This is a genomic window from Pandoraea sp. ISTKB, assembly GCF_001721285.1.
Taxonomy (GTDB): Bacteria; Pseudomonadota; Gammaproteobacteria; order Burkholderiales; family Burkholderiaceae; genus Pandoraea; species Pandoraea capi.
The window spans coordinates 1-46,915 of record NZ_MAOS01000055.1; the positions used below are offsets into that span (position 1 = coordinate 1).

Below are 46,915 nucleotides of genomic sequence, written 5' to 3' on the forward strand. Positions count from 1 at the left end.
ATGCCGGTGGAAGACGTGTTCTCGATCTCGGGTCGCGGCACGGTGGTGACGGGTCGCGTTGAATCGGGTGTGATCAAGGTCGGCGAAGAAATCGAAATCGTCGGTATCGTTCCGACGGTCAAGACGATTTGCACGGGCGTTGAAATGTTCCGCAAGCTGCTCGACCAAGGTCAAGCAGGCGACAACGTCGGTATTCTGCTGCGCGGTACGAAGCGTGAAGAAGTTCAGCGTGGTCAGGTTCTGGCCAAGCCGGGCTCGATCAAGCCGCACACGGACTTCACGGGTGAGGTGTACATTCTGTCGAAGGATGAAGGTGGTCGTCACACCCCGTTCTTCAACAACTACCGCCCGCAGTTCTACTTCCGTACGACGGACGTGACGGGTTCGATCAGCCTGCCGGAAGGCAAGGAAATGGTCATGCCTGGCGATAACGTTTCGATCACGGTCAAGCTGATCGCTCCGATCGCCATGACCGAAGGTCTGCGTTTCGCAATCCGCGAAGGTGGCCGTACTGTCGGCGCCGGCGTGGTTGCAACGATCGTAGCTTAAGCCGGTACCTTAACGGTCCGCGCTTACGGGGTCAGCTTTTGGCGGCTGGCCCCTCTGCTGTTTTAGGGGTATAGCTCAACTGGCAGAGCGTCGGTCTCCAAAACCGAAGGTTGGGGGTTCGATTCCCTCTGCCCCTGCCAAACAACTGTCTGCAAGCTGGAAATGGCGAATTCTCCCGTAGAAACTGTACGTACGACTGGCGACAAGCTGCTGCTGGCTCTGGCCGGGCTGCTGGTGATTGCTGGCGTCGTGGCGTTCTACGCCCTGGAGCAACAGGCACTTTATGTGCGTGTCGCTGCCATCGTCGTCGTTCTGGCAATCGCAGCTTTTGTGGCATTGATGTCGCAAACCGGCAAAGGCTTCATGGCCTTCGCTAAGGATGCGTATCGGGAAGTGGGTAAGGTCGTTTGGCCAACCCGTAAAGAGGCCGCTCAAACGACCGCGATTGTTTTCGTGTTCGTCATCGTGATGGCGCTGTATCTGTGGATCAGCGACAAGACGATCGAATGGGCCGTGTTCTCTTTGATTCTTGGCTGGAAGTGATATGTCTGATACCGGAGCTGCACCGAGCAAGAAGCGCTGGTACGTCATTCATGCCTACTCCGGCATGGAAAAAAGCGTAGCCAAGCAACTGCAAGAGCGCATTACGCGTGAGGGCATGCAAGACTACTTCGGTCAGATTCTTGTGCCGACCGAAGAAGTTGTTGAAACCACGGCTGGCCATAAGAAGGTCACCGAGCGTCGTTTCTTTCCCGGCTACGTGCTGTGCGAGATGGAAATGACGGACGAATCGTGGCACTTGGTGAAGAACACTCCCAAGGTCACCGGTTTTATCGGTGGTACGGGTAACCGCCCGATGCCGATTCGTCAGGCAGAAGTCGACAAGATCATGTCGCAAATCAAGGATGGGGTTGAAAAGCCGCGTCCCAAGACGTTGTTCGAGGTGGGCGAGCTGGTTCGAGTCAAGGATGGTCCTTTCACGGACTTCAATGGCTCGGTGGAAGAAGTGAACTACGAAAAATCCCGCCTCCGTGTTTCCGTCACCATCTTCGGACGGGCAACTCCAGTAGAGCTGGAGTTCGGACAAGTCGAAAAGATCTAAGAATAAAATGCGCCGGCGCGACGTCCGGCGCGTTTTTGCGTTGGTGACACCCGTCGCCGAGGAGCGTCAGTAGCCAGTTTGCCGGCGAAAGCGCGCTATGACTCAACCCCGAATATGCGCCACATATTCGTTACGGAGTAAACCATGGCAAAGAAAATCATCGGCTTTATCAAGCTGCAGATTCCTGCAGGTAAAGCCAACCCGTCGCCCCCCGTGGGCCCGGCCCTGGGTCAGCGTGGCCTGAACATCATGGAGTTCTGCAAGGCGTTCAACGCCCAAACGCAGAGCCTCGAACCGGGTCTGCCGATTCCGGTGGTGATCACCGCTTTCGCAGACAAGAGCTTCACGTTTGTCCTGAAGACTCCGCCGGCAACGGTGCTGATCAAGAAGGCTGCCAACCTGCAAAAGGGTTCGGCCAAGCCGCACACCGATAAGGTGGGCAAGATCACCCGCGCACAAGCGGAAGAAATCGCGAAGACCAAGATGCCTGACCTTACCGCCTCCGATCTGGACGCCGCGGTTCGCACCATCGCTGGCAGCGCACGTTCGATGGGCATCACGGTGGAGGGTCTGTAATGGCTAAGATCTCTAAGCGTCAACAAGCACTGGCCGCCAAGGTCGACCGCAACAAGCTGTACCCGGTCGGCGACGCTCTGGCCCTGGTCAAGGAATGCGCAAGCGCCAAGTTCGACGAGTCGATCGACGTCGCCGTCCAGCTGGGCGTGGACGCGAAGAAGTCGGACCAAGTGGTTCGCGGTTCGGTCGTTCTGCCGGCAGGTACCGGTAAGTCGGTTCGCGTGGCTGTTTTCGCCCAAGGCGAAAAGGCTGAGCAAGCCAAGGCTGCCGGCGCTGAAATCGTCGGTATGGAAGACCTGGCCGAGCAGATCAAGGCCGGCAACATGGACTTCGACATCGTGATCGCTTCGCCGGACACGATGCGTATCGTCGGTACGCTGGGTCAGATCCTCGGCCCGCGCGGCCTGATGCCGAACCCGAAGGTCGGCACGGTGACCCCGGACGTGGCCACGGCAGTGAAGAACGCCAAGGCTGGTCAGGTGCAATTCCGCGTCGACAAGGCCGGTATCATCCACGCCACGATCGGTCGCGCTTCGTTCGAACCGGCAGCACTGCAGCAGAACCTTTCGGCCCTGCTGGAAGCCCTGACGAAGTCGAAGCCGGCTTCGAGCAAGGGTGTCTACCTGCGCAAGATCGCCCTGTCGAGCACGATGGGCGTTGGCGTGCGCGTGGATCAGGCCAGCCTGTCGGCCTAAGCGACATCATCGCAATCGCAGGGTGATGGCGTCCCCTGCGATGGCTGAGATCCTAGAGATCGAAAGCCTGTAGCAAAAGACTTTGGGCGGAAGCGGATTCTTCGGAAATCGCTTCCGGTTATCAAAGACCGTTGGCGGGAATGGGCATTCACTGACGCTCCCTTAATACGCCAGCCAACGCAGATGGCGAACCCGAACAAGTTATGCAGTCAAGCCGTCGTGCCAGGGGAACCGGGTGCGGGGGTTGAAACTCCAGACATGTCGGTAAGCCGTTAGTGGAACGGCATCACCATGAGGTGATGTCAATTTTGGAGGTTAACCGTGGCACTTAATCTTGATGATAAGAAAGCCGTCGTGGCAGAAGTTTCGGCGCAAGTCGCCGGCGCTTCGACCATCGTTGTGGCTGAATATCGCGGAATCACGGTTGGCGATCTGACGAAGCTTCGCGCCAATGCGCGTCAGCAAGGCGTCTACCTGCGCGTTCTGAAGAACACGCTGGCACGCCGCGCGGTGGAAAACACCCCGTTTGCTGACCTGGCTGAGCAGATGACCGGTCCTCTGATCTACGGTATCTCGACGGATCCCGTAGCCGCTGCGAAAGTCTTGAACGACTTTTCGAAGGGCAACGACAAGTTGATCTTGAAGGCCGGCTCGTACGACGGCAAGGTGATGGATAAGGCAGGCGTGCAAGCGCTGGCCTCGATCCCGAGCCGCGACGAACTGCTCGCGAAGTTGCTGGGTGTCATGCAAGCGCCGGTTTCCGGCTTTGCTCGCGTCCTGGCTGCCGTGGCAGAGAAGAAGCAAGCGGAAGCTGCTTAATTCTCTCTTCGGTTACACGATCGCTGACTTCGGTCCGAACACAATCTAGGAGTTTTACAAATGGCAATCACGAAAGACGAAATCATCGAAGCCGTAGGCGCGATGTCGGTTATGGAACTGAACGACCTGGTCAAGGCGTTCGAAGAGAAGTTCGGCGTGTCGGCTGCTGCCCTGGCAGTTGCTGGCCCGGCTGGTGCTGGCGGCGGTGCTGCTGCTGCTGAAGAGCAAACCGAATTCAACGTCATCCTGGCAGAAGTCGGTGCAAACAAGGTCGGCGTCATTAAGGCCGTCCGCGAAATCACCGGCCTGGGCCTGAAGGAAGCCAAGGATCTGGTTGATGGCGCTCCGAAGGCTGTCAAGGAAGGCGTCGACAAGGCTGCTGCTGAAGAAGCCAAGAAGAAGCTGGAAGAAGCCGGCGCCAAGGTCGAAGTTAAGTAATTCGGCTCTGCGCGTAGGGAAGGCTGGCGACGAAATGTCGTCAGCCTTTTTGTGCTTTCAGGAGATGCAAATCCCAAAATCGGGAATTCAAATTCGAAAGCCGGCGTGAAGCTTCGCCAAGTTGTTGAAATAACAGTGGTTTCGCCCCATATCGAATGGTTGGCGATGTTTCAAACGCGTGTTCCGTCACCGGGATGTGCGGCTGCGGCAAGTTCACCGCAGGAAAGTGGCAACCGAGAGGCCAAAGAAAAAATCGCGACGGCAAGCGTGCAAACGCCCGTGACGGTTTTCTCTTTGTCTTCTGAAGCGACTGCAGAAGGCAAGTTTGGTCGGGCGACGGGCAACACAGGCATCCGTCGCCGTCAGCCAGCGGTTGGTAGCGGCCAACCACCAAGCTCGTTGCTCCGCGGCAAGCCCGCCGTGGGGGACGTCTGGTCTCAGTCGATGAACACCCGTTGACGATGCCTGCCGTCGTCGTCAGCGTAGTGATTCGGAGATCGTAATGCACTATTCCTTCACCGAGAAGAAACGCATTCGCAAGAGTTTTGCGAAGCGTCCGACCGTGCACAAGGTGCCGTTTTTGCTGGCCACCCAGCTCGCCTCGTACACATCGTTCTTGCAAGCCGAGGCGCTTGCATCGGAGCGGAAGCCGGAGGGTCTGCAAGCAGCCTTCTCCTCCATTTTCCCGATCGTTTCTCACAACGGGTTCGCACGCCTTGAGTTCGTCAGCTATTTGCTGGGCACTCCCGCGTTCGATGTCAAGGAATGTCAACAGCGTGGCCTGACCTTCTGCTCGGCCCTGCGCGCCAAGGTTCGTCTGGTGATTCTCGACAAGGAATCGCCGAACAAGCCGGTAGTCAAGGAAGTGAAGGAACAGGAAGTGTACATGGGCGAAATTCCGCTCATGACCTCGACGGGTTCCTTCGTCATCAATGGCACGGAACGTGTCATCGTCTCGCAGCTGCACCGTTCGCCGGGCGTGTTCTTCGAACACGACAAAGGTAAGACGCACAGCTCGGGCAAGCTGCTGTTCTCCGCGCGTATCATCCCCTACCGCGGCTCGTGGCTCGACTTCGAATTCGATCCGAAGGACATCCTGTACTTCCGCGTTGACCGCCGTCGCAAGATGCCGGTCACGATCCTGCTCAAGGCGATCGGCCTGACGCCGGAACAGATCCTCGCGAACTTCTTCGTGTTCGACAACTTCAAGCTGATGCCGGAAGGCGCGCAGATGGAGTTCGTGCCGGAGCGTCTGCGTGGTGAAGTCGCACGTTTCGACATCACGGATCGCGAAGGCAAGGTCATTGTCCAGAAGGACAAGCGCGTCAACGCCAAGCACATCCGCGACCTGGAGAACGCCAACACCAAGTTCATCTCGGTGCCGGAAGACTATCTCCTCGGCCGCGTGCTCGCGAAGAACGTGATCGATGGCGACACCGGCGAAGTGATCGCCAACGCCAACGACGAAATCACCGAAAGCGTGCTGGTCAAGCTGCGCGAGTCGGGCGTGTCGGACATCCAGACGCTGTACACGAACGATCTGGATCAGGGTTCGTACATCTCGGCCACGCTGCGTATCGACGAAACCGCCGACCAGACGGCCGCGCGTATCGCGATCTACCGCATGATGCGCCCGGGCGAGCCGCCGACCGAAGATGCGGTCGAGGCACTGTTCAACCGTCTGTTCTACAGCGAAGAAGCGTACGACCTGTCGAAGGTGGGTCGTATGAAGTTCAACCGCCGTGTCGGCCGTGACGAAGTGCTCGGGCCGATGACGCTGGAAGACGACGACATTCTCGCGACCATCAAGATCCTCGTGGATCTGCGTAACGGCCGCGGCGAAGTCGACGACATCGACCACCTGGGTAACCGTCGTGTGCGTTGCGTCGGCGAACTGGCCGAGAACCAGTTCCGCGCCGGTCTGGTGCGTGTCGAGCGCGCTGTGAAGGAACGTCTGGGTCAGGCCGAGTCGGAAAACCTGATGCCGCACGACCTGATCAACAGCAAGCCGATTTCGTCGGCGATTCGCGAGTTCTTCGGTTCGTCGCAGCTGTCGCAGTTTATGGACCAGACCAACCCGCTGTCGGAAATCACGCACAAGCGTCGTGTTTCCGCACTGGGCCCGGGCGGTCTGACGCGCGAGCGTGCAGGCTTCGAAGTCCGCGACGTGCACCCGACCCACTACGGCCGCGTGTGCCCGATCGAGACGCCGGAAGGTCCGAACATTGGTCTGATCAACTCGCTGGCACTGTACGCCCGCCTGAACGAATACGGCTTCCTCGAGACGCCGTACCGCAAGGTGGTGGACGGCAAGGTCACCGACCAGATCGACTACCTGTCGGCCATTGAAGAAGGTCGTTACGTGATCGCTCAGGCGAACGCGTCGATCGGCGCCAGCGGCGAACTCACCGACGAACTGGTGTCGTCGCGTGAAGCCGGTGAAACGCTGATGGTCACGCCGGACCGCATCCAGTACATGGACGTGGCGCCGTCGCAGATCGTCTCGGTTGCAGCCTCGCTGATCCCGTTCCTCGAGCACGATGACGCGAACCGCGCATTGATGGGTTCGAACATGCAGCGCCAGGCCGTGCCTTGCCTGCGTCCGGAAAAGGCGGTCGTCGGTACGGGTATCGAACGTACGGTGGCTGTCGACTCGGGTACGACCGTGCAGGCGTTCCGTGGCGGTGTGGTCGATTACGTCGACGCAGGCCGTGTGGTGATTCGCGTGAACGACGATGAAGCCGTCGCCGGTGAAGTCGGCGTGGACATCTACAACCTGATCAAGTACACGCGTTCGAACCAGAACACCAACATCAACCAGCGCCCGATCGTGGAAGTGGGCGACAAGGTGGCGCGCGGCGATGTGATCGCCGACGGCGCGTCGACCGACCTGGGTGAATTGGCGCTCGGTCAGAACATGCTGATCGCGTTCATGCCGTGGAACGGATACAACTTCGAAGACTCGATCCTGATCTCGGAACGTGTCGTTGCGGAAGACCGTTACACGTCGATCCACATCGAAGAACTGAACGTGGTCGCTCGCGACACGAAGCTTGGACCGGAAGAAATCACGCGTGACATCTCGAACCTGGCGGAAGTGCAACTGAGCCGTCTGGACGAGTCGGGCATCGTGTACATCGGTGCGGAAGTCGAAGCCGGCGACGTGCTGGTGGGCAAGGTCACGCCGAAGGGCGAAACCCAGCTCACGCCGGAAGAAAAGCTGCTGCGCGCGATCTTCGGCGAGAAGGCTTCGGACGTGAAGGACACCTCGCTGCGCGTGCCGTCGGGCATGAGCGGTACCGTCATCGACGTGCAGGTGTTCACGCGTGAAGGCATTCAGCGCGACAAGCGTGCTCAGCAGATCATCGACGATGAACTGAAGGGCTATCGCCTGGACCTGAACGACCAGCTGCGTATCGTGGAAGGCGACGCATTCCAGCGTCTGGAGCGTTTCCTGGTGGGCAAGACGGCCAATGGCGGTCCGAAGAAGCTCGCCAAGGGCACCAAGATCACCAAGGAATACCTGGCCGATCTGGATCGCTACCACTGGTTCGACATCCGTCTGGCGGAAGACGAAGGTGCGCAACAGCTCGAGCAGATCAAGGAATCGATCGAGCAGAAGCGTCACTCGTTCGACCTCGCCTTCGAAGAAAAGCGCAAGAAGCTCACGCAAGGCGACGAACTGCCGCCGGGCGTGCTGAAGATGGTCAAGGTGTACCTGGCGGTCAAGCGTCGTCTGCAGCCTGGCGACAAGATGGCCGGCCGTCACGGTAACAAGGGTGTGGTCTCGAAGATCGTGCCGATCGAGGATATGCCGTACATGGCCGATGGCCGTCCGGCAGACATCGTGCTCAACCCGCTCGGCGTGCCGTCGCGGATGAACGTGGGTCAGATTCTCGAATCGCACCTCGGCTGGGCAGCGAAGGGTCTGGGCTGGCGTATCGGCGAAATGCTGCAAGCGCACACCAAGGTCCAGGAAGTTCGCAAGTTCCTGACGAAGATCTACAACGAGAGCGGTCAGCAAGAAGATATCGACAGCCTGTCGGACGACGAAGTCATGTCGCTCGCTCGCAACCTGCAGAACGGTGTCCCGTTCGCGACGCCGGTGTTCGATGGCGCGCATGAAGAGGAAATCCGTCGCATGCTGGATCTGGCGTTCCCGGATCACATCGCGAAGGAACTCGGCATGACCAAGTCGAAGAACCAGGTCACGCTGTTCGACGGTCGCACTGGCGAAGCCTTCGAGCGTACGGTCACCTGCGGCTTCATGCACATGCTCAAGCTGCACCACTTGGTCGACGACAAGATGCACGCACGTTCGACCGGTCCGTACTCGCTGGTGACGCAACAGCCGTTGGGCGGTAAGGCTCAGTTCGGTGGTCAGCGCTTCGGTGAAATGGAAGTGTGGGCACTGGAAGCTTACGGCGCATCGTATGTGCTGCAGGAAATGCTGACGGTGAAGTCGGATGACGTGACGGGCCGTACGAAGGTGTACGAGAACCTCGTCAAGGGCGATCACGTGATCGATGCCGGCATGCCGGAATCGTTCAACGTGCTGGTCAAGGAAATCCGTTCGCTCGGTATCGATATCGACCTGGAGCGCGGTTAATCGCGTTCAGGCAAATAGGAGAAAGCAATGAAAGCTTTGCTCGATCTATTCAAGCAAGTCCAGCAGGACGAACAGTTCGACGCGATCAAGATCGGTCTGGCTTCGCCGGACAAGATCCGTTCGTGGTCGTTCGGTGAAGTGAAGAAGCCGGAGACGATCAACTACCGGACTTTCAAGCCCGAGCGCGACGGTCTGTTCTGCGCAAAGATCTTCGGTCCGATCAAGGATTACGAATGCCTTTGCGGCAAGTACAAGCGCCTGAAGCACCGTGGCGTGATCTGCGAGAAGTGCGGCGTTGAAGTGACGCTGGCCAAGGTGCGTCGTGAGCGCATGGGCCACATCGAACTGGCCTCGCCGGTCGCGCACATCTGGTTCCTGAAGTCGCTCCCGTCGCGTCTGGGCATGGTGCTCGACATGACGCTGCGCGACATCGAACGCGTGCTGTACTTTGAAGCCTATGTGGTCCTCGAACCGGGCATGACGCCGCTCAAGCGTTGCCAGATCATGACCGAGGAGGATTACTACAACAAGGTCGAGGAATACGGCGACGAATTCCGTGCCGAGATGGGCGCGGAAGGCGTGCGCGAGCTGCTGCGTTCGATCGACATCGACCAGCAGGTCGAGCATCTGCGCGCCGAGCTGCAAGCCACGGGCTCGGAAGCCAAGATCAAGAAGTACGCCAAGCGCCTGAAGGTACTTGAGGCATTCCAGCGCTCGGGCATCAAGCCCGAGTGGATGGTGCTCGAAGTGCTGCCGGTGCTGCCGCCCGAACTGCGCCCGCTGGTGCCGCTCGACGGTGGCCGCTTCGCGACCTCGGACCTGAACGATCTGTATCGCCGCGTCATCAACCGTAACAACCGTCTGAAGCGTCTGCTCGAGCTCAAGGCCCCGGACATCATCGTGCGCAACGAAAAGCGCATGCTGCAAGAGTCCGTGGACTCGCTGCTCGACAACGGTCGTCGCGGTAAGGCGATGACCGGTGCGAACAAGCGCCCGCTCAAGTCGCTGGCCGACATGATCAAGGGCAAGAGCGGTCGTTTCCGTCAGAACTTGCTGGGTAAGCGCGTCGACTACTCGGGCCGTTCGGTGATTACCGTGGGCCCGACGCTCAAGCTGCATCAGTGCGGTCTGCCGAAGCTGATGGCGCTCGAACTCTTCAAGCCGTTCATCTTCCACAAGCTGGAAGTGATGGGCGTGGCCACGACCATCAAGGCCGCGAAGAAGGAAGTCGAGAACCAGACGGCGGTGGTGTGGGACATCCTCGAAGATGTGATCCGCGAACATCCGATCATGCTGAACCGCGCACCGACGCTGCACCGCCTGGGTATTCAGGCGTTTGAGCCGGTGCTGATCGAAGGCAAGGCAATTCAGCTTCACCCGCTGGTTTGCGCGGCGTTCAACGCCGACTTCGACGGTGACCAGATGGCCGTTCACGTGCCGCTGTCGCTCGAAGCGCAGATGGAAGCGCGTACCCTGATGCTGGCCTCGAACAACGTGTTGTTCCCGGCTAACGGCGATCCGTCGATCGTGCCGTCGCAGGATATCGTGCTGGGTCTGTACTATGCGACCCGCGACAAGATCAACGGCCGCGGCGAAGGCCTGTCGTTCATCGACGTCTCGGAAGTGCTGCGTGCGTACGACAACAAGGAAGTCGAACTGGCTTCGCGTGTGAACGTGCGTATCACGGAGTACACGGTCGATCCGGAAACGGGCGAGAAGACGCCGAAGATCACGCTGTACCCGACGACCGTCGGCCGCGCGATCCTGTCGGAAATTCTGCCGCCGGGCCTGCCGTTCTCGGTGCTGAACAAGTCGCTCAAGAAGAAGGAAATCTCGAAGCTGATCAACACGGCGTTCCGCCGCTGCGGTCTGCGCGAGACGGTGATCTTCGTCGACAAGCTGATGCAGTCGGGCTTCCGCCTGGCAACGCGCGCCGGTATCTCGATCTGCGTCGACGACATGCTCGTGCCGACGAAGAAGGAAGAGCTGATCGGCGAAGCGTCGAAGAAGGTCAAGGAATACGACCGTCAGTACATGTCGGGTCTGGTCACGGCGCAAGAGCGTTACAACAACGTCGTGGACATTTGGGGTGCTACCGGTGACGCCGTGGGTAAGGCGATGATGGAGCAGCTCTCGAAGGAAAAGACGACCGACCGCGATGGCAACACCGTGGATCAGGAGTCGTTCAACTCGATTTACATGATGGCCGACTCCGGTGCTCGCGGTTCGAGCGCCCAGATTCGCCAGCTCGCCGGTATGCGTGGCCTGATGGCCAAGCCGGACGGCTCGATCATCGAGACGCCGATTACCGCGAACTTCCGCGAAGGCCTGAACGTGTTGCAGTACTTCATCTCGACCCACGGTGCACGTAAGGGTCTGGCTGATACGGCACTGAAGACGGCAAACTCGGGTTACCTGACGCGTCGTCTGGTCGACGTGACGCAGGATCTGGTCGTGGTCGAAGACGATTGCGGCACGAGCAACGGCGTGGTCATGAAGGCGCTGGTCGAGGGCGGTGAAGTGGTCGAAGCCCTGCGTGACCGTATCCTGGGTCGCGTGGCTGTCTCCGACGTCGTGAATCCGGAGACGCAGGAAACGGTGTACGAAGCCGGCACGCTGCTGGACGAAGACGTCGTCGAAATGATCGAAGCGCTGGGTATCGACGAAGTGCGCGTGCGCACGCCGTTGACCTGCGATACGCGTTTCGGTCTGTGCGCCGCATGCTATGGCCGCGATCTGGGCCGTGGTACGCGTGTGAACGTCGGCGAAGCGGTCGGTGTGATCGCCGCGCAGTCGATCGGCGAACCGGGCACGCAGCTCACGATGCGTACGTTCCACATCGGTGGTGCGGCATCGCGTGCGGCAGTGGCCTCGTCGATCGAAGCCAAGTCGAACGGTACGGTTCGCTTCACGGCGACCATGCGTTACGTGACCAACGGCCGCGGCGAGCAGATCGCGATCTCGCGTTCGGGTGAAATCCTGATCACGGACGATCATGGCCGTGAGCGCGAGCGTCACAAGGTGCCGTACGGCGCCACGCTGCTGCAACTGGACGGTGCGCAGGTCAAGGCCGGCGCCCAACTGGGTACGTGGGATCCGCTGACGCGCCCGATCATTACCGAACACGGCGGCTTCGCCAAGTTCGAGAACGTCGAGGAAGGTGTCACGGTTGCCAAGCAGATCGACGATGTGACGGGTCTGTCCACGCTGGTCGTGATCGATCCGAAGCGCCGTGGTCCGGCATCGAAGAACGTGCGTCCGCAGGTCAAGCTGCTCGACGAGAATGGTGTGGAAGTGAAGATCCCGGGTACCGATCACGCAGTGACGATCGGCTTCCAGGTGGGCGCACTGATCACCATCAAGGACGGTCAGCAAGTGCCGGTGGGCGAAGTGCTCGCACGTATCCCGACCGAAGCGCAGAAGACCCGCGACATTACCGGGGGTCTGCCGCGTGTGGCCGAACTGTTCGAAGCACGTGCACCGAAGGACGCCGGCATTCTGGCCGAAGTCACGGGTACGACGTCGTTCGGTAAGGACACGAAGGGCAAGCAGCGTCTGGTCATTACCGATCTGGACGGCAACCAGCACGAGTTCCTGATTCCGAAGGAAAAGCAGGTGCTGGTGCACGACGGTCAGGTGGTGAACAAGGGCGAAATGATCGTGGACGGCCCGGCCGACCCGCACGACATCCTGCGTTTGCAGGGTATCGAAGCGCTGTCGCGCTACATCGTCGATGAAGTTCAGGACGTGTACCGTTTGCAGGGTGTGAAGATCAACGACAAGCACATCGAGGTGATCGTTCGCCAGATGCTGCGTCGTGTGCAGATCACCGACAACGGCGATACGCGCTTCATCATCGGCGAACAGGTCGAGCGTTCGGACATGCTCTACGAGAACGACGCCATGAATGCCGCGGACAAGCGTCCGGCGCAGTACGATAACGTGCTGCTGGGTATTACGAAGGCATCGCTGTCGACGGACTCGTTCATCTCGGCCGCATCGTTCCAGGAAACGACGCGCGTGTTGACCGAAGCCGCCATCATGGGCAAGAAGGACGACCTGCGTGGCCTGAAGGAAAACGTCATCGTCGGCCGTCTGATCCCGGCAGGTACGGGTCTGGCGTATCACAAGGCCCGCAAGGCCCGCGAAACGTCGGATCGCGAGCGTCACGACCAGATCGCTCTGGAAGAGGCGTTTGCCCCGATCCCCACTTCGGTGGAAGAGCCGACGGCGGAGTAAGCCAGACGGTAGTTCCCGGACCGGCGGCGCTTGCGAAAGCGGGCACCGCCGGACTGGCGCAAGGCATCAAGAGAACGGCACCCTTTGCGGGGTGCCGTTTTTCTTTTGCGCGACGGTAAAAGTGATCGCGACTGACATGCCCGCGACATCCGGATGTCGTCGCAATGTTATTTTAAGTACTTGAAGTAACGATATAATTTCCGCTTGCTCAAAGCGATGTGACGTAGTTTTCCAAGACCTTCTACGATCCGGAATATGGCAATCACTCCTGTCATCCTGTGCGGCGGTAGCGGTACCCGTCTGTGGCCCCTGTCGCGCGCCAGCTATCCCAAGCAATACCTCGCGCTTGCCGGTTCCGACACATTGCTCCAGCAGACGGTCAAACGCATCGGCACGCTGGGCGGCGCTGCCGCACCGCTGATCATCTCCAACAACGAGCAGCGCTTCCTCGTCGCTGAACAATTGCGTGCCATCGATACGACGCCGAGCGCCATCGTGCTCGAACCCGTCGCGCGCAACACGGCGCCGGCGGTGGCTGCGGCCGCGCTGATCGCGCTGCGCCAGGACGCCGACGCCACGCTGCTCGTGCTGCCCTCCGATCACGCCATCGCGAACACAGCGAAATTCCACGAAGCGGTGCTTGCTGCGAAGACGCTTGCCGACGATGGGTTCCTCGTGACCTTCGGTATTCCGCCGACGTCGCCGCACACCGGTTACGGCTACATCCGACGCGGTGCCGCCACGCAAGCGTGCGCGAGTGGTTACCGGATCGACCAGTTCGTCGAGAAACCCGACGCCGCCAAAGCGGCCGAGCTGATCGCCGCCGGCAACTGCTACTGGAACAGCGGCATGTTCATGTTCAAGGCGTCGTCCTATCTGGCGGAGCTCGAACGTCTCGCGCCGGAAATGCTCAAGCAGGTCACTGCTGCCGTGGACAAGGGCGCGGTCGACATCGACTTCTTCCGTCTGGACAAGGCGAGCCTGGAAGCCTGCCCGTCCGACTCGATCGATTACGCCGTGATGGAGAAAGCCCGTCACGCCGCCGTGGTCGATGCCGAAGGGCTCGGATGGAACGACATCGGTTCGTGGTCGGCGGTCGCAGAGATTGCCGAGCAGGACGAGAACGGCAATAGCCTGATTGGCGACGCCATCGTGCACGGCGTGAAGAACAGCTACGTGCGCAGCGAGAGCCGGATGGTCGCGGCCATCGGCGTGGAGAATCTTGTGATCGTCGAGACGCCCGATGTCGTGATGGTCACCTCGAAGGACCACGTGCAGGACGTCAAACGTGTGGTCGAGAAGCTGGTTGCTGACGGTCGCTCGGAGTCGGTCTTCCACCAGCGGGTGTTCCGTCCGTGGGGCGACTACGAAGGTATCTGTGTGGGCGATCGCTTCCAGGTGAAGAAGATCGTGGTGAAGCCGGGCGCGTCACTGAGTTTGCAGATGCACTTCCACCGCTCGGAGCACTGGGTGGTCGTGAAAGGCACGGCGCGCGTGGTGAATGGCGACAACACGATTCTGCTCACCGAAAATCAGTCGACGTACATTCCGGTCGGCACGACGCACCGTCTCGAGAACCCCGGCAAGGTGCCGCTGGAGTTGATCGAGGTGCAGTCGGGGGCATACCTCGGCGAAGACGACATCGTGCGCTTCCAGGATGATTACGGCCGCACGAAGTAAGCACACGGCAGTTCAGCTCGCCCCGACGGTGGGGCGAGCCGCATGACAAAGACTTACGCAGCACAGCAGACGTCGTTCGATAAAAACACGGATGATGCGGGGCAGCGATGAGCGATGGGGAGAAGGTTCAAAGGCCTGCGACGGGCGTGCGCACCGAGGGTGTGCCGGTCGTCGGCGATGCGTTCGCCGGGACTTCCGCGCTCGCAGACAATCGCCCGGCCAGTCGCGCCCACGCGCAATTGCGTGCCACCATCGACGCTAGCCCGCGCACGCGCGCCGTGGCACAGCAACAAGCACTCGCCGTGCCGTCGGCGTCTCCCCCGCGCCTCACCACACCGCCGCCACTCTCATCCCCCGCTCCCATCCAGCGTGTCGTCAACTTTTCGGCGGACGTCGAGCGGCAGTACACGAAAAACACCTTTCTGACGAAGCTCAAGCATGTCAGCGGACTGACGTTCGACGAGATACGGCGGACGTGGATCGCAGCCGAGACGTCTGCGGAACACATCACACTGCCCGACAACATCGAACTGGCCTGGGCAATGCTGGCGCGGTTCCAGCCGTCGCAAACATCACCGTCGGCGTCAACGTCGAAAGGTCGGGGTCGCAAAGCGCCCGTCCCGCTGCCGGAATACCCCAAGGACGACACGAGCTTGCTCGATGCGGCCGCCGAGGCCATTCCAATGACGTCTCGCTTCGACGTCGCCAAGCACCAACGCGCCATCAGCGAGCACGTCACGACGATCTTTCCCTATGCGAGAGAGGAGTCCGAGCAAGCGCAGCGACCCTGGAACCCCGAGGAGCCGGGCGAGTTCGAGGAGCACCTGCCAACGGTCGACTTCACGACGTGGGACAACCTTGAGAATGACCAGCGCAAGCTGCTGCGGCGAAACCGGTATAAGCCCGACGTGTTGATGGGCGAGCTGAAAAGGCTGGTCGGTCACACGCCGGACGAGAATAACGATTACCTGATCGCGCTATACAGCCACCTTGCCGCGTTACGGGGCGACGCACGCGCCGTAGGGGAGGAAGCCGGGCTCGCGGACAAGGGGGCGTACGTTCAAAAGATCGTTGATCTCAGAAGCGGGAAAGCACTCGACGACGACACCTACCGGCCGTCGAGTTTCAGCCGCGTGTCGTCCGTCGACTGGACCGAGCGGCCGGAGCTGACCGAGGATCATCCCTTCCTTCGCCAGCGACACCAGCAGGTGTACAAGCACCTTGACGCGAAGCACGACAGGAATGCCCTGGACATTCTGACCAAGTGGGCGTCGCCCGCGACGGGGGTACAGAAGCACAACGTGGGGATGGACGTCGGCATCTCGACCAAAAGCCAGACGCCGAAACATGCTGGCGATGACATTGCGTTGCTGGATTCGACGCTCGCGCGAATCGCCCCGATCGAAGGCACCTTATACGCCGCTTATCCGAGAAACGACACGCTCAAGGTCGGCAATCTGTTCAGTCAGGGAACGCCGCTGAGCGCGAGCGAATCTGCCGGCGGCACGGTCGCGTTCTCGAAGGGCGGCATGAAGAAGAAGGGCGCGCAGGTGGATCGCTATCGCATCTATGCCAAGGGGGTGAGCGGCATTCCGATCAGCCCGGTGGCGCCGGATGTCGGGCATGGTCAGCGGGAAGTCGTCTTCCGTGCGAGCGCGACATTCAAGGTCCTGGCGATCCAGGAGGGCAATTTCGGGGCTGGCGCTACACGGCTTGTCACGATGGTCGAGCAGGGCGAGTCGACGTCTCATGTCGATGCCGTCAAACAGAGTCAGCAGGCACTGCTGAACAGAAACGACCGATGGCTGACGCGACTCGGCGACGTGGACATCGATCCGCGCATCCAATCGTGGTACATCTCCAACAGTACCGGCGGCACCGTGGAGGGGCAGCCCGATGCCAGCTTCGCATTTCCCTACGGGAAGAAGACCGCGCAGGCATGGCACGACGTCATTACCGACAATGGCATCGACATCTGGACGATCGACGGATTCCGCTCGGTGGCGGCCCGCCTGTCCGGCGAGGCGAGGAGCGGCGTCGAGTTCATCACCGAAAAAGACGAGCCGTCTTTCTGGGGAGCACCGGCGAAGCTGACGCGGCCGGAGAGAAAGGCGCTCAAAGGGCATGGTCTTTCCGTGACGAACGCCGAGGACGACCCGAGCCATAGCCTGTTCAATGTGAGTTACCGGCAGGAAGACAAGGCGTCGGTGCTGGGCGAAATGCTTGCGCAAAGCAAGAAGGAATTCGACGCGATTCTCGCGCCGAAGCCAAAACCAAAACCGCAGAGGGGCCGCAAAGTCGATCCGGAAGCGGAAAAGGAAGCCGCGATTGCCCGGTTGGCGGCACAAGTTCAGCAGCAAATTAGTGTGTTGCACCCTTTGCACGACGCGAATGGACGTGTCAGTCGCGCCTATGCCTATCTCATCCTTCGTCGCGCCGGGTACGGCGACAAACCGTTACGTCTGTTCGATCAGGACAAGGACCAGATCACCTCGCGCGAGGATTGGGCAAATCAGTTTGCCGGCTATCAAGCGGAGGAGGAAGACGACTGGGCGCCGAGCACCGGCCTCGTGACGGACATGGAGGGGGCTCACGCCTTCATCAGCAGTCTCGCGGGCGGCAACATGAGCACTCGGCTTTTGGACGTCGAGGCGGAGGAGCAGAGGCTGAGCGCGCAGTCGGACGTCGAGGACGCCGACATGTGGATCGAACAGGAACTGCTGACGTTGGCGTTCAATCTCCCGCCGCGGTTGCAGCCCGAATTCGGTGACGAGATGAATGCGTTCGTGGCGGCAGACCTGGAGCGCAGGGAAGCCGAGCAGGCAGGCACGAACAAAAAGAAGGGTCGCAAACACGTCTCGCCGTCGACGAAGCGGCAACGCTATGCCTATGCCGTTGAGCTGAAGCAGCGCTTGACGATCGCGATCTCGAACGAAATTCAGAGAGAACTCAGCCCACCCTCGCCAAAGCCGTCGACGTCGAAGCTGTTACCGAAGCCGAGGGTAACGCGTGCGCTAACGCCAAAACAGACACCGAAGCAGCAGCCAACGTCGTCGCGAACGCCAAAGCGAACGCTAACGCCAATATCAATGCCAATGCCGGATCTGACGCCGGACCCGACACCGAAGCCGAAACCGAAGCGAACACCAAAGGCAAAACCTAAACCTAAACCAAAGCCGAAGTCGAAACCAGGCAGTCTCAACCGGAAGCGAAATCTCGACGAGCTGGTTTCGTCGAGTGAGGACACGTCATCGGAGTCCGAGGATGACGAAGCGTACACCCCTGTGCGTCGCGGCCAGCGGGGTGGCAACCGTCAGGCCCGTCACGACTGGGGCGACGAGGAGTCCGAGGAATACGACGACCCCAAGGACGACGACTACGAGCCGGAAAAGCAAAAGAAGGGGCGGTGGAACTGATAAAAAAAGCCCCGCCGTCGAGTCGAGGGCGGGGCTTCGTTCCAGTGGTCGGGAACGTCGATCAGAACCCGAAGTGCCCTTGCACGTAGACCATGCGCGGTGCACCGACCATGCGGCCTGCATTGCCGTCGACGTTACGCGTGTAATAGCGCTTGTCGAAGACGTTGTTCAGGCCCACGGTGACATCGGCGTTCTTGTAGAACGGGATCTTGTAGTTCGCTTGCAGGTTCCACAGGCGGAAGCCCGGCACCTTGCCGTTGCTGCCGTCGGCCGATTCGGCTTCGGTGTTGGCGAGGTCCGAGTACTGCGAGCTCTGGTGCGTGGTCGAGACGTTGAACGTCCACTGACCGATCGTGTAGCGCGCGCCGAGCGTGTCGGTGAAGCGCGAGTAGAACGGCACGTCCAGACCGGCAGTCGCGCCCGACTTCTGAATCGCACGCGTGAAGGTGAAGTTCGCGTACACGTTCAGGCCGCGCAGCACGCTGTCGCGATCGAAGGTGTAATCGATGGCGGTTTCGATGCCGTCGTGGTTCGTTGCGCCGATGTTCTGGAAGGTCGCGGGGACGATGCCCGGCACTTGCAGAATCTGGTTGTCGAACTTCATCTTGAACGCGGTCAGCTCGGCCTTCCAGTGGCTGTCCGTCCAGCGCGTACCGATTTCATACGTGCGGGCCAGTTCCGGCTCCAGCGGGTTCGTGGCCGACATCGAGTTCAACTGCGTGTTCTGCACCGGACCGAACGAGGTGCTGTAGTCCGCGAAGACCGTCCACGCGCTGTTCACCAGATACGACAGGTTCACCGACGGCAGCGCCTTGTTGTTATCCGAGCGGAAGGTGGCGTTGCTGGCGTTGTCCACGCGTTGCGAATTGATGATCTCGTAACGCACGCCCGGCGTCAGACGCCAGTTGCCCCACGCCATGCGATCGTCGATATAGAACGCGTTCGCGCTGGTGTAGTTGTTGAACGTCTGCGTGGCCGAGTTCTTGCCGGTGGCGAGCGTGGTGGTCCAGTTGTTGTCGTCGCCGCGCTCATGGATGTAGCGATAGCCCACGGTCACGTCGTGCGCCGTCGGTCCGAAGAACAGACGCTGCGTGAAGCGCGGCTCGAAACCGAACGTCTCGTAGTTACGCGGCTGGTGTGTCGTCGACGTGAACGTCGAGTTCACCAGCGTGCTTTGGCGATAGCTCGAGTTGAAGAACGTGCGGACTTCGAATTCCTGCGTCTCGGAGATCGTATTCAGATAACCGAAGTCGACGCCGGTGCGGTTGCCGCTCCAGTAGTCGTTCGGACGCGTGTTCTGGAACGGATCGGCGTTGAATTGCGCAACGGTCAGGCCGCCGGGCGTCTTCGACTTCACGTCGTAATAGGAGAGCTTGCCGTACACCTGCTGGCTCGGCGTGATGTCGTAGCGCCATTTCAATGCGACGTCGTTCACGCGCTCGTCGCTGCCCTTGCGCCAGTCGCGGCCCGTCATGCCGGAGTACAGCAGCGCCAGACCCAGACCGTTGTCCATTTGCGTGCCGAGGAACGCGCTGTATTGCGTGTTGGCGCCACCACCGGCGGTGTAGATGTTCTCGCGCACCGTGGCATCGGCCGTCAGGCCCGGTGTATTCGGGATCGAGCGGGTCTTGAAGTTGATCACGCCGCCCACGTTTTGCGGACCGTAGCGAACGGCACCGCCACTGCGCACGACGTCGATGCTCTCGATATTGAACAGGCTGACCGGCGCGAACGACAACTGTGGCTGGCCATACGGCGCGACCGCCATCGGAATGCCGTCGAGCAGCACGGTCGAGCGCGGCGTGTAACGGCCGGTGAGACCACGCACGCCGATGTTCAGCGAGATCGCGCTGCCGGCGGTGCCTGAGTTGTCCGTCGATTGCACGCCCGGGATGCGACGCATCACGTCGCCGATGCTCGTGGCCCCCGATTCTTCGATCTGCTCCTTCTTCACGACCGTGCGCGCGCCGGGGAACGTCTTGGCGCTGTTGTCCAGCCCCGTGCCGAGCCAGTCGCCCGAAACATTGACGGCGCCGAGTTCGACATCGGCCTTCGCTTCGGCGGCGGTCGTCGCCTGCTGTGCATGGGCGGTGCCGAGCGTTGCCATGAGCAAGGCCGCAGCGCAGGCAGTCGCGCGGGGCAGACGGGTGTGGGAGGTGAAGCGATGAATCCCCTGAGCGCGGGCGATATGAGTGGTATCGGCGGCCGCAGGAGCACGGCGACTTACGGACATCTTCATCTTGGCTGACCTTCGTGACTGCAAGTGTGTGGCGAGCGGGCCGCTGGCAAAGACGCGCGAAGACGTGGTGCCGCGGCAGTCGGATCGTTATACGTCGTGACGTAATGCGTTGTAATAAAGCGTCGCGGATTATAAATGCAAATCACTCTCATTTTTAATGGGTATGGGCGAATGCAGGTAGCTATTAGGTGCGAGGCATGGGTGAGAGGGCAGGTGTCGTCGAGAAAGCACGACGTTATCGTTGAAAAGGCTTCAAAGGCCGCGAGAAGTCGGACGAAGCGGGGGTGATCGGTTTTATCGAACCTGATTCAATGAACAGATTAGGGTGTGGCGGTGTTGCGACAGTCGGGGTATCGAGGGGCGATCCGGACATGGCCGAAGGGCATCCGATTATCCAGTTTTGCTTATTAATCGCCCAGAATCGATTGATTGTGGGTGGCGCAGCGGGCCGCAAGAATAGGGGACTGTTCAGACGTGAAAGTCCGACGAAAACGTCGGACGAAAAACCACGATAACCGGAGACAGCGCGATGCCCAGGCTCGACGCCACGATTCATCAGTCCCTTGCCCGCGAGTTGCACGAGGCCGAGCGCACCCGCACGCCGGTGATGCAGTTCTCGCGTCGCTATCCCGAGATGACGATTGCCGACAGCTACGCGATTTCGCAGGCGTGGCTGGCGTTGAAGTTCGCCGAGGGGCGTCGCGTGATCGGGCACAAGATCGGGCTGACGTCGCGCGCAATGCAAGTGGCCGCGCAGATCACCGAACCCGATCACGGCACGCTGCTCGACGACATGCTCGTGGCCGACGGTGCCACGCTGGAAGCGGCCCGCTTCATCGTGCCACGTATCGAGGTCGAACTGGCGTTCATTCTCGCCAAGCCGCTCAAGGGGCCGGGCGTTACGTTGTTCGATGTGCTCGACGCCACCGCGTGGGTCACGCCGGCGCTCGAACTCATCGACGGACGCATCGAACTGTTCGACCGCGAGACGAAAGCGCCGCGCAAGGTCTTCGACACGATTGCCGACAACGCAGCGAATGCCGCCATCGTGCTCGGCGGGCGTCCGGTCAGACCCGACGCCATCGACCTGCGCTGGGCGGGCGCGCTGCTCTACCGCAACGGTGTGATCGAAGAGTCGGGCCTGAGCGCGGCGGTGCTGAACCATCCGGGTAACGGTGTCGCGTGGCTTGCCAACAAACTCGGCGCCTTCGACGAAGGATTGCAGGCGGGCGAAATCGTACTTGCCGGATCGTTCACGCGACCGGTGGCATGCGCGGCGGGTGACGTCTTCCATGCCGACTACGGCCCGCTTGGCGCCATCGGCGTGCGCTTCGTCTGACGACGGATTCCGGCCGGGGCCCCCCCGTTGGGGAAGACCACTTTGACGCTATCGGGCACATCGATCCCATCGAGTGCCATGGAGCCAACCTCATGAAAACACCCCCGAACGCATTCAAGCAGGCATTGGCACAGGGCCAGCGACAGATCGGCCTGTGGATGGGACTGGCGACGCCTTACGCTGCCGAGCTGTGTGCCGGCAGCGGTTTCGACTGGCTGGTGATCGACGGTGAGCACGCGCCCAACGACTTGCGCACGATGCTTGCGACGTTGCAGGCCGTCGCCCCCTATCCGACGCACCCGGTGGTGCGTCTGCCGCATGGCGACGCCGCGCTCATCAAGCAGGTGCTGGAAATCGGCGCGACGACGTTGCTCGTGCCGATGGTCGAGTCCGCCGCGATGGCGCGCGATCTGGCCAGCGCCACACGGTATCCGCCGCAAGGCACGCGCGGTGTGGGCAGCGGGCTGGCGCGCTCATCGCGCTGGAATCGCTATGAGGACTATCTGCACGCGGCGAACGACACGACATGCCTACTGGTGCAGGTGGAGACCGCCGACGCCCTCGCGCAGGTCGACGAGATTGCCGCCGTCGACGGCGTGCACGGTGTCTTCATCGGCCCGGCAGATCTGGCGGCGTCGATGGGCTATCTCGGTCAGGCGACGCACCCGGAAGTGCGCAAGGCCATCGAGGACGGTATCGCCCGCATCCGTCGCGCGGGTAAGGCGGCGGGAATCCTGTGTGTCGACGAGACGCTGGCGCGTCACTACCTCGACCTCGGCGTGACGTTCATCGCGGTGGGCATCGACACGACCTTGCTGGCGAGCGCGAGCCGCGCGCTGGCGAGCAAGTTCACCGACGGCGGCCGCGACGCAAGCGCGTGAGCGACAGGCGGATGACGGCGCAGGACAGCAAGCGCCATCCGTCTCCCCAAGCCCTTTTCAACGAGACATGGCATGAGCACTCCCCCTATCGAGATCGCCGGCGTACCGGTGTCGCCGGATCACTATATCGACGGCCGTCGCGTGGCGTCTGACGAGACATTTGCGTGCGTATCGCCCATCGACCAGACGCCCCTCGGCGAGATCGCGAGCGGCAATCAGGCGCATGTCGACGCGGCAGTGACGTCGGCGGCCGCAGCGTTTCCCGCGTGGGCGGCGCTCGGTGCGGCGCAACGTCAACCGTATCTCCAGCGCTTCGCCGAGGCCATCGGCCGCCGTGCAGACGCCTTCGCCACGCTGGAGAGCGCCGACGCCGGGGTGCTGCGCTCGCGCATGGCGCACGGCGTGGTGCCGCGTGCCATGCAGAACATCACCTGGTTCGCCGAGCACGCGCTCACGTTGCAGGACCGTGTCATCGAGACGCCGCAGGCGCGTCATCTCGTGCGTCATGACCCGGCGGGTGTGGTCGCCGTGATCACGCCGTGGAATTCGCCGTTGATGCTCGCGACGTGGAAGATCGGCCCGGCGCTGGCGTCCGGCAATACCGTGGTGCTCAAAGCGCCGGAGTGGGCGCCGCTGACGTCGTCGTTACTCGCTGATTGCGCACACGAAGCCGGGTTGCCGCCGGGTGTCTTCAACCTGTTGCAGGGCGCGGGGGCGACGACCGGGGCGGCGCTGGTCAGCGACGCGCGTCTCGCGCGCATCTCGTTCACGGGGTCGGTTGCGACCGCGAAATGGATCGCGAAGACGGCTGCTGCCAATCTCGTGCCGTGCAGTCTGGAACTCGGCGGCAAGTCGGCGTTCATCGTGCTGGCTGACGCCGATCTCGACGCCGCAGCAGCCACCGCCGCGCTGATGTATCGCAATGCCGGTCAGGTGTGCCTCGCGGGCACGCGGTTGCTGGTGCATGCGGACGTTGCCGCGGCGTTCACCGCGAAGCTGCGCGACGTGGTGGCGAACCTCGTCGTGGGCGATCCGCGCGATGCGGCGACCGAGGTCGGTCCGATCATCCACATGCGCCAGCTCGAACGGGTGCAGGGATTCGTCGAGCGCGCCGTGGCCGGTGGGGCGCGCGTGTTGTGGGGCGGTGCGCCGCATCCCTTCGGTGCGCAGTATTTCGCGCCGACGTTGCTCACCGATCTGCGTCAGGAAGACGAGATCGTGCAGCAGGAGGTCTTCGGTCCGGTGCTCACGTTGCAGACGTTCACGAGCGACGAGGAAGTCGTGGATCTCGCCAACGGCACCGACTACGGGCTGGGCGGCGTCTGCTATGGCGACGAGGCGCATGCCATCGCGATTGCCGGGCGTGTTCGCACCGGCTTTATCTGGATCAACAGCTTCGGTATTCGCGATCTGGCCGCGCCGTTCGGTGGCATCAAACGCTCCGGCGTCGGACGCGAAGGCGGCGACTGGAGCTTCGAATTCTTCTGCGACGTGAAGGATGTCGTCGTACCGAAACAGCCGTTCAAGGCCAGCTTCAGCCATCGCTGAGCGCGCGGTCGTCGAGCTTATGTCGGGCCGCAGTCACACGTGTGCGACGGCTCGCAAAACAACAGGATGAGAGGAGAGCACTATGGGACAGATTGTCGGCGCGGCGCTGGTGTCGCATCACCCCGGCCTGATGCAGTGTGAGGAGTTTCGTGTGTTGCAGGGTGCGGGAGCGGATTCCGATCTGATCCCCGGCTATGCGCGCGTGCGGGAACGCATCGCGGCGGTGCGCCCGGACGTCATCGTGATCTTCGATTCGCACTGGTTCACGACCGGCTATCACCTGATCGACGGCGGGCCGCGCTACTCGGGCATGTACGTCTCGGACGAGATGCCGTGGTATCTGCACGGTGTGCCGTACGACTATCGCGGTCACCCCGAGCTGGCGCTCGCCATCGACGGCGTGGCGCGAGAGCGCAGCGTGCGGGCGCGAGCGGTGCAGCATCCGGATCTGCCACGTCACTATCCGACGATCAACGTCATCAAGCAGATGCGGCTCGACGCATGGCCCATCGTGACGGTGAGTTCGTGCCAGAACTGCGAGACGCATCACTTCCTGCAATCGGGCGAGGTGATCGGCGAAGCAATTCGCCGCAGTGACTTGCGTGTGGTGATGCTGGCGTCGGGCGCGTTGAGTCACAAGTTCAACGGCCTCGACTGGAAGCCGAATCATCCGCGCATCTTCCATGAGAGCAATGTGTCGCGTCCGGAGAACATCGAGAGCGACAAGCGCGCCATCGAAGCGTTTCGCGAGGGGCGTCACGACCGGATTCTGGCCGACTGGGATACGGATTACCGGAAGCGCCCGTGGGAAGCGCACGGCGCGCATTACTTGCAGATGGTCGGCGCGCTCGGTGGCGCCGATTGCCGCAGTGCGGGCACGGTGCTGTCCGATTACGAGAACGCGCGCGGCACCGGCAACGTGCACATCTGGTTCGACACCGTTTGACGAGGCGCGACGATGGACTTCGAATTTCCGTTACAGGCAATACCTGAAGTGATGCGCGGACCGCGTGTCGAGCGTCGACACATTCTGCTCGGCGGCAGCGCGTTCTGGGGCACGATCGTCGAGGCTGACGACGCACGAGGCGACCGGCAGGGCATGCTGCGGATCGACGACGGTCGTCTTGTTGATCCGCAAACGGTGACGCATCTGCCGCCGGTGGATCCGTCGAAAATTATCGCGGTGCATATCTCGTATCGCTCGCGTAGCATGGAGACGCGTAACAAGCCCAAGCCCACGGACACGCCGACATACTTCACCAAGCCGCCTACGTCGCTGAACGGTCACGGCGGACAGATTCTGAAGCCGGCGGATTGCCGGTATCTGAACTACGAAAGCGAGTACGCCGTGGTGATCGGGCGCACGTGCCGTAACGTGTTGCCCGATGAGGCGTGGGATTACATCGAAGGTTTCTGCCCGGCGCTGGATATGGGCTTGCAGGATTTTCGCGATACGGATCAGGGTTCGATGTTGCGGGTGAAGGGCGCGGACACGTTGCTGCCCATCGGACCGGGTATCGTACGCGGGGTGAATCTGTTCGAGCAGACGTTGCGCACGTATCGCAACGGACGCGTGGTGCAGGAAGCGCACATCGGCGACGAGACGATCTGGGGCCCGCACTATGTGATCGCGGACATTGCGCGGCACATCACGCTGGTGCCGGGCGACGTGATCCTGATGGGCACGCCGTGCCACTCCCGCTCGGTGGACGCGGGTGACCTGGTGGAGTGCGAGATCACCGGGTTGGGGCGTCTCTCGGGGCGGGTGGTGCAGATCGATGCGCCCCGGGCGGCGGCGCTCGGTGTGGGGCATCCGCCGGGCGACAGTCCGGAAGTGCGCCGGGTGGCGCTGGGTTTCGACGAACGTGTGCCGGAGCGATTCAAGGAGAACTATCGTCTCGCGGCACAACAACCGGAGTGAACGGATGAAGGTGACGATCATTGGCGCAGGCGCCATCGGTGGCCTGATCGGGCAGAAGCTTGCCGCGACGGGGGAGGCGCAGGTAAGCGCACTTGCGCGCGGCGCGACGCTGGCGGCGCTGCGCGAGCGCGGCTGGCGCGTGCGGCAGGGCGAGTTGCTCGCCACTGCGCCCGTGGCGGCGGCGCACCCGCTGGAGGAGGCTGCGAAGCTGGGCGAGCAGGATCTGGTGGTGATTGCGGTGAAGGGACCGGCACTGGCGCAGGTCGCCGCGTCGGTGGTGCCGTTGCTTGGCTCGCAGACGTTGGTGCTGCCGGCGATGAACGGGGTGCCGTGGTGGTTCTGCAAGGGCGTGGCGCCGTTTGGCGACGCACCGTTGACGAGCGTGGATCCGGACGGCGCGATTGGCTCGGCGATTCCGCTCGCGCACGTGATCGGTTGCGTGGTGCATGCGAGCGCCTCGACGCCGGAGCCGGGGCTGGTCGATCACAAGATGGGCCGGGGGCTCATCATCGGCGAGCCTGGCGGTGGCGGCAGCGAGCGCGTGCAGCGACTGGCGGGCTTGCTGACGCGGGCGGGGTTCGAGGCGAAGGCGTCGGAGAATGTGCGGCTGGACATCTGGTACAAGCTCTGGGGCAATCTGACGATGAACCCGGTGTCGGCGATCACGGGCGCGACCATCGACCGTTTGCTGGACGACCCGCTGGTGCGCGAGTTCTGTTCGGCGGCGATGCGCGAGGCGGCGGTGATCGGGGCGAAGATCGGTTGCGCGATCGACCAGTCGCCGGAGGACCGTCATCAGGTGACGGCGAAGCTGGGCGCGTTCAAGACATCGATGTTGCAGGATGTGGAAGCCAACCGCCCGATCGAGCTCGACGCGCTGGTCAGCGTCGTGCGCGAGATCGGCCAGCGCGTGTCGGTGCCGACCCCGAACATCGACGCCCTGCTCGGCCTCACCCGCCTCTTCGGGCGGATGCATGGGTTATATCCGCAATAGTCGACACCGAATCGATCTGGCAAAAAGGGCACCGTAGCGGTGCCCTTCTTCATTTCTTGCGCCTCTCCGTTGCCTTAGCGATTTAACGTACGCCCGTGTGCCGGTACACCTGGCTCAGTGCGATCAGGCCCGCGGCGGCGGCGGCCATCATGTAGAAGCTTGGGGCCAGTTTGCTGCCCGTTGCGGTAATGAGCCACGTCAGGATGAACGGGGCGAAGCCGCCGAAGCACGTCACCGACAGGTTGTACGACAGCGACAGGCCCGTCGTGCGTGTCTTCACCGGGAAAATCTCGGAGGCCAACGCCGGCAGCGGTGCGAAGTAGATCGTCATCAACACGCCCAGCAGCGTTTGCAACGCGAGCATCATGCCGAAGCTCGGGTGCGTGGTGAGCAACCAGAACATCGGCCAGATCGACACCAGCAGCAAGGCCGCCGCGATCATCATCGGTTTCGCACGTCCCACACGGTCCGACCACGCGCCCACGATCGGTGACAGGAACATCTGCACGATGCCCGTGGCGACCGTCGCCGCGAATGCCACCGACGCCGGCAATCCCAACTGCTTGATCGCATACGTCGGCATGTACAGCACCAGATACGTCGACACCGTAGCCACGACGACCGCGCCCACGGCCAGCAGCAGACGCATCTTCTGATGGCCCAGCGTGTCGCGCAGCGGCGTCTGCGTCGGTTCCGACTCCAGAAACTCAGGCGTCTCGCTCACATGACGGCGAATGTAATAGGCGACCGGGCCAATCATCAAACCGAACAGGAACGGCACGCGCCAGCCCCAGCTCTGCATCTGCTCCGGCGATAACGTGCTCGTGAGCACCGCACCGAAGCCAGCGGCCAGCAGTGTCGTCAGCCCCTGACTCGCGACCTGGAAGCTCGCGAAGAAGCCGCGCCGTTGCGGCGCATGCTCGGCCAGAAACGCCGTCGCGCTGCCGAACTCGCCACCCGCCGAGAAGCCCTGAATCATGCGTGCCAGCACGATGCCCATCGGCGCGAGTACGCCGATGGTCTCGTAAGTGGGCATGAACGCGATGATCGCCGTGCCGGCCATCATCAACAGGATGGTGAGCGTCAGCGCTTCGCGACGCCCCCGTCGATCCGCATAGACACCGATCACGATGGCGCCCAGCGGACGCATGAAGAACGACACGCCGAAGGTGCCGAGTGTCAGTAGCAGTGATGTCGTGTCGTCGTGCGCGGGAAAGAAGAGCTTGGCGATCGTGACGGCGAAAAAGCCGTACACCACGAGATCGAACCATTCCAGCGCATTGCCGATGGATGCCGATATCACCGCGCGCCAGGTGTGCGAGGGGGCGGAAGCAGCATCTCGATCCATGCCAACGCCCGTAGCCGAAGCAGTATTCATGTCGTCTCCAATCTTGCAGTCTTGTTTTATGTCGCGGTCGCCCGCGTGTGGTCTGCATGCACTGTGGTGGCGGGCATGCGCGCCGTGTGTTGCCCGATGTCCGCGTCAGGTCCGGCAGTGGCGAGTCACTGCGTCAGCACATGCGCGATGGCCTGTGCCACGGTGTCGACGTTGCGCGTATTGAGCCCGGCCACGCACATGCGTCCCGAACGCAGCAGGTAGACGCCATGCGTCTCACGCAACGTGTCCGCCTGATCCGCCGACAGCCCGGTGTAAGTGAACATCCCCCGCTGCGAGATATAGCGCGAGAGCTTCTCGCCGCTCACATGCGGGGCGAGACGCGCGTGAATCTGCGAGCGCATCGCAGCGATGCGCATGCGCATGCCGTCGAGCTCGGTCTCCCACGCACGTCGCAGCGAGGGTGTCGTGAGCACTTGGGCGACGAGCCGCGCGCCGTGCGTGGGCGGATTGCTGTAGTTCGCCCGAACGGTGCCCATCAACTGACCGAACACGCGCGACGCTTCGTCCGCCGTCGCGCAAACCACGGACAGCGCGCCGCAGCGCTCGCCATACAGCGAGAAGTTCTTCGAGAAGGAGTTGGCGACGACGGTCGGCACGCCCGCGTCCGTCAAGGCGCGCACGGCGAAGGCGTCGGCGTCGAGCCCGTCACCGAAGCCCTGATAAGCCATGTCGACGAACGCGATCAGCCCGCGCTCGCGCAGCACCGGCACCAGCGCCTGCCACTGCGCAGACGACAGATCGACACCGGTCGGGTTGTGGCAGCACGCGTGCAGCAGCACGATGCTGTGCGGGGGCAATGTGCGCAGCGTGTCCATCATGGCGTCGAAGCGCAGACCGCCCGTCGCTTCGTCGTAATACGGATACGACTGCACGGGAAAGCCCGCGCTCTCGAACACCACGCGGTGGTTGTCCCAGCTCGGATCGCTGATCCAGACGGTGCTTTGCGGGAAGTAGCGCTTGAGGAAGTCCGCGCCCACACGCAAGGCTCCGCCGCCACCCAGCGTCTGCAACGTGGCGATGCGCTGCTCGCGACGCGCGGCGCTGTCTTCACCGAAGACGAGCGCCTGCACTGCATCGCGATAGGCCGGCGTGCCTGCCATCGGCAGGTAGGGGCGGGGGCCGATGTCCGAGAGCACCGCCGACTCGGCTTCGCGTACCGCCTGCATCACCGGCAGACGGCCGTCGTCGTCGAAATAGATGCCGATCGACAGGTTGACCTTGTGCTGGCGGGGATCGTGGCCGAACGCTTCGTTCAGGCTGAGGATGGGATCGCCGGGATAGGCGTCGACGTGGGAAAACATGGGGTCTCGCTCCGTCTCGATGCTGGGTGGACTCAGCAGGTAGGGTCTGTCGGAAAACGCTGTGGGGAATTTTGAAAATCGATTGTGGGCGACGCCCCTTTGCGGAACAATCAATCGATTCTGGTCCATTCGTAAGCGAAACTTGATAATCGAAACACCATGCCCCTGACCCGTGTGACGCTGCGCCAGTTCGAAGCTCTGGTCGCCATCGCCGAATTGCATAGCTTTGCCGAGGCGGGCAATCGCCTCGGCCTGACGTCGTCTGCCGTGAGTCAGCTGGTCGCCGAGCTGGAGTCGGTGATCGGCTTTCGGATCTTCGACCGCACCACGCGGCGGGTGGCGCTCTCGAGTGCAGGACGGGATTTCCTGGCATCGGCCGAGTCGGTGCTGCGGCATGTGCAGGCAGCGGAGAAGACGGCCGACGACCTGCGCAATCGCGCCGCCGGTATCGTGCGTGTGGGCGCGCCGCTGGTGCTCGCGAGCATGGCGTTGCCAGCGGCAATTCGCGAGTACACGGCGTCGCGTCCGAAAGTGGTGGTGCGGGTCGTCGATACGCCGGTCGATGCGCTCATCGATCACGTTGCCAACGGCGATCTCGACATCGCCATCGGACCCAATCGGGCGACGGGGGCGCACGTGGCCGGCGCGCCCGCATTCGACAGTCCGTGGGTGCTGTGGTGCGCGCCGTCGCATCCGCTCGCGCAACGCAAGCGTGTGCGATGGACGGACCTGCGCGATACCCCGCTCGTGGCTGCCGGACGCGATCACGAGCGCAGCGTCGCGCAGATGCGGCTGTCGGCGCCGCCCGATGCGCGCATCACATCCATCGATGTCGTCGATAACGTGACGACGGCGCTCGGCGTGGCCTCGCAGGGACTTGCCGCGACGCTCACGCCGGGTTACGTGGCGGCGCTCGCGCAATCGTTCGGGCTGGTGATGCGCCGCGTGATCGCGCCGGAGACGATTCGTCAGGTGTGCGTGTATCGCCCGTTGTCCCGGGCCGCGTCACCCGCAGCGGAAGGCTTCGCCGAGTTCCTGCTGGCGTGGCTGCCGCAGTGGAACGCAACGATCATGAAGACGCCGCGCGAATAGCGCATCGGCGTCGTGCCGCATCTCGATGGTGCGGCGAAACGCCGAGGCGAGAACGCCACATTTCGGTAATTAAAATTACGATAAGCATGCCGAAATGAAAAATATAAATATCTGATTCCCTGGGATCGCAGCGCTCACGACATTTCAATGTGCCGTCGCGCTGTAGTTTTCCAGGCGATTGGTTTAGTGTTTACCCACGAAGTCATTCCCGATGCGGCGCAAGTCCGCATGAACTGATTCGTAGTACTTTCGATGTGTCTGCTTGTCTCCATCCCCCAAGGAGTTAAAGTGACTCACGCAATGTGCGGATGTTTGCCTCGTCGCCAACCCCTCGCGGTGGCCGTCTCTCTGGTGTTTCTCTCCATCGGTGCTGCCCGTGCGCAGACCTACCCACTGCCGGAAATCACGTCGGGCACCACGCTGACCTACGAGCAGTATTACGACGGCAATGTCGTTCCCGTGGGCGTGATTCAGGGCAGCGTGACGATTCACCCGGTGCCGCCGTACCCGGCCCAACTCGGCGGCGCGGGGATCTCGGTATTTCGCGGCGCGACCGTCACGATCAACCCGAACCTCGGCACGCCGGGGCAGGTATCGGTGACGTCCGATTACCGCGCAGGGGCGCCGAACGACGCGCTCTATATCGCCAACGGCACCGTGAACATCGTGGCTAGTTCGGCGGGCGTGTTGCTCACGGGTAACGGCACGTCGGTGCATGGCGTCTACATGCCGGAATCGTCCTCCGGCAATTCGCTGCTCACCGGCGCCAACGTGACCATCGTCACCAATGGTCAGACGGCGGACGGCATGCGACCTTACGGCGCAACGTCCACCATCAATCTCAGCAACACGTCGATTACCGTCAACGGTCAGGACAGTTGGGGCGTGCGTTCCTGGGGCGGCAGCAACATTACGCTCACGAATTCAACGGTGACGGCGAACGGCGCGAAGGTCGCGGGCGGAGGTGGCGTGCAGGTCTATAACGGCTCGGTCGCCACCCTCAATGGCAATTCGACGATCACCACCGGCGTGGATGGCAACCTCGGATTGAATGCCGAGTCCGGCGGTACGCTCAACACGAACACCGATCCGGGCACGGCAGGCACGGTCACCGTCAGCACGACCGGGGCGGGCAGTCATGCGGTGCGTATCGGCACGGCATCGGGCAATCTCAACCGGCTGAGTCTGTCGACCACACAGAACGCCACGTACGGCTTGCTGGTGAACGGCACGTCGACGGTCACCGGTTCGCAGATCGCCGTGAACACGCTCGGGACGTCGGCTTACGGCATGTGGATCTCCGGCAGCACGACGGCTACGCTGAACGGCGGCTCCATCACCACGCAAGGACAGACGGCATATGGCCTGCTCGCCGGCAGCGGAGCGGCGACGGTGAACGTGTCCGACTTCGCCATTGCGACGCATGGCACACAGGCCTACGGCATTTATGGGTGGACGGGGAGCACGACGAACTTCGCGGGCGGGTCGATCACTACGGATCAGGCGAGCACCTACGGCATCTACGCCAACGCGGGGACGGTCAATCTGCTGCGCAGCAGCGCGACCGGCGCAGGAACCTCGATTACGACGGCTGGCACCAATGCCTACGCGGTGCGCATCCAGAACGGTGGACTTTTCAACGCGACGGGCGCGTCGATTCGGGCGACGGGTGCCGGGACGGCGGCCATCGTGTTCGATGCACCGCCAACCATTACCGGCGCGACAGTGTCGGCGCCTACGCCGGGCCTGCCGACGCTGCCCGCCACGACGCCGCTGGTGCCGTCGAGCGACCCGCCGCCCCCGCTGGCCATCGTCACCCCGGTGCCTGCCGCGCCGACCGATCTCGGCAGCGACATCGTGGCGCCCCTCGCCGGACCGCTGCCGGGTCCACGTGCGGCACCGGCGCGCGTCGGCGGATACAACATGACGTTGCAGGACACCACGGTGACGTCCGACAGTGGCGTCGCTTTATGGGTGTACGGCGGGATCGCGAACGTCAATCTGGTGAATGCCACGCTCACCGGTGGCGGTGGGGCCATCAATGCCACGACACGCTCGGGACTCGGCGCGACGTTGAATCTCGACGCGAGCCATTCCACGCTGACCGGACGCATTTTCACGGATGCCACGAGCACGTCCGTCGTCAATCTGAGCAACAACAGCGTCTGGCATGTCACGCAGTCGTCCAACGTCACGGCGTTGAACAACACGAACAGTCTGATCGACTTTCCGGTGACGTCGTTACTGACCTCCGCGCCGACGAGTCAGGGGTCGTACCGCAACGTGACCATCGGCAACAACTACGTGGGCAATGGCGGTACGGTCGCCCTCAACACCTATCTAAACGAAGGTGGGGCGTTGTCGAATCAATACAGCGACCGTCTGCTGATTCAGGGGGCGGCGAGCGGCAGCACGGTGCTGCAAATCAAGCCGACGTCGGGCAGTCCCGGCAGGCTGACATCGCCCAGCGGTGTGACTACCAATGATGAAGGCATCTCGGTCGTTCAGGTCGCAGGGGCGTCGACGGTCAACGCCTTCAGCCTGTCGGGCGGGTATGTCGTAGCGCAGAACTCGCCGTATGAGTACCGTCTGTATGCCTATGGTCCCGGCTCGGTGCACGGCACGGCCGATGCGGCGCAGAATCTCGTGAGCACGGGGGGCGGGTATTGGGATTACCGCTTGCAAAGCGCTTACGTGTCGCCCGAAGGGCCCGTCGATCCGGAGGAGCCGGGCACGCCCGGTGGTGAGATCGAGGAGCCGGTGCCGCCCGATGCGCGCCGGGAAGTGGCGCCGCAAGTGGCGTCTTATCTGAGTGCGCCGGCGGCGTTCCTGCAAGCCGGATGGGCGGATCTGGATTCACTGCACCGGCGTTTGGGCGAGGTGCGCGACGACCGTGAACTCGGGCGCGATCGCGGCCCCGGCGAGATGTTCATGCGCGGCTATGGCGGCGGTTTCAAGTACCGATCGAATCAGAGCTTCCAGACCTTCGGTTACGACATGAACGTCGATTACGGCGCGATTCAGGTCGGCGGCAACCTGTTCAAACACTTCACCGAGAACGGCACCTGGCGCTTCGGCGCCGCCGGATCGATGGGCTGGCTGCACTACGAGCCGAATGCCATCGACGGGCCGAGTTCCACGCGCGCCAGCACGTATCGTCTCTATGGCTATGGCACGTATCAGAGTCAGAAGGGCTGGTATGTCGACGGCATCGTGTCGCTCGGCTGGTTCAACGGCCGCACGACGACCGACGCGCGCGGCGACGTCGCACCGATGCGCGGCAACAGCTATGCGGCGTCCATCGAGGGCGGATATCCGCTGGCGTTGCCGTATGGCATGAGTCTCGAGCCGCAAATGCAGTTCATCGGCCAGCATCTCGCGTTCGACAACATTGTCGACGGCGACGGGCTTGCCGTGAACATCGGCTCGCAGAATCAGGTCACCGGGCGTTTCGGCGTTCGTCTTACGCGCGCGTTCGACGTTGGGACAGGTCGGGTGACGCCGTACTTCGGTGTCGACGTCATCCATGCGTTTGTCGCCGGTACGGGCGTACAAGTCGGCGAGACGATGTTTCAGACCGGCAAGTACGGCGATTCGATGCTCGTCTCGCTGGGGGTGAACAGCGTGCAGGGCAACAGCTTCTCGCTGTACGGCAGGGTGTCGTACCAGAAGAGCTTCGGCACCGCCGGTATGCGCGGCGTGCTCGTGAACGTTGGTGCGAAGTATCTGTTCTGACGCGGGCGGCGGCCCTGACGGGCCGGACGGGCGCGATGCCCGTCGACCGGACTGCCGGCGCGTCGGCACGTCTTCCACCCGATACGCGGCAATGACGGTTGGGGAGAGTGCGCGCCTAGCGACGTTTGGCATCCGGTGCGGGCAATGTCGCGAGATCCTCACTCAGTTGCGCACGCAGTGTCGTGATGGCCGCCGCCGTGTCGGCAGGCTTGAGTTCCTCGCGTGCAATGGCCTCGCGCAGATGGTGGCGCAGCATCGGATCACGTGTTTGCGTCAGCGTCTCGCGATAGAACGGCAGGACGTTCTCCGGATGTCCCCCGACACGGTAGAGATGCGCAATCTCTTCGATCGTGCGCATGGCGGCAAAGCCGGGGCCGCGCGGCCCCCCCGGCCCCATGGGTCCCATCGGACCCGGACCATGCGGGCCCATGCCCGGCGGCGGGGGCGGCATCTCACCGGTGTTGCGCAGATCGGCGGTCTGCACGGCGCCTTGCGCGCGCGTTGGCGGTAGCGTGTCGGTGGTCGCGGCGGTCGCACTCACGCTCGCGGTGCCGAGGGCCGTCAGTGCGAGCATCAGGGAAAGTGCGCCCACAGTATGGCGCATCGAAAACTTAATCATATGGACTCCGTATTGAATGCGTTCGCGGAAGTATCGAACGACGGGGCCAAGCGTAACGCGCAACGAATCGCCGACAGGGGGACGGTAACGACGTGTAAGGTGCGCAAGGGGGCAGGCAAGGCGTGGGGTAGCGAGCCGCCGCGTAAGAAGGGAAGCAGGGAAGCGGGGCGCGCGACCGGAATGCTGTCAGTCATGTCATTCCCGGTGGGCCAGTACACGCGGCAGTACACTGGCGTGGTCGCGACACGTATGCGATCCCGGTGCAGCGGTTCAAGTGAGGCACGAGCGGCCTCGGGGCGCTTCCTGTCGGTGTTGCCTCAGCGTTCAAGGAGCCTTCATGACAACCGATTCAAGTCAATCGCGCCAACTATCCCACGATTCCGGATTCGCGCGTCCCGCCACCGTGACATCGCTGCGCAGCCCGGTGGATTTCTACGCCACGCTTACGCGCGTGATCGACGCGCTCAAGCAGCACGGCATGACGATCTTTGCGGATATCGATCAGAGCGCGGCGGCCGCTTCGGCTGGGACATCGTTGCGTCCGACGCGGCTGGTGCTCTTCGGCAATCCGAAGGGCGGCACGCCGGTCATGGCCGCGAATCCGCACGCCGGGCTGGAACTGCCGCTGAAGGTGATGGTGTGGGCGGCATCGGCCGACGATGTGCGGGTGGACTACCTGAACCCCGGCCCGTCGCTGAGCGCGCTTTATGGCGTCGATTCGGCGCAGGTCGCCGGTTTCGGTGGCGTAGTGAAACTGCTGGAAGCCGCGCTTGCTGCATAACTGGCCATTGCCCTGATGGCGCGAGGGGCATGAAGGACATGAAGGACATGAAGCCGCGATTGGCCGATCTTCCGCCGATGCGGGACATTCGGCCGCGTGTGGGTTCGGCCGTCGAAACGGTGCATGGGACGCATTGCCTGAACCCGCGTGCCTTTGTGGACGGCATGCCCGCTGTCTGTCGGGAAGCGGGCCGCCAGGCCTTGTCCGGCGGGCATCTTCATCCGCTGTGCGTGAAGTGAAAAATCCCTATACTGATCCGGCCTCACTGCGTCCGGCCGCCACAAACGGCCACGTCCGATCCCCAAGGGCGTTTGCACGATGTCAGGGCGCAGGCATTTCCCCCTTTTTGATGGAGCAACTTCCGTGTCGAACAGTCAATGGATCAAAGTCGAAACCGTAGATGGCACCTTCGACGCCTACCTCGCATTGCCACCGACGGGTAAGACGACGAACGCCCAGGGCGTTGTGCTGGTGCAGGAAATCTTCGGCGTGAACGAACACATTCGTGGCGTGGCCGACCAGTATGCGATGGACGGCTATGTCGTGCTCGCGCCGGACATCTTCTGGCGTGCCGCACCCCGTATCGAACTCGGCTATGCGGGTGACGACATGGCGCGCGCGTTGGAGCTGCGCAAGTCGGTCGATGTCGAGAAGGCCGTGAAGGATATCGAAGCCACGGTGAAAGCGCTGCGCGGCAAGCTCGACGCTGGCGCCAAGGTCGCCGCCATCGGCTACTGCTTCGGCGGTCTGCTGTCGTATCTGAGTGCGGCGCGCGGTCTGGTCGATGCGGCAGTGCCTTACTACGGCGGCGGCATCCACAACTATCTGGGCGAAGCGGCCAATCTGAATGTGCCGACGCAGTTCCACTATGGCGCGCTCGATGCCCACATCACGCCGGATATCGTCACGCAGGTGAGCGATGCGGTGAAATCGCGCCCGAACACCGAAGTGTTCGTGTACCCGAGCGCTGATCACGGCTTCAACTGCTGGTCGCGCGGGTCGTATCATCAACCGTCGGCCGCATTGGCGCACGGCCGTGCGCTCGAATTCCTCGCGAAGTCGTTCGCGAAGTAATCGGGCGTTTCGTCCGTCGCTGGTCGCTGCGCGCCATTCGCTACCTCGGTCGTTATTCGGGGCGGCGATGCGTGTGGCACATGGCAAAGAAGCCCGCTTCGGCGGGCTTCTTCGTTCTTGCGCGGATCGTCGGGGTGAGCGTCGGTGAACGACGGGGTTCGCGGGCTTCCCGGCTAAAAAAGCCCGTCGCCGGAGCGACGGGCAAAGTCCTGTGCGTGGAACCGCTACGCACAGCGACAGGAGTCTTGGGTCGGGGAAGACCGGAGATCACACTGTGCACCGGCTGACCGGTGCGTCGTTATGCGCAGAACGCGCGCCGCGCCGCGGCCTCTCGTCAAAGGAGAGGTACGCGGCGCGGCGAGTTACATTACGAACCGAAGTAGGTCGTGCCGGCGCGTTGCTGGCCGCCAACCGAACCGATCGTGACCGGGGCGCTGGCCGTTGCCGGTTGAGCGCTCGGTGCTGCCTTCGGGTACACGGCGTCGTGTTGCACCACGAGACCGGCTTGTTGTGCCTGAACCAGTTCTTCACGAACCTGGGCACGGGTCAGCACGCTGGTTTGCGGGACCCACGAAAATTCCGACGGGCCGTCGAAGGCGTCGCTGGCGAAGGCCGAACCGGCCGACACAGCAAGCATTGCGGAAACCAGAGCCGAGGTAATAAGAGTGCGCTTCATGATGATTCTCCTGTCTTTTGAAGGGGGCGATGTTCAATTCATCGTCGACAGTTGAAGTGTATTAACGCGACTCTTTGCGATAAAGACGACTTATTACAAGCAACTCTTGCTTAGATAGAAATAATCATTCGAATCCCCAAGGAGACCGTCGATGCTTTATCTGTGGATCAAGGCTGTTCATCTGATGGCGGTGATGGCGTTCGTCGCCGGGCTGGTCACGATGGCGCTGGGTGGGCGACTGGCCCAGCCCGAGTGGCGTCGGGCCGCGCGTCGCGCGGATTACGGACTGGCGTCACCCGCATTGATCGCGGTGTGGATTACGGGGCCGGTGCTGGCGATCATGGCGAACTGGTGGCATGCCCCGTGGCTCATGGCAAAGCTGGTTTTCGTGCTCGTTGTCTCGGCGTTGCACGGACGCCTGTCGGCCACCTTGCGGCGACTTGAGCGCGACGGGAGTCAGCAACCGCCCGCCCTGTTTCGACGCGCACTGCCCGTCACGCTGATTTCGGTGGCGCTGATCGTCGTGCTGGTCATCGTCAAACCGTTCTGAGCGGTGCGTGGCTTGCAATGACGCGGTAAGGGATTCGGCTTGGTTGGCGCGAGTGGGCGGTGTTACGCTGGCGATATCGCCCTATATCTCCCAATTCGTCCCAATTTTCGCCGTTTTGCCTTATTGAGGCTTGGTCCCAATGCCGATCACCAGTGCGATTCCCCTGGAGTTTCAGGCTCACGACCGTCCCGTCGGTGTGTTGGCGAAAGACTATCCGGATGGCCACGTGGTGCGTCCTCACAGCCATCGGCGCGCGCAATTGATGTATGCGAGCACGGGGATTCTCGAAGTCCGCACGGACACGTCGTTCTGGGTCATTCCGCCGCAACGCGCCTTATGGATTCCGGCGGACGTTACGCATGAAGTGCGGATGCGCGGCAAAGTGGAGTTGCGCACGATCTATGTCGATGTCGAGCGATGCGGCATGACTGCGCCCGACTCCCCCGTCGTCATTCGCGTCTCTGCGTTGCTGCGCGAGCTGATTCTGCGCGCGATGACACTACCCCCCGACTGGTCGCCGCACGGCAAGGACGCGCTGGTCATCGCGCTGCTGCTCGAAGAAGTCGAGTGGAAGAGCGACTCGCCGCTGCACTTGCAGGTGCCCCGCGACGTGCGTCTGCGCAAGATTTTCGATACCTATCTGACAATGCCCGCCGACGCGCGCAGTCTTCAGGACTGGGCAGTCGAAGTGGGGGCGTCGAGCCGCACGCTGGAGCGGCGCTTCATGACGGAGTTCGGATTGCCGTTTAGGGAGTGGCGTCAGCAAATGCGGCTGCTGGGGGCGTTGCCGCTGCTCGGGGCCGGGCGGCCCATCACGCAAGTGGCGCTCGAAGTCGGTTACGACACTCCGAGCGCGTTTTCCACCATGTTCCGCCGCTTTATGGGCGTGACGCCAAGCGAGTACCTGACGCGCGCCCGCGGCTCGGATTGAGCCAGTGCATGGCGTCCCACATGTCGTCGTAGACGGGTACACCTTCGTCGAGCAACGGTGAGCGCTGGCGCTTCGAGCCGATGCCGACGAAATCGATGCCGAGCTGGCGCGCCACTTTCAGATCCCACATGCCGTCGCCGATCGAGACTACGGCGCGCGGGCGCGAGATGCCGTAACCGGCCTGCGCGCGCTTGATCGCTTCCGAGACGAGTTGCTCGCGCGAACTGTACTCGGACGCCGTGATGAGCATGGCGTCTGTGTAATCGATAGCGACCGAACGCAATTTACGGTGGCTCACCTGACGGATGCCGCCCGTCGCGAACACCACGCCCCAGCGCGAGCGGTGCGCCGCCTCGACGAAGGCTCGTGCACCCGGAATCTCAGCCAGTCCGTGGGCGTTGAGCAGGGCGGTGAAGCGTTCGTCGATCTCGTGCTCGAAGCGGGCGAGGTCGTGCGGTTGCGGCAGTGCGCGGCCGTTCTCTGCGTGCGCGTGAATCAGGATGCCGGTATCGGTGTGATGGGGATAGCTGCCCCAATCGGTGTTCAGTGCCTCGAACGCCAGCGACTCCATGGCGCCGAGCAGGGCGCGCTGATGGATGCGAACCGAATCGGTCAGCGTGCCGTCGACATCGAGCACCAGAATGCTGTCTTTCTCGAAACTTGCCTGCATGGCGGATAAAGGACTCGTGTCAGCGCGTGCGGCGCGAATGCGGCCGCTGAAATGTGGGAGTGTACGAATTCGTCGCGGCAAGTAAAACGTGGCGAGTGACAGCGGCTACGTCCGATGCGACAGAAACGACTGCGAGTTTCGATAGCTTGACGCCTGGCCCGCGTGGCGCGGTGCGTTTGCCGCGCGGGCCGCCGCCGTCAATCGATGCTCAGTTGCCGTCATCCGTCCTGCCAAATCGTCATCCCTTGCGATTTGGGCGATGTCCCCATTATCGGCCGTAACGCGGGCGGGCTTGTGATTTGTATTGCTTGTCGAGCCTTTCGATTTCGGCAATCGCCTGTGCGAGTTCCTCGACGGAAAGCTTGTTTTGACGCGACAGGCGACGGCTGCGCGGGGCTGGAAGTGCGGCCGAGGCCGGGATGTCTTGCCTGGCGGGCGTCGACGGACCGGAATCGTGGGGCGTGGTGAACACTTGCGCTGATGGCGCTGAGGGCGGCGCACAGGTGCGCTGCCGGACATCCGCATGCGACGTAGGTGCAAGCACCTCGCGCGACGCCCCATACGCGAACTCGCCGTAGCGCCGATGCCCGTCATGCAGATGCGTGGCGAGCGCACGTGCGATGTTGCCGTCGTGTGCCAGGCGGCGCATCTTCAGGTTCGTCGACTGAAGGTGGGCGGGAACGTTGCCGAACATCCGGTCGCGCTGTGCATGGACATGCGCCCGTGGGTCTTGCCGAATGAGCTCGACCGTCAGCGCAGACATGAGCGACACGAGCAAGGTGTACGTCTGGCCATCGGTCGGTATGCGGATGTAGGCCCCGAGCATCGCGTCGTGCGCCCTCGGTTCCCCTGTCGGGATGTGCAAGTCGCGGTCGGTGAACGGGACGTGAATGCCATGCCGATGGGCTTCCTGTTGGCTCGTCAGGGTGTGCTGGAACGAGAGTTGCGGTATTTCGATGTACGCCCCCGTGCTGTTCAGCAGCCGCAGCATTCCGGGCGAGATCTGGTTGAGGCGCTTGATCAGGCGACGTTCCAGCGTGGGAATGGCGTACCGGCCGTGAGATTCGGCGACGTGCGCCTTGAGGAATGCGCGGTCCAGCTTGTGGGCGTTTCGTCCCTCATCTGCCAGCGATGCACGCACGTCGACCGGGAGTGACGCCTCGCAGCCAGCCAGCATGAGGTGCGCCGCGCTGACATCCAGATTCACCCCGGGTGGCAGGTCGAGCAGGCAATTCTCGCGGTCGTCGTGACTTCCCACGACGCACACGGGCCGCACGTCGGTCAGCCGTTCCGCAAAGACCTGCGCGCGAGTGATGGGTGGGCGTGACCAGTCGTGACGTTTGGTTGTGGAGGCCGCGGCCGGTTGTGGGCTCGGCAGGCTGGCGGGCGTCGTACTGAGGGCGATGGGGGCGGCGCTGACCTGCGCGAGCGTCGTGGAGAGTTCGTGGACAAGCGCCTGTTGGGCGGGCGCGCCGTTCCATATCTGGGACACCTGGGGCAACGCCATGGCGCCTGCCAACCATCCGCCGAAAGCATGGGGCATCGTTGTAACTCCGGTTGAGGTCACGGGTCTTTTCCCGTGGTGGCCGGAGTATTGCCCCTGCGCGAATTCGGGCTGTCGCGTCGGGACGCCTGCGTTCGCAATCCCGACTTCCCGATCTCGACCTTGTCGTCAGACGATGGCCGCGCGCAGGCTCGGCGGCGCTTCGCGCAGCAACGACCTCAGACGCTTGAGCGCGCTGGCAAGACGCTCCGGATCGCGTACCCCACCAAGCGAAATCCGGATGGCGTTGGGCGCGTCGGCGCTCAGACAGAAGGCGTCCGCCGGCGTGACGGCCAGCCCTTCGGCGCGCGCGGCGATCGTCAACTCGCGGGCCGTCCACGGTGTGGGCAACGCGTGCCACAAGTGGATGCCCGGCATCGGTTGGGCCTGCCCGTCACCCAGAATTTCGGCGGCGATGGCCTGACGTTGAGCGGCGGCTTCCTTGACGCCGTCCATGATGCGATCGGCTGTGCCGTCGTGAATCCATTGCGTGGCAAGCCCTGCCATCAAGGGCGGCGCCATCAACGCGAACGAGTGCAACGTGCTCAGGAAGATGTCGCGCTGACGTCCGCTCGCGAGCCGGACGTAGGCGGTCCGCAAGCCGGGCGTGAGGCACTTGGAGAGCGTGGAGATGTAGTGCACGCGGTGCGGCGCGAGACGCGCCAGCGGCGGCGGCGCGTCCGGGGTGAGTCGCCAGTACGGATCGTCTTCGATCAGCGTCAGATCGAGCCGGTCGGCGACGGCGATCAGTTCACGGCGGCGGCGCTCGGACAGCGTGCGGGTAGTCGGGTTCTGGAGCGTGGGATTCAGATAGACGAGGCGCGCGCGATGTCGCTGCGCGGTGGTGGCGAGGGCGTCGGGCAGCATGCCCTCGTCGTCACTTTCCACGCTTTCCAACTGGCGGCCGAGCGAGCGCGCCGCGCTGCGCAGGCCCGGATAGACGATCGGTTCGCACAGCACGGTTTCGTCGCGCGCTGTATCCATGAGTAGCAGCGCGGCGAGCGTGGCCTGCGCGCCCGGGCAGACGAGCACGTCGGCCGGATCGAGTTGGCCGAGCATCGGCGTGAGCCAGAGTGCGCCCGCCTGACGGTCGGCGACACCGCCGTCACCCAGTTGGTAGGCCATGAGCATCGAGGCGTCGGTGTGCCGCAGAACTTCGTCGACGCCCTTTTGCAGCAGCTCCCCCAGAAACAGGCCCGCCGGCGCGGGCGGGATGTTCATCCCCAGATCCAGCACCTGATCGAGCGCCACGCGAGGCGTGCTCACGAACGTGCCCAGCGGCCCGCGGCCCTCGATGGCATTGCGGTCGCGCGCCCGATTGTAGGCACGGGTGACCGTCGTGAAATCGATACCCAGCCACGACGCCAGCTCGCGCTGCGCCGGCAAGCGATCACCGGGGCGCAGACGTCCGTCGGCAACGGACTGCTCGATAAAGCTGGCAAGACGCAGATAGCGTGGGCCTTTGCCTGCGGTCAACGCGGGTTTCCAGAACGTGGCGCGCAGCGTGTCGTGGGAGGTTTCCATCGCGATGTCGGTATTATGTATGGATTTCTGTGTGTGAAAACACGGTGTATGCAGTGTAGTTTGCATACATGGCCGTCGCAAGTCTTGAATTCGAGAGGGGGCGCCGCATCTTGGGCGGGTGCCTGGCACCACGTTTGAACGTTAACAATCAACGACTTACGTGGAAGATTTGCGCGAGAGTGCGTTGACACTTGCGTAGGTCACAGGTATAGTCGCAGGCTCCGGTTTTTCCGGCGGTATGCCCGTGCCTAATGCAAAGTGCTTATGCATCAAGCGTTTAGATGCGGACAATCCGCAAGAGTCGCCGGAGAGTACGCAGTAAAGTCGCATGACGGCCCGCCTTGGCTTTCATGCTTTTGACACGTTTAGGAAATCACAATGCCAACGATTAACCAATTGGTCCGCAAGCCGCGCACCTCTGCTCAAATCAAGAGCAAGAGCCCGGCACTGCAGGACTGCCCGCAGCGTCGCGGCGTGTGCACCCGTGTGTACACCACGACGCCGAAGAAGCCGAACTCCGCTCTGCGTAAGGTTGCCAAGGTGCGCCTGACGAACGGTTTCGAAGTCATTTCGTACATCGGCGGTGAAGGCCACAACCTGCAGGAACACTCGGTCGTGCTGATTCGCGGCGGTCGTGTGAAGGACTTGCCGGGTGTGCGTTACCACATGGTGCGCGGTAGCCTCGACACGCAAGGCGTCAAGGACCGTAAGCAAGCCCGTTCGAAGTACGGCGCGAAGCGTCCGAAGGCCTAAGCGGCTTAGCGGATATACGTTCGGTGATGGTGGTACATCGTCACTGAGTAAGTGGTCACTCGGCCGAAAAACGGCTAGTAGGTGGCCTGGAGCCAGGCTCCGACTGAATTTATTAAGGAAGAAATCATGCCGCGTCGTCGCGAAGTCCCCAAGCGCGAAGTGTTGCCCGATCCGAAGTTCGGCAACGTTGATGTCGCTAAATTCATGAACGTGCTCATGCTTGCCGGCAAGAAGTCGGTTGCAGAGCGCATCGTTTATGGTGCTTTCGAGCAGATCCAAACCAAGGCGGGCAAGGATCCGCTGGAAATCTTCAACACCGCTCTCGGTAACGTGAAGCCGGTGGTTGAAGTCAAGAGCCGCCGCGTTGGCGGTGCAAACTATCAGGTTCCGGTCGAAGTGCGTCCGTCGCGTCGTATGGCATTGGCGATGCGTTGGTTGCGTGAGGCCGCGAAAAAGCGTAGCGAGAAGTCGATGGCCCTGCGCCTCGCAGGTGAGCTGATCGAAGCCTCGGAAGGCCGTGGCGGCGCCATGAAGAAGCGTGACGAAGTTCACCGCATGGCCGAAGCCAACAAGGCATTCTCGCACTTCCGCTTCTGACGCTGGCAAGCAGTACCTAGAGCAGAAACCGGGGCGGGTGCGCATGAGAAATTGCGCCTCGCCCGTTTGTGTTAGTAGCCCCCTCAAAAATGGCGGCTACATTGAAAGAGGCTTAAAGTGGCTCGTACAACCCCTATCGAGCGCTACCGCAACATCGGTATTAGCGCTCACATCGACGCAGGTAAGACCACGACGACCGAGCGCATTTTGTTCTACACCGGTGTGAACCACAAAATCGGTGAAGTGCACGATGGCGCGGCGACGATGGACTGGATGGAGCAGGAACAAGAGCGTGGCATTACGATTACGTCGGCTGCCACGACCTGCTTCTGGTCCGGCATGGCCAACAACTATCAAAAGCACCGCATCAACATCATCGACACCCCGGGTCACGTCGACTTCACGATTGAAGTCGAGCGCTCGATGCGTGTTCTTGATGGCGCCTGCATGGTGTATTGCGCCGTGGGTGGCGTGCAGCCCCAGTCGGAAACGGTTTGGCGTCAGGCCAACAAGTACGGCGTGCCGCGTCTGGCATTCGTCAACAAGATGGACCGTACCGGCGCGAACTTCTTCAAGGTCTACGACCAGCTGAAGACTCGCCTGAAGGCAAACCCGGTGCCGGTGGTGGTGCCGATCGGCGCTGAAGAAGGCTTCAAGGGCGTGGTCGACCTCATCAAGATGAAGGCGATCATTTGGGACGAAGCGTCCCAGGGCATGAAGTTCGACTACACGGACATCCCGGCCGAGCTGGCTGCCGACGCGAAGAAGTGGCGCGAAGGCATGGTCGAAGCGGCTGCCGAGTCGAGCGAAGAGATGATGAACAAGTACCTGGAAGAGGGCGACCTCTCCGAGGCTGACATCATCGAAGGCATTCGTCTGCGTACCATCGCTTGCGAAATTCAGCCGATGCTGTGCGGTACCGCGTTCAAGAACAAGGGTGTGCAGCGTATGCTGGACGCCGTGATCGACTTCTTGCCGTCGCCTGTGGATATTCCGCCGGTCAAGGGCACGGACGACAAGGAACAGCCGGCTGAGCGTCGCGCTTCGGACGAAGAGAAGTTCTCGTCGCTGGCGTTCAAGATCATGACGGACCCGTTCGTCGGCCAGCTGATCTTCTTCCGCGTCTACTCGGGCGTTGTGAACAAGGGCGACACGCTGCTGAACTCGGTCAAGGGCAAGAAGGAACGCCTGGGCCGTATCGTGCAGATGCACGCGAACCAGCGTGAAGAAATCGACGAAGTGCGCGCTGGCGACATCGCCGCTGCTGTCGGCCTGAAGGACGCAACGACCGGTGACACGCTGTGCGACCCGTCGGCACCGATCGTGCTCGAACGCATGGTGTTCCCGGAGCCGGTGATTTCGCAGGCTGTCGAGCCGAAGACCAAGGTCGACCAGGAAAAGATGGGCCTCGCCCTGAACCGCCTGGCGCAGGAAGATCCGTCGTTCCGCGTGCAGACCGATGAAGAATCGGGTCAGACCATCATTTCGGGTATGGGCGAGCTCCACCTCGAAATTCTGGTGGACCGCATGAAGCGCGAATTCGGCGTGGAAGCCAACATCGGCGCTCCGCAGGTTGCCTACCGCGAAACCATTCGCGCAACGGCTGCCGACGTGGAAGGCAAGTTCGTCAAGCAGTCGGGCGGTCGTGGTCAGTTCGGTCACGCTGTCATTACGCTTGAGCCGAGCGAGCAAGGCGCTGGTTACAAGTTCCTCGACGAGATCAAGGGTGGTGTGATTCCGCGTGAATACATCCCGGCCGTTGATAAGGGTATTCAAGACACCCTGAAGAGCGGTGTTCTCGCCGGCTTCCCGGTGGTCGACGTCACGGTTCACCTGACGTTCGGTTCGTACCACGATGTGGACTCGAACGAAAACGCGTTCCGCATGGCCGGTTCGATGGCTTTCAAGGAAGCCATGCGCCGCGCCAAGCCGGTCATCCTCGAGCCGATGATGGCCGTGGAAGTCGAAACGCCGGAAGACTACATGGGTAACGTGATGGGCGACTTGTCGAGCCGTCGCGGGATTATCCAGGGCATGGACGACATGGTTGGCGGCGGCAAGATCGTGCGCGCCGAAGTCCCGCTGTCGGAAATGTTTGGTTATTCGACCGCACTGCGTTCGGCCACGCAAGGTCGCGCCACGTACACGATGGAGTTCAAGCACTACGCTGAAGCTCCGAAGAACGTGAGCGAAGCCATCATCAGCGCCAAGAGCAAGTAATTGAATTGAGGGGCGTTCGCACCATGAGGTGCGACGCTCATCACACTGTTTAATCGTCTATTCAGTATCTGAGGATTCGGAAATGGCAAAGGAAAAATTCGAGCGGACTAAGCCGCACGTGAACGTTGGTACCATCGGCCACGTTGACCACGGCAAGACCACCCTGACGGCTGCTATCGCTACGGTTCTGTCGGCCAAGTTCGGCGGCGAAGCGAAGAAGTACGACGAAATCGACGCAGCGCCGGAAGAAAAGGCACGCGGTATTACGATTAACACGGCACACATCGAGTACGAAACGGCTACGCGCCACTACGCACACGTTGACTGCCCGGGCCACGCCGACTACGTCAAGAACATGATTACCGGTGCTGCCCAGATGGACGGCGCTATCCTGGTTTGCTCGGC

At 62.3% G+C, this 46,915-nt stretch carries 37 protein-coding genes and 1 tRNA gene; 30 read left to right on the top strand and 8 right to left on the bottom strand.

Features of this window, described 5'->3' with window-relative positions; all coding sequences use genetic code 11:
- The 13 genes from A9762_RS20655 to A9762_RS28965 form a co-directional block, all read left to right on the top strand.
- The coding region (locus A9762_RS20655) for an EF-Tu/IF-2/RF-3 family GTPase (protein WP_083254147.1) at positions 1-549 on the top strand (549 nt) is incomplete at its 5' end.
- A gap of 64 nt (positions 550-613) precedes the next feature.
- A tRNA-Trp gene (locus A9762_RS20660) sits at positions 614-689 on the top strand.
- A gap of 22 nt (positions 690-711) precedes the next feature.
- Positions 712-1,092, top strand: a complete 381-nt coding sequence (secE, locus tag A9762_RS20665) for a preprotein translocase subunit SecE (RefSeq protein WP_069343891.1) — start codon at positions 712-714, stop codon at positions 1,090-1,092.
- 1 nt (position 1,093) lies between these two features.
- Complete coding sequence (nusG, locus tag A9762_RS20670; protein ID WP_069343892.1) at positions 1,094-1,651, top strand: transcription termination/antitermination protein NusG; 558 nt, start codon at positions 1,094-1,096, stop codon at positions 1,649-1,651.
- A gap of 144 nt (positions 1,652-1,795) precedes the next feature.
- The gene (rplK, locus tag A9762_RS20675; RefSeq protein WP_039393782.1) at positions 1,796-2,227 is read left to right on the top strand and encodes a 50S ribosomal protein L11; all 432 of its coding nucleotides are present in this window, start codon (positions 1,796-1,798) and stop codon (positions 2,225-2,227) included.
- Positions 2,227-2,922, top strand: a complete 696-nt coding sequence (gene rplA / locus A9762_RS20680) for a 50S ribosomal protein L1 (protein WP_069343893.1) — start codon at positions 2,227-2,229, stop codon at positions 2,920-2,922. Before rplK ends, rplA begins: the two co-directional genes overlap by 1 nt.
- A gap of 321 nt (positions 2,923-3,243) precedes the next feature.
- Positions 3,244-3,741, top strand: a complete 498-nt coding sequence (rplJ, locus tag A9762_RS20685) for a 50S ribosomal protein L10 (RefSeq protein WP_010804162.1) — start codon at positions 3,244-3,246, stop codon at positions 3,739-3,741.
- Positions 3,742-3,801: 60 nt separating this feature from the next.
- Positions 3,802-4,179, top strand: a complete 378-nt coding sequence (gene rplL / locus A9762_RS20690; RefSeq protein ID WP_042113450.1) for a 50S ribosomal protein L7/L12 — start codon at positions 3,802-3,804, stop codon at positions 4,177-4,179.
- Between the two features lie 105 nt (positions 4,180-4,284).
- Complete coding sequence (locus A9762_RS28650) at positions 4,285-4,638, top strand: hypothetical protein (RefSeq protein WP_139133321.1); 354 nt, start codon at positions 4,285-4,287, stop codon at positions 4,636-4,638.
- 43 nt (positions 4,639-4,681) lie between these two features.
- Positions 4,682-8,788 carry a DNA-directed RNA polymerase subunit beta gene (gene rpoB, locus A9762_RS20695; protein ID WP_069343894.1) on the top strand — a complete coding sequence of 1,369 codons (4,107 nt, stop codon included), beginning with the start codon at positions 4,682-4,684 and terminating at the stop codon, positions 8,786-8,788.
- 27 nt (positions 8,789-8,815) lie between these two features.
- Entirely contained in the window at positions 8,816-13,027 is a 4,212-nt protein-coding gene (gene rpoC, locus A9762_RS20700; protein WP_069343895.1) for a DNA-directed RNA polymerase subunit beta', read from the top strand.
- A 255-nt stretch (positions 13,028-13,282) separates the two neighbouring features.
- Positions 13,283-14,707, top strand: a complete 1,425-nt coding sequence (locus A9762_RS20705) for a mannose-1-phosphate guanylyltransferase/mannose-6-phosphate isomerase (RefSeq protein ID WP_069343896.1) — start codon at positions 13,283-13,285, stop codon at positions 14,705-14,707.
- Between the two features lie 239 nt (positions 14,708-14,946).
- The gene (locus A9762_RS28965) at positions 14,947-18,123 is read left to right on the top strand and encodes a Fic family protein (RefSeq protein ID WP_170836291.1); all 3,177 of its coding nucleotides are present in this window, start codon (positions 14,947-14,949) and stop codon (positions 18,121-18,123) included.
- A gap of 61 nt (positions 18,124-18,184) precedes the next feature.
- Here the strand turns inward: A9762_RS28965 and A9762_RS20715 are convergent, their stop codons facing one another.
- Positions 18,185-20,362 carry a TonB-dependent siderophore receptor gene (locus A9762_RS20715; protein ID WP_083254148.1) on the bottom strand — a complete coding sequence of 726 codons (2,178 nt, stop codon included), beginning with the start codon at positions 20,360-20,362 and terminating at the stop codon, positions 18,185-18,187.
- A gap of 529 nt (positions 20,363-20,891) precedes the next feature.
- On the opposite strand from A9762_RS20715, the gene hpaH reads away from it, so the two are divergent.
- The 6 genes from hpaH to A9762_RS20745 all read left to right on the top strand — a co-directional run bounded on the left by hpaH (position 20,892) and on the right by A9762_RS20745 (position 27,045).
- The gene (gene hpaH, locus A9762_RS20720; RefSeq protein WP_069343898.1) at positions 20,892-21,701 is read left to right on the top strand and encodes a 2-oxo-hept-4-ene-1,7-dioate hydratase; all 810 of its coding nucleotides are present in this window, start codon (positions 20,892-20,894) and stop codon (positions 21,699-21,701) included.
- A 92-nt stretch (positions 21,702-21,793) separates the two neighbouring features.
- Positions 21,794-22,582 (top strand): 4-hydroxy-2-oxoheptanedioate aldolase, encoded by a 789-nt coding sequence (hpaI, locus tag A9762_RS20725; RefSeq protein ID WP_069343899.1) that lies wholly within the window; start codon positions 21,794-21,796, stop codon positions 22,580-22,582.
- Positions 22,583-22,654: 72 nt separating this feature from the next.
- Positions 22,655-24,130, top strand: coding sequence for an aldehyde dehydrogenase family protein (locus A9762_RS20730; protein WP_069343900.1), 1,476 nt, complete (start codon positions 22,655-22,657; stop codon positions 24,128-24,130).
- An 82-nt stretch (positions 24,131-24,212) separates the two neighbouring features.
- Positions 24,213-25,076 (top strand): extradiol ring-cleavage dioxygenase, encoded by an 864-nt coding sequence (locus tag A9762_RS20735; RefSeq protein ID WP_069343901.1) that lies wholly within the window; start codon positions 24,213-24,215, stop codon positions 25,074-25,076.
- Between the two features lie 12 nt (positions 25,077-25,088).
- Positions 25,089-26,051 carry a fumarylacetoacetate hydrolase family protein gene (locus A9762_RS20740; RefSeq protein ID WP_069343902.1) on the top strand — a complete coding sequence of 321 codons (963 nt, stop codon included), beginning with the start codon at positions 25,089-25,091 and terminating at the stop codon, positions 26,049-26,051.
- Between the two features lie 4 nt (positions 26,052-26,055).
- A complete protein-coding gene (locus tag A9762_RS20745) occupies positions 26,056-27,045 on the top strand; it encodes a 2-dehydropantoate 2-reductase (protein WP_069343903.1) in 990 nt (329 codons plus the stop codon).
- Positions 27,046-27,127: 82 nt separating this feature from the next.
- Here the strand turns inward: A9762_RS20745 and A9762_RS20750 are convergent, their stop codons facing one another.
- Together A9762_RS20750 and A9762_RS20755 are read right to left on the bottom strand one after the other, a co-directional pair.
- The gene (locus tag A9762_RS20750; protein WP_083254149.1) at positions 27,128-28,423 is read right to left on the bottom strand and encodes an MFS transporter; all 1,296 of its coding nucleotides are present in this window, start codon (positions 28,421-28,423) and stop codon (positions 27,128-27,130) included.
- A gap of 125 nt (positions 28,424-28,548) precedes the next feature.
- Entirely contained in the window at positions 28,549-29,745 is a 1,197-nt protein-coding gene (locus A9762_RS20755) for an amino acid aminotransferase (protein WP_069343905.1), read from the bottom strand.
- 159 nt (positions 29,746-29,904) lie between these two features.
- Between A9762_RS20755 and A9762_RS20760 the strand changes: the two genes are divergently transcribed.
- Together A9762_RS20760 and A9762_RS20765 are read left to right on the top strand one after the other, a co-directional pair.
- Positions 29,905-30,837, top strand: a complete 933-nt coding sequence (locus A9762_RS20760) for a LysR family transcriptional regulator (RefSeq protein ID WP_069343906.1) — start codon at positions 29,905-29,907, stop codon at positions 30,835-30,837.
- Between the two features lie 288 nt (positions 30,838-31,125).
- Positions 31,126-34,572, top strand: a complete 3,447-nt coding sequence (locus A9762_RS20765; RefSeq protein ID WP_139133322.1) for an autotransporter outer membrane beta-barrel domain-containing protein — start codon at positions 31,126-31,128, stop codon at positions 34,570-34,572.
- A 115-nt stretch (positions 34,573-34,687) separates the two neighbouring features.
- On the opposite strand, the gene A9762_RS28970 is transcribed toward A9762_RS20765, so the two are convergent.
- On the bottom strand, positions 34,688-35,191 hold the full coding sequence (locus A9762_RS28970; RefSeq protein ID WP_083254151.1) for a hypothetical protein: 504 nt from the start codon (positions 35,189-35,191) through the stop codon (positions 34,688-34,690).
- 337 nt (positions 35,192-35,528) lie between these two features.
- Between A9762_RS28970 and A9762_RS20775 the strand changes: the two genes are divergently transcribed.
- From A9762_RS20775 to A9762_RS20785, 3 genes are all read left to right on the top strand, one after another.
- A complete protein-coding gene (locus A9762_RS20775) occupies positions 35,529-35,972 on the top strand; it encodes a DUF302 domain-containing protein (RefSeq protein WP_069343908.1) in 444 nt (147 codons plus the stop codon).
- 47 nt (positions 35,973-36,019) lie between these two features.
- Complete coding sequence (locus A9762_RS20780) at positions 36,020-36,211, top strand: hypothetical protein (protein ID WP_139133325.1); 192 nt, start codon at positions 36,020-36,022, stop codon at positions 36,209-36,211.
- Between the two features lie 79 nt (positions 36,212-36,290).
- Positions 36,291-37,046, top strand: a complete 756-nt coding sequence (locus A9762_RS20785; RefSeq protein WP_069343910.1) for a dienelactone hydrolase family protein — start codon at positions 36,291-36,293, stop codon at positions 37,044-37,046.
- A 367-nt stretch (positions 37,047-37,413) separates the two neighbouring features.
- Here the strand turns inward: A9762_RS20785 and A9762_RS20790 are convergent, their stop codons facing one another.
- Positions 37,414-37,722 carry a DUF4148 domain-containing protein gene (locus A9762_RS20790; RefSeq protein ID WP_083254152.1) on the bottom strand — a complete coding sequence of 103 codons (309 nt, stop codon included), beginning with the start codon at positions 37,720-37,722 and terminating at the stop codon, positions 37,414-37,416.
- Between the two features lie 151 nt (positions 37,723-37,873).
- Between A9762_RS20790 and A9762_RS20795 the strand changes: the two genes are divergently transcribed.
- Both A9762_RS20795 and A9762_RS20800 read left to right on the top strand, forming a co-directional pair.
- Entirely contained in the window at positions 37,874-38,272 is a 399-nt protein-coding gene (locus A9762_RS20795; protein ID WP_069343912.1) for a CopD family protein, read from the top strand.
- Between the two features lie 139 nt (positions 38,273-38,411).
- Positions 38,412-39,203 (top strand): helix-turn-helix domain-containing protein, encoded by a 792-nt coding sequence (locus tag A9762_RS20800; protein WP_069343913.1) that lies wholly within the window; start codon positions 38,412-38,414, stop codon positions 39,201-39,203.
- On the opposite strand, the gene A9762_RS20805 is transcribed toward A9762_RS20800, so the two are convergent.
- The 3 genes from A9762_RS20805 to A9762_RS20815 all read right to left on the bottom strand — a co-directional run bounded on the left by A9762_RS20805 (position 39,151) and on the right by A9762_RS20815 (position 42,940).
- On the bottom strand, positions 39,151-39,873 hold the full coding sequence (locus tag A9762_RS20805) for an HAD family hydrolase (protein ID WP_069343914.1): 723 nt from the start codon (positions 39,871-39,873) through the stop codon (positions 39,151-39,153). The genes A9762_RS20800 and A9762_RS20805 overlap by 53 nt on opposite strands.
- 268 nt (positions 39,874-40,141) lie before the next feature.
- Positions 40,142-41,416, bottom strand: coding sequence for a hypothetical protein (locus tag A9762_RS20810; protein WP_069343915.1), 1,275 nt, complete (start codon positions 41,414-41,416; stop codon positions 40,142-40,144).
- Between the two features lie 129 nt (positions 41,417-41,545).
- Positions 41,546-42,940, bottom strand: a complete 1,395-nt coding sequence (locus A9762_RS20815; protein ID WP_069343916.1) for a PLP-dependent aminotransferase family protein — start codon at positions 42,938-42,940, stop codon at positions 41,546-41,548.
- 378 nt (positions 42,941-43,318) lie between these two features.
- Here A9762_RS20815 and rpsL point away from each other — a divergent pair, with 378 nt between their 5' ends.
- From rpsL to A9762_RS20835, 4 genes are all read left to right on the top strand, one after another.
- Positions 43,319-43,693: a 30S ribosomal protein S12 gene (gene rpsL / locus A9762_RS20820; RefSeq protein ID WP_010804142.1), complete on the top strand. Its 375-nt coding sequence runs from the start codon at positions 43,319-43,321 to the stop codon at positions 43,691-43,693.
- Positions 43,694-43,819: 126 nt separating this feature from the next.
- The gene (rpsG, locus tag A9762_RS20825; RefSeq protein WP_017232357.1) at positions 43,820-44,290 is read left to right on the top strand and encodes a 30S ribosomal protein S7; all 471 of its coding nucleotides are present in this window, start codon (positions 43,820-43,822) and stop codon (positions 44,288-44,290) included.
- A 117-nt stretch (positions 44,291-44,407) separates the two neighbouring features.
- Positions 44,408-46,510 (top strand): elongation factor G, encoded by a 2,103-nt coding sequence (fusA, locus tag A9762_RS20830; RefSeq protein ID WP_069343917.1) that lies wholly within the window; start codon positions 44,408-44,410, stop codon positions 46,508-46,510.
- 82 nt (positions 46,511-46,592) lie between these two features.
- Positions 46,593-46,915, top strand: a 323-nt coding sequence (locus tag A9762_RS20835) for a GTP-binding protein (RefSeq protein WP_240493652.1), incomplete at its 3' end; no start/stop codon positions are given.

Excerpts from the sequence above, each read along its gene's own strand:
- secE (WP_069343891.1), top strand. The coding sequence starts at position 712 with ATGGCGAATTCTCCCGTAGAAACTGTACGTACGACTGGCGACAAGCTG.
- nusG (WP_069343892.1), top strand. The coding sequence starts at position 1,094 with ATGTCTGATACCGGAGCTGCACCGAGCAAGAAGCGCTGGTACGTCATT.
- rplK (WP_039393782.1), top strand. The coding sequence starts at position 1,796 with ATGGCAAAGAAAATCATCGGCTTTATCAAGCTGCAGATTCCTGCAGGT.
- rplA (WP_069343893.1), top strand. The coding sequence starts at position 2,227 with ATGGCTAAGATCTCTAAGCGTCAACAAGCACTGGCCGCCAAGGTCGAC.
- rplL (WP_042113450.1), top strand. The coding sequence starts at position 3,802 with ATGGCAATCACGAAAGACGAAATCATCGAAGCCGTAGGCGCGATGTCG.
- rpoB (WP_069343894.1), top strand. The coding sequence starts at position 4,682 with ATGCACTATTCCTTCACCGAGAAGAAACGCATTCGCAAGAGTTTTGCG.
- rpoC (WP_069343895.1), top strand. The coding sequence starts at position 8,816 with ATGAAAGCTTTGCTCGATCTATTCAAGCAAGTCCAGCAGGACGAACAG.
- A9762_RS20705 (WP_069343896.1), top strand. The coding sequence starts at position 13,283 with ATGGCAATCACTCCTGTCATCCTGTGCGGCGGTAGCGGTACCCGTCTG.
- A9762_RS20715 (WP_083254148.1), bottom strand. The coding sequence starts at position 20,362 with ATGAAGATGTCCGTAAGTCGCCGTGCTCCTGCGGCCGCCGATACCACT.
- hpaH (WP_069343898.1), top strand. The coding sequence starts at position 20,892 with ATGCCCAGGCTCGACGCCACGATTCATCAGTCCCTTGCCCGCGAGTTG.
- hpaI (WP_069343899.1), top strand. The coding sequence starts at position 21,794 with ATGAAAACACCCCCGAACGCATTCAAGCAGGCATTGGCACAGGGCCAG.
- A9762_RS20730 (WP_069343900.1), top strand. The coding sequence starts at position 22,655 with ATGAGCACTCCCCCTATCGAGATCGCCGGCGTACCGGTGTCGCCGGAT.
- A9762_RS20735 (WP_069343901.1), top strand. The coding sequence starts at position 24,213 with ATGGGACAGATTGTCGGCGCGGCGCTGGTGTCGCATCACCCCGGCCTG.
- A9762_RS20740 (WP_069343902.1), top strand. The coding sequence starts at position 25,089 with ATGGACTTCGAATTTCCGTTACAGGCAATACCTGAAGTGATGCGCGGA.
- A9762_RS20745 (WP_069343903.1), top strand. The coding sequence starts at position 26,056 with ATGAAGGTGACGATCATTGGCGCAGGCGCCATCGGTGGCCTGATCGGG.
- A9762_RS20750 (WP_083254149.1), bottom strand. The coding sequence starts at position 28,423 with ATGAATACTGCTTCGGCTACGGGCGTTGGCATGGATCGAGATGCTGCT.
- A9762_RS20755 (WP_069343905.1), bottom strand. The coding sequence starts at position 29,745 with ATGTTTTCCCACGTCGACGCCTATCCCGGCGATCCCATCCTCAGCCTG.
- A9762_RS20760 (WP_069343906.1), top strand. The coding sequence starts at position 29,905 with ATGCCCCTGACCCGTGTGACGCTGCGCCAGTTCGAAGCTCTGGTCGCC.
- A9762_RS28970 (WP_083254151.1), bottom strand. The coding sequence starts at position 35,191 with ATGATTAAGTTTTCGATGCGCCATACTGTGGGCGCACTTTCCCTGATG.
- A9762_RS20775 (WP_069343908.1), top strand. The coding sequence starts at position 35,529 with ATGACAACCGATTCAAGTCAATCGCGCCAACTATCCCACGATTCCGGA.
- A9762_RS20780 (WP_139133325.1), top strand. The coding sequence starts at position 36,020 with ATGAAGCCGCGATTGGCCGATCTTCCGCCGATGCGGGACATTCGGCCG.
- A9762_RS20785 (WP_069343910.1), top strand. The coding sequence starts at position 36,291 with ATGTCAGGGCGCAGGCATTTCCCCCTTTTTGATGGAGCAACTTCCGTG.
- A9762_RS20790 (WP_083254152.1), bottom strand. The coding sequence starts at position 37,722 with ATGAAGCGCACTCTTATTACCTCGGCTCTGGTTTCCGCAATGCTTGCT.
- A9762_RS20795 (WP_069343912.1), top strand. The coding sequence starts at position 37,874 with ATGCTTTATCTGTGGATCAAGGCTGTTCATCTGATGGCGGTGATGGCG.
- A9762_RS20800 (WP_069343913.1), top strand. The coding sequence starts at position 38,412 with ATGCCGATCACCAGTGCGATTCCCCTGGAGTTTCAGGCTCACGACCGT.
- A9762_RS20805 (WP_069343914.1), bottom strand. The coding sequence starts at position 39,873 with ATGCAGGCAAGTTTCGAGAAAGACAGCATTCTGGTGCTCGATGTCGAC.
- A9762_RS20810 (WP_069343915.1), bottom strand. The coding sequence starts at position 41,416 with ATGCCCCATGCTTTCGGCGGATGGTTGGCAGGCGCCATGGCGTTGCCC.
- A9762_RS20815 (WP_069343916.1), bottom strand. The coding sequence starts at position 42,940 with ATGGAAACCTCCCACGACACGCTGCGCGCCACGTTCTGGAAACCCGCG.
- rpsL (WP_010804142.1), top strand. The coding sequence starts at position 43,319 with ATGCCAACGATTAACCAATTGGTCCGCAAGCCGCGCACCTCTGCTCAA.
- rpsG (WP_017232357.1), top strand. The coding sequence starts at position 43,820 with ATGCCGCGTCGTCGCGAAGTCCCCAAGCGCGAAGTGTTGCCCGATCCG.